Source organism: Ectopseudomonas khazarica (assembly GCF_004521985.1).
GTDB classification, from domain to species: domain Bacteria; phylum Pseudomonadota; class Gammaproteobacteria; order Pseudomonadales; family Pseudomonadaceae; genus Aquipseudomonas; species Aquipseudomonas khazarica.
In genome coordinates, this window is record NZ_SBHZ01000018.1 from 1 (window position 1) to 56,858 (window position 56,858).

General features: G+C 63.4%; 51 protein-coding genes, 1 other RNA gene and 3 pseudogenes. 22 read left to right on the plus strand and 33 right to left on the minus strand.

What is annotated here, in order from left to right; translation table 11 throughout:
• Positions 1-163, minus strand: a pseudogene (locus tag EPK82_RS20305) (aspartate aminotransferase family protein); the annotation flags it as partial.
• 114 nt (positions 164-277) lie between these two features.
• Positions 278-1,636, minus strand: a complete 1,359-nt coding sequence (locus EPK82_RS20310; RefSeq protein WP_037056753.1) for a glutamine synthetase family protein — start codon at positions 1,634-1,636, stop codon at positions 278-280.
• Between the two features lie 794 nt (positions 1,637-2,430).
• Here EPK82_RS20310 and EPK82_RS20315 point away from each other — a divergent pair.
• The 5 genes from EPK82_RS20315 to aguA all read left to right on the plus strand — a co-directional run bounded on the left by EPK82_RS20315 (position 2,431) and on the right by aguA (position 8,038).
• A complete protein-coding gene (locus EPK82_RS20315) occupies positions 2,431-3,810 on the plus strand; it encodes a glutamine synthetase family protein (RefSeq protein ID WP_037056751.1) in 1,380 nt (459 codons plus the stop codon).
• A gap of 174 nt (positions 3,811-3,984) precedes the next feature.
• Positions 3,985-5,043, plus strand: a complete 1,059-nt coding sequence (locus tag EPK82_RS20320) for a polyamine ABC transporter substrate-binding protein (protein WP_037056749.1) — start codon at positions 3,985-3,987, stop codon at positions 5,041-5,043.
• Between the two features lie 63 nt (positions 5,044-5,106).
• Positions 5,107-5,748 (plus strand): TetR/AcrR family transcriptional regulator, encoded by a 642-nt coding sequence (locus EPK82_RS20325; RefSeq protein WP_037056747.1) that lies wholly within the window; start codon positions 5,107-5,109, stop codon positions 5,746-5,748.
• 221 nt (positions 5,749-5,969) lie between these two features.
• Positions 5,970-6,851, plus strand: a complete 882-nt coding sequence (gene aguB, locus EPK82_RS20330; protein WP_134677834.1) for an N-carbamoylputrescine amidase — start codon at positions 5,970-5,972, stop codon at positions 6,849-6,851.
• Positions 6,852-6,931: 80 nt separating this feature from the next.
• Positions 6,932-8,038: an agmatine deiminase gene (gene aguA / locus EPK82_RS20335; RefSeq protein ID WP_134677835.1), complete on the plus strand. Its 1,107-nt coding sequence runs from the start codon at positions 6,932-6,934 to the stop codon at positions 8,036-8,038.
• A gap of 137 nt (positions 8,039-8,175) precedes the next feature.
• Here the strand turns inward: aguA and EPK82_RS20340 are convergent, their stop codons facing one another.
• From EPK82_RS20340 to EPK82_RS20400, 13 genes are all read right to left on the minus strand, one after another.
• Entirely contained in the window at positions 8,176-8,364 is a 189-nt protein-coding gene (locus EPK82_RS20340; RefSeq protein WP_134677836.1) for a YgaP family membrane protein, read from the minus strand.
• Between the two features lie 15 nt (positions 8,365-8,379).
• Positions 8,380-8,799: a DUF6691 family protein gene (locus EPK82_RS20345; protein WP_134677837.1), complete on the minus strand. Its 420-nt coding sequence runs from the start codon at positions 8,797-8,799 to the stop codon at positions 8,380-8,382.
• Positions 8,800-8,801: 2 nt separating this feature from the next.
• The gene (locus EPK82_RS20350; RefSeq protein ID WP_047588893.1) at positions 8,802-9,236 is read right to left on the minus strand and encodes a YeeE/YedE family protein; all 435 of its coding nucleotides are present in this window, start codon (positions 9,234-9,236) and stop codon (positions 8,802-8,804) included.
• Entirely contained in the window at positions 9,233-9,547 is a 315-nt protein-coding gene (locus EPK82_RS20355) for an ArsR/SmtB family transcription factor (protein ID WP_134677838.1), read from the minus strand. Before EPK82_RS20355 ends, EPK82_RS20350 begins: the two co-directional genes overlap by 4 nt.
• 140 nt (positions 9,548-9,687) lie before the next feature.
• A complete protein-coding gene (gene gcvH, locus EPK82_RS20360; protein ID WP_047588890.1) occupies positions 9,688-10,077 on the minus strand; it encodes a glycine cleavage system protein GcvH in 390 nt (129 codons plus the stop codon).
• 94 nt (positions 10,078-10,171) lie between these two features.
• Entirely contained in the window at positions 10,172-11,254 is a 1,083-nt protein-coding gene (gene gcvT, locus EPK82_RS20365; RefSeq protein WP_134677839.1) for a glycine cleavage system aminomethyltransferase GcvT, read from the minus strand.
• A 229-nt stretch (positions 11,255-11,483) separates the two neighbouring features.
• The gene (locus EPK82_RS20370) at positions 11,484-13,100 is read right to left on the minus strand and encodes an ABC transporter permease (protein ID WP_134677840.1); all 1,617 of its coding nucleotides are present in this window, start codon (positions 13,098-13,100) and stop codon (positions 11,484-11,486) included.
• Between the two features lie 173 nt (positions 13,101-13,273).
• Complete coding sequence (locus EPK82_RS20375; protein WP_037056727.1) at positions 13,274-14,275, minus strand: extracellular solute-binding protein; 1,002 nt, start codon at positions 14,273-14,275, stop codon at positions 13,274-13,276.
• Between the two features lie 95 nt (positions 14,276-14,370).
• On the minus strand, positions 14,371-14,682 hold the full coding sequence (locus EPK82_RS20380) for a YceK/YidQ family lipoprotein (RefSeq protein WP_134677841.1): 312 nt from the start codon (positions 14,680-14,682) through the stop codon (positions 14,371-14,373).
• A gap of 34 nt (positions 14,683-14,716) precedes the next feature.
• On the minus strand, positions 14,717-15,934 hold the full coding sequence (locus tag EPK82_RS20385) for a 2-octaprenyl-3-methyl-6-methoxy-1,4-benzoquinol hydroxylase (protein ID WP_037056723.1): 1,218 nt from the start codon (positions 15,932-15,934) through the stop codon (positions 14,717-14,719).
• A gap of 93 nt (positions 15,935-16,027) precedes the next feature.
• Positions 16,028-17,212: a 2-octaprenyl-6-methoxyphenyl hydroxylase gene (ubiH, locus tag EPK82_RS20390; RefSeq protein WP_134677842.1), complete on the minus strand. Its 1,185-nt coding sequence runs from the start codon at positions 17,210-17,212 to the stop codon at positions 16,028-16,030.
• A gap of 4 nt (positions 17,213-17,216) precedes the next feature.
• On the minus strand, positions 17,217-18,551 hold the full coding sequence (gene pepP / locus EPK82_RS20395) for a Xaa-Pro aminopeptidase (protein ID WP_037056719.1): 1,335 nt from the start codon (positions 18,549-18,551) through the stop codon (positions 17,217-17,219).
• Positions 18,552-18,569: 18 nt separating this feature from the next.
• Entirely contained in the window at positions 18,570-19,124 is a 555-nt protein-coding gene (locus EPK82_RS20400) for a YecA/YgfB family protein (protein ID WP_037056717.1), read from the minus strand.
• 194 nt (positions 19,125-19,318) lie between these two features.
• On the opposite strand from EPK82_RS20400, the gene EPK82_RS20405 reads away from it, so the two are divergent.
• The 9 genes from EPK82_RS20405 (at position 19,319) to EPK82_RS20445 (ending at position 28,423) form a co-directional block, all read left to right on the plus strand.
• Entirely contained in the window at positions 19,319-19,528 is a 210-nt protein-coding gene (locus tag EPK82_RS20405) for a TIGR02449 family protein (protein ID WP_003458652.1), read from the plus strand.
• Complete coding sequence (locus EPK82_RS20410; RefSeq protein WP_037056715.1) at positions 19,525-19,830, plus strand: cell division protein ZapA; 306 nt, start codon at positions 19,525-19,527, stop codon at positions 19,828-19,830. Before EPK82_RS20405 ends, EPK82_RS20410 begins: the two co-directional genes overlap by 4 nt.
• Positions 19,831-19,896: 66 nt before the next feature.
• Positions 19,897-20,075, plus strand: a non-coding RNA gene (ssrS, locus tag EPK82_RS20415) — 6S RNA.
• 49 nt (positions 20,076-20,124) lie between these two features.
• Positions 20,125-20,721, plus strand: coding sequence for a 5-formyltetrahydrofolate cyclo-ligase (locus EPK82_RS20420; RefSeq protein WP_037056713.1), 597 nt, complete (start codon positions 20,125-20,127; stop codon positions 20,719-20,721).
• Between the two features lie 379 nt (positions 20,722-21,100).
• Complete coding sequence (locus EPK82_RS20425; RefSeq protein ID WP_037056712.1) at positions 21,101-21,550, plus strand: EVE domain-containing protein; 450 nt, start codon at positions 21,101-21,103, stop codon at positions 21,548-21,550.
• 50 nt (positions 21,551-21,600) lie between these two features.
• Positions 21,601-23,439, plus strand: a complete 1,839-nt coding sequence (locus EPK82_RS20430; protein ID WP_134677843.1) for a sensor domain-containing diguanylate cyclase — start codon at positions 21,601-21,603, stop codon at positions 23,437-23,439.
• Positions 23,440-23,529: 90 nt separating this feature from the next.
• Entirely contained in the window at positions 23,530-24,597 is a 1,068-nt protein-coding gene (locus tag EPK82_RS20435) for an HlyD family secretion protein (RefSeq protein ID WP_134677844.1), read from the plus strand.
• Positions 24,594-27,299, plus strand: a complete 2,706-nt coding sequence (gene rbbA, locus EPK82_RS20440; RefSeq protein ID WP_134677845.1) for a ribosome-associated ATPase/putative transporter RbbA — start codon at positions 24,594-24,596, stop codon at positions 27,297-27,299. Before EPK82_RS20435 ends, rbbA begins: the two co-directional genes overlap by 4 nt.
• Positions 27,299-28,423 carry an ABC transporter permease gene (locus tag EPK82_RS20445; protein WP_037056708.1) on the plus strand — a complete coding sequence of 375 codons (1,125 nt, stop codon included), beginning with the start codon at positions 27,299-27,301 and terminating at the stop codon, positions 28,421-28,423. The genes rbbA and EPK82_RS20445 overlap by 1 nt, the downstream gene beginning before the upstream one ends.
• A gap of 99 nt (positions 28,424-28,522) precedes the next feature.
• Here EPK82_RS20445 and EPK82_RS20450 read toward each other — a convergent pair whose 3' ends face one another.
• Positions 28,523-28,927: a flagellar basal body-associated protein FliL gene (locus tag EPK82_RS20450; RefSeq protein WP_037056706.1), complete on the minus strand. Its 405-nt coding sequence runs from the start codon at positions 28,925-28,927 to the stop codon at positions 28,523-28,525.
• Positions 28,928-29,082: 155 nt separating this feature from the next.
• On the opposite strand from EPK82_RS20450, the gene EPK82_RS20455 reads away from it, so the two are divergent.
• Positions 29,083-30,063: an NADPH:quinone oxidoreductase family protein gene (locus EPK82_RS20455; protein ID WP_037056704.1), complete on the plus strand. Its 981-nt coding sequence runs from the start codon at positions 29,083-29,085 to the stop codon at positions 30,061-30,063.
• Between the two features lie 114 nt (positions 30,064-30,177).
• Here EPK82_RS20455 and EPK82_RS20460 read toward each other — a convergent pair.
• From EPK82_RS20460 to EPK82_RS20540, 15 genes and pseudogenes are all read right to left on the minus strand, one after another.
• Positions 30,178-30,303, minus strand: a pseudogene (locus tag EPK82_RS20460) (transposase); the annotation flags it as partial.
• A 133-nt stretch (positions 30,304-30,436) separates the two neighbouring features.
• Entirely contained in the window at positions 30,437-30,766 is a 330-nt protein-coding gene (locus EPK82_RS20465) for an antitoxin YezG family protein (protein WP_134677846.1), read from the minus strand.
• 249 nt (positions 30,767-31,015) lie between these two features.
• Positions 31,016-31,762 (minus strand): hypothetical protein, encoded by a 747-nt coding sequence (locus EPK82_RS20475; protein WP_134677847.1) that lies wholly within the window; start codon positions 31,760-31,762, stop codon positions 31,016-31,018.
• Between the two features lie 149 nt (positions 31,763-31,911).
• A pseudogene (locus EPK82_RS20480) lies at positions 31,912-32,412 on the minus strand (transposase); the annotation flags it as partial.
• Between the two features lie 75 nt (positions 32,413-32,487).
• Positions 32,488-33,006: a hypothetical protein gene (locus EPK82_RS20485; protein ID WP_134677848.1), complete on the minus strand. Its 519-nt coding sequence runs from the start codon at positions 33,004-33,006 to the stop codon at positions 32,488-32,490.
• Between the two features lie 141 nt (positions 33,007-33,147).
• Positions 33,148-33,501 carry an Imm2 family immunity protein gene (gene imm2, locus EPK82_RS20490; RefSeq protein ID WP_134677849.1) on the minus strand — a complete coding sequence of 118 codons (354 nt, stop codon included), beginning with the start codon at positions 33,499-33,501 and terminating at the stop codon, positions 33,148-33,150.
• Between the two features lie 244 nt (positions 33,502-33,745).
• A complete protein-coding gene (locus EPK82_RS20495) occupies positions 33,746-34,099 on the minus strand; it encodes a hypothetical protein (protein ID WP_134677850.1) in 354 nt (117 codons plus the stop codon).
• Between the two features lie 291 nt (positions 34,100-34,390).
• Positions 34,391-34,789, minus strand: a complete 399-nt coding sequence (locus EPK82_RS20500) for a hypothetical protein (protein WP_134677851.1) — start codon at positions 34,787-34,789, stop codon at positions 34,391-34,393.
• 485 nt (positions 34,790-35,274) lie between these two features.
• Positions 35,275-42,171 (minus strand): two-partner secretion domain-containing protein, encoded by a 6,897-nt coding sequence (locus EPK82_RS20510; RefSeq protein ID WP_167494388.1) that lies wholly within the window; start codon positions 42,169-42,171, stop codon positions 35,275-35,277.
• A 32-nt stretch (positions 42,172-42,203) separates the two neighbouring features.
• The gene (locus EPK82_RS20515; RefSeq protein WP_150607572.1) at positions 42,204-43,889 is read right to left on the minus strand and encodes a ShlB/FhaC/HecB family hemolysin secretion/activation protein; all 1,686 of its coding nucleotides are present in this window, start codon (positions 43,887-43,889) and stop codon (positions 42,204-42,206) included.
• Positions 43,890-44,072: 183 nt separating this feature from the next.
• Positions 44,073-45,038: a CDP-6-deoxy-delta-3,4-glucoseen reductase gene (locus tag EPK82_RS20520; RefSeq protein ID WP_134677854.1), complete on the minus strand. Its 966-nt coding sequence runs from the start codon at positions 45,036-45,038 to the stop codon at positions 44,073-44,075.
• Entirely contained in the window at positions 45,038-46,504 is a 1,467-nt protein-coding gene (gene ubiD / locus EPK82_RS20525; protein WP_003458631.1) for a 4-hydroxy-3-polyprenylbenzoate decarboxylase, read from the minus strand. Before ubiD ends, EPK82_RS20520 begins: the two co-directional genes overlap by 1 nt.
• A 132-nt stretch (positions 46,505-46,636) precedes the next feature.
• Positions 46,637-47,896 (minus strand): transcription termination factor Rho, encoded by a 1,260-nt coding sequence (gene rho, locus EPK82_RS20530; RefSeq protein WP_037052884.1) that lies wholly within the window; start codon positions 47,894-47,896, stop codon positions 46,637-46,639.
• A gap of 265 nt (positions 47,897-48,161) precedes the next feature.
• Positions 48,162-48,488, minus strand: coding sequence for a thioredoxin TrxA (gene trxA / locus EPK82_RS20535; RefSeq protein ID WP_037052882.1), 327 nt, complete (start codon positions 48,486-48,488; stop codon positions 48,162-48,164).
• Between the two features lie 109 nt (positions 48,489-48,597).
• Positions 48,598-49,302: a FadR/GntR family transcriptional regulator gene (locus EPK82_RS20540; protein WP_134677855.1), complete on the minus strand. Its 705-nt coding sequence runs from the start codon at positions 49,300-49,302 to the stop codon at positions 48,598-48,600.
• 287 nt (positions 49,303-49,589) lie between these two features.
• Between EPK82_RS20540 and EPK82_RS20545 the strand changes: the two genes are divergently transcribed.
• The 7 genes from EPK82_RS20545 (at position 49,590) to ppx (ending at position 55,390) form a co-directional block, all read left to right on the plus strand.
• Positions 49,590-50,375, plus strand: coding sequence for a transporter substrate-binding domain-containing protein (locus EPK82_RS20545; RefSeq protein ID WP_037052876.1), 786 nt, complete (start codon positions 49,590-49,592; stop codon positions 50,373-50,375).
• 19 nt (positions 50,376-50,394) lie between these two features.
• Positions 50,395-51,060 (plus strand): amino acid ABC transporter permease, encoded by a 666-nt coding sequence (locus tag EPK82_RS20550; protein ID WP_037052874.1) that lies wholly within the window; start codon positions 50,395-50,397, stop codon positions 51,058-51,060.
• Entirely contained in the window at positions 51,057-51,707 is a 651-nt protein-coding gene (locus tag EPK82_RS20555) for an amino acid ABC transporter permease (RefSeq protein ID WP_197738871.1), read from the plus strand. Before EPK82_RS20550 ends, EPK82_RS20555 begins: the two co-directional genes overlap by 4 nt.
• Positions 51,694-52,425 carry an amino acid ABC transporter ATP-binding protein gene (locus EPK82_RS20560; RefSeq protein ID WP_037052868.1) on the plus strand — a complete coding sequence of 244 codons (732 nt, stop codon included), beginning with the start codon at positions 51,694-51,696 and terminating at the stop codon, positions 52,423-52,425. Before EPK82_RS20555 ends, EPK82_RS20560 begins: the two co-directional genes overlap by 14 nt.
• A gap of 5 nt (positions 52,426-52,430) precedes the next feature.
• The gene (locus tag EPK82_RS20565) at positions 52,431-52,925 is read left to right on the plus strand and encodes an ureidoglycolate lyase (RefSeq protein ID WP_394346207.1); all 495 of its coding nucleotides are present in this window, start codon (positions 52,431-52,433) and stop codon (positions 52,923-52,925) included.
• Positions 52,926-53,239: 314 nt separating this feature from the next.
• Positions 53,240-53,776: a hypothetical protein gene (locus EPK82_RS20570; protein ID WP_373921565.1), complete on the plus strand. Its 537-nt coding sequence runs from the start codon at positions 53,240-53,242 to the stop codon at positions 53,774-53,776.
• Positions 53,777-53,887: 111 nt separating this feature from the next.
• Complete coding sequence (ppx, locus tag EPK82_RS20575) at positions 53,888-55,390, plus strand: exopolyphosphatase (RefSeq protein WP_037052866.1); 1,503 nt, start codon at positions 53,888-53,890, stop codon at positions 55,388-55,390.
• A gap of 69 nt (positions 55,391-55,459) precedes the next feature.
• Here the strand turns inward: ppx and EPK82_RS20580 are convergent, their stop codons facing one another.
• Both EPK82_RS20580 and EPK82_RS20585 read right to left on the minus strand, forming a co-directional pair.
• Complete coding sequence (locus EPK82_RS20580; RefSeq protein ID WP_134677859.1) at positions 55,460-56,353, minus strand: alpha/beta hydrolase; 894 nt, start codon at positions 56,351-56,353, stop codon at positions 55,460-55,462.
• Complete coding sequence (locus EPK82_RS20585; protein ID WP_134677860.1) at positions 56,343-56,642, minus strand: DUF2218 domain-containing protein; 300 nt, start codon at positions 56,640-56,642, stop codon at positions 56,343-56,345. Before EPK82_RS20585 ends, EPK82_RS20580 begins: the two co-directional genes overlap by 11 nt.
• Positions 56,643-56,858 lie beyond the last annotated feature (216 nt).

Here is a 56,858-nt window from a genome sequence, read left to right on the forward strand (position 1 = left end):
TCTTGTGCCCCTCGCTGTCCCACAGGTGCACGCCACGGGCCTCGGTGATGATGCGCGGGCCGTTCTCGGCCAGCTGCTTGTAGTCACTGAACGGCGCCAGATGGTGGGCCTGGCTCAGGGCCTGCCACTGAGCGGTCTTGGGGTTCTTGGCTTGCTGGTTCATCACAACACCTTCTTTGTGCGGGCCGCTCGGGCGGCCCGCGGAAATCCGTTGAATCGTGGCAGGCGCCGTCGCGAACGAAGCGCCTGCCACCGAGCCATCAGCGGCTCTGCATCGTCACACCGACAGCAACAGGAACTCGCGCTCCCAGGAACTGATCACGCGCTTGAAGTTCTCGTGCTCGGCACGCTTGACCGCGACGTAGCCACGGATGAACTTCTCGCCGAGGAACTTCTCGGCGTCCTTGCACGACTCCATACGCTCCAGCGCGCTCTCGATGGTCACCGGCAGGCGCAGGTTGCGACGCTCGTAACCACGGCCCTTGACCGGTGCCCCGGGCTTCACGCCACCGACCATGCCCATGTAGCCGCACAGCAGGGTCGCCGCCAGCACCAGGTAGGGGTTGGCATCGGCGCCGGCCAGGCGGTTTTCCACGCGACGGTTCTGCGGACTGGCTTCCGGTACGCGCAGGCCCACGGTGCGGTTCTCCTCGCCCCACTCCACGTTCACCGGCGCCGAGGTATCGGGCAGGAAGCGGCGGAACGAGTTGACGTTCGGCGCGAACAGCGGCAGCAGCTCCGGGATGTACTTCTGCAGGCCACCGATGTGGTGCAGGAACAGCTCGCTCATCGTCCCGTCTTCATTGGAGAAGATGTTCTTGCCGGTCTTGATGTCCACCACGCTCTGGTGGATGTGCATGGCACTGCCCGGCTCGTCGGTGATCGGCTTGGCCATGAAGGTCGCCGCCACGTCGTGCTTGAGCGCGGCCTCGCGCATGGTGCGCTTGAACACCAGAATCTGGTCGGCCAGGTGCAGGGCGTCGCCGTGACGGAAGTTGATCTCCATCTGCGCCGGCCCTTCCTCGTGGATCAGGGTGTCCAGATCCAGGCCTTGCAGCTCGCACCAGTCGTACATGTCTTCGAACAGCGGATCGAACTCGTTCGCCGCGTCGATGGAGAAGCTCTGACGGCCGGTTTCCGGGCGGCCGGAACGGCCGACAGGGGCCTCCAGCGGGAAGTCCGGGTCACTGCTGCGCTTGGTCAGGTAGAACTCCATCTCCGGTGCGACGATGGGTTTCCAGCCTTTGCCTTCGTACATCTGCAACACCTTCTTGAGGATGTTGCGCGGCGACAGCTCGATGGGGTTGCCCTGCTTGTCGAAGGTGTCGTGGATCACCATGGCGGTGGGCTCGATGGCCCAGGGCACGACGAACACGGCGTTCGGGTCGGGACGGCAGAACATGTCGATGTCCGCCTCGTCCAGCAGGTCGTAGTAGATGTCGTCCTCGACGTAGTCGCCGGTCACGGTCTGCAGCAGCACGCTCTCGGGGAGGCGCATGCCCTTCTCGTCGAGGAACTTGTTGGTCGGCGAGATCTTGCCGCGGGCAATGCCGGTCAGGTCACTGATCAGGCATTCGACTTCGGTGATTTTGCGTTCTTTCAGCCAGCTCGTGAGCTGGTCTAGCTTGGTACTCATAGAGACCTCAGGGTTGTAGAACCAACTAGGGTTATAGTCGGTTCAGCGTTGCCCCGCCCTCCCCCTGCAAGCCTCACCAAAGGCCTGGAGGAGCGCGAGATATTCGTGTGGATGCTACTAGGGGTGCAGCACCTCCGGCACCTGACTTTTAGCTCCATCGAAAGAAAATGGCGCGCTTCTGCGTTGCTGCAGCGAGGCGTCTATCTCGCGGCTAAGCGCGAGACGCCTCGAACCCGGGACGCCCTCGTGCGTTGCAGGACGCGGGCCAAGGCGCAGGCACTGCAGCGATACGGCGCTGCGTGCGCTATCGTGCTGGGTAATGAGCGAGCGGAAAGCCTGACGAGACAGGCCGAGCGGCGCGAAAGCCGCCGAAGAGAACGTACGCTGCCGCGCTGCCGCAGCAAGCGCGCCACCCTGCGTGGGGCGAAGACGTCCCCTGGCGTGAAGGGGAGTGCTGGTAGCGTGACCGATGCTGGTCCTGACACAAGCGCTGACGCCGATAGTCGGCAGGCGAAACATGAGACACCCGTATTATTGCTGTTATGGGTTTGAACCGAGCTTAGCCTTGTTCATTTTTTTACACAATAGCTCTGTAAAAAATTGAACACACCCCACTGAGCACCTTGGTAGATCAGCGTTTGGACCACCCATAACGGCCCTGAAACGCCCCAAAAATGGCCATCACGCCCCACAAGAGGGCATGAATGGCCCTGCTTGACAGTAATGTGCGTTTCGGATTGACTCACACCCATGCAGTTGCATGATTGATATTTTTAACAAAAAGGTGTTGCATCATGTCGGTACCCCCGCGTGCCGTTCAGCTTAACGAAGCGAACGCGTTCCTTAAGGAACATCCTGAGGTCCAGTTCGTCGACCTTCTTATTGCAGATATGAACGGTGTGGTGCGTGGCAAGCGCATCGACCGTAACGCCCTTCACAAGGTGTACGAGAAAGGCATCAACCTGCCCGCCTCGCTCTTCGCGCTCGACATCAATGGTTCCACCGTCGAAAGCACCGGCCTCGGCCTGGATATCGGCGACGCCGACCGTATCTGCTTCCCCATCCCCAATACCCTGTGCAACGAACCCTGGCAGAAGCGCCCCACCGCGCAGCTGCTGATGACCATGCACGAGCTGGACGGCACGCCTTTCTTCGCCGATCCACGCGAGGTATTGCGCCAGGTGGTACAGAAGTTCGACGAACTGGGCCTGCGTATCTGCGCAGCCTTCGAACTGGAGTTCTACCTGATCGACCAGGAGAACGTGAACGGCCGCCCGCAGCCACCGCGCTCACCGATCTCCGGCAAGCGCCCGCACTCCACCCAGGTCTACCTGATCGACGACCTCGACGAATACGTCGACTGCCTGCAGGACATGCTCGAAGCCGCCAAGGAACAGGACATCCCGGCCGACGCCATCGTCAAGGAGAGCGCGCCCGCGCAGTTCGAGGTCAACCTGCACCACGTCGAAGACGCCATCAAGGCGTGCGACTACGCGCTGCTGCTCAAGCGCCTGATCAAGAACATCGCCTATGACCATGAGATGGACTCCACCTTCATGGCCAAGCCCTATCCGGGCCAGGCGGGCAACGGCCTGCATGTGCACATCTCGCTGCTGGACAAGAAGACCGGCAAGAACATTTTCGCGGCCGACGATCCCCTGCAGAACACCTCGCTGCGCCATGCCGTCGGCGGCATCCTCGACACCATGGCCGCGTCGATGGCCTTCCTCTGCCCCAACGTCAACTCCTACCGCCGCTTCGGCGCGCAGTTCTACGTGCCCAACGCACCGAGCTGGGCGCTGGACAACCGCACCGTGGCCGTACGCGTACCGACCGGCAGCGCGGACGCCGTGCGCATCGAGCACCGTGTCGCGGGCGCCGACGCCAACCCCTACCTGATGCTGGCCTCGATCCTCGCCGGTATCCACCACGGCCTGACCAACCAGATCGAGCCGGGCGAACCGATCGAGGGCAACTCTTACGAACAGCTCGACCCCAGCCTGCCGAACAACCTGCGCGATGCCCTGCGTGAACTGGACGACAGCGAGGTACTGAACAAGTACATCGATCCCAAGTACATCGACATCTTCGTCGCGTGCAAGGAAGCCGAGCTGCAAGAGTTCGAAACCACCATTTCCGACCTCGAGTACAACTGGTATCTGCACACTGTGTAACACCCCGGAAAGCCGGCCGTAGAGCCGGCTTCTTTTTGCCTGCACACTGCCTGCTCCAGCGCGCTGCGCCGGAGCCAGCAGCGGTTCGCCGCACGGCGACTCCGCTGACATGAATCAACCTCCGACGGCCACGGCCGCCGGATACTGTTGCCTTCATCCATCAGGGAGCTTCTCATGCAACGCGCTTTTGCCGCCGTCCTGCTAGGCCTGATCTCCGGCCTGAGCCAGGCCGCCGACAGCATCCGTGTCTACAACTGGAACGATTACATCGCGCCGCAGGTGCTGGAAAACTTCACCCGCGACACCGGTATCGAGGTGGAGTACCACACCTTCGCCAGCGCCGAGGAACTGAACGCCGCGCTGGAAAGCGGCCAGGCCATCGACATCGCCGTACCCTCGCACAACGAACTGCCGACGCTGATCGCCAACGGCCGCATTCGCCCGCTGGACTTCAACCTGCTCCCCAACCGCTCGCACCTGGACAAGCAGCTGCTCAGCAAGCTGGCCGCGGTCGACCCGCAGAACCAGCACGCCGTGCCCTACCTGTGGGGCGCCGTGGGCCTGGCGATCAACACGCCGCAGGCCGAGGCCGCCTACGGCGGGCCGCTGCCGGAGAGCTGGAGCCTGCTGTTCGACCCCGAGAAGAGCGCGCGCCTGGCCAGCTGTGGCATCAGCGTGCTGGACGCGGCGGACGAGACCCTGTCGCTGCTGCTCAACTACCAGGGCCGCAGCCTGGCCCGTAGCGCACCGAGCCGCATCGAGCGCGCCGGCGACCTGCTCCAGTCACTGCGCCCGAACCTGCGCTACGTCGATAGCGAGCGCTACATAGACGACCTCAGCAACGGCAGGCTGTGCCTGGCCGTGGCCTGGGTCGGCGATGCGCTCGCTGCGGCGCAGGCCGGCCAGCCGGTGCGCTTCCTGGTACCGCAGGAGGGCTCGGTGCTGTTCGTCGACAACCTGGTCATCCCCAGCAGCGCCAGCCGTCCGGAGCTGGCCCATCGCTTCATCGACTACCTGATGCAGCCGCAGGTCATCGCCCAGGTCACCGCCGAGACGCTCTACCCCAACGGCAACGCCGACTCGGCGCAGTTCATCGACGCCGCCCTGCTCGCCCAGCCCGGCCTCTACCCGGACCAGGACACCAAGCGGCGCCTGTATCCGCTGGAGGTCCTCTCGGACAAGCATGCCCAGGTGCGCGACCAGATCTGGCAGCGCTTCCGCGATGGTCCCTGAAGACGCTTGCCTCGCTGGCGCCGGCTGACGTCCAATAGCACCTCGCCCACCGAGGAGCCCGTCATGTCGCGCCCCGCCAGCACCCGCAAGCCACGCGCCAGCAGCCAGGCCCGCATCGCCGGCATCCTCGCCTCGGCCCGCGAGCTGCTGGCCGCACACGGCATGGCCAACCTGTCGATCTACACGGTGGCCGAGCACGCCGGGATCCCGCCGTCCTCGGTCTACCACTTCTTCGCCAGCGTGCCGGCGCTGCTCGAGGGCCTGACCGCCGACGTGCACGCCGCCTTCCGCGCCTGCCTGCAGGAGCCGGTCGAGCACGCCAGCCTGCGCAGCTGGCATGACCTGTCGCACGTCATCGAGCGACGCATGCTGGCCATCTATGCCCGCGATGCGGCGGCCCGCCAGCTGATCCTGGCCCAGCACGGCCTGGCGGAGGTGACCCAGGCGGATCATCAGCACGACATCGAGCTGGGGCGCCTGATGCAGGCCCTGTTCGAGCGCCACTTCCCCCTGCCGCAATTGCCGACGGATATCGATGTATTCGCCCTGGCCATGGAGCTTGGCGACCGTGTCTACGCCCGCTCGGTACAGCTGCACGGCGAAATCACGCCGCGCCTGGCCGAGGAAGGCATGCGCGTGTTCGATGCCTACCTGGGCCTCTATCTGCCGGCCGCCCTGCCGAAACGCACGACCCCGCTCGCCTGACCCGAAGCGTTGCCGCCGCAGCCTGCCCAGGCGGCGGCTTGTTTCTGCACGCCCAATAAAAATCGATATGAATCGAGAAATATTGACCAACGGGCACTCAACTCTCTTCTAATACCGATATTTATCGGATATAAATCGATCATCACGCCATGGTCGATCTCCTCCAGCCATGGCACTCCGCAGAAGACTGACCGGCCATGCCGGCTCACAAGAGGTGCTTCATGTCCCGTATCGTCACCGTTGCCGCGACCCAGATGGCCTGCTCCTGGGATACCCGCGCGAACATCGCCAACGCCGAGAAGCTGGTGCGCCAGGCAGCGGCCCAGGGTGCGCAGATCATCCTGATCCAGGAGCTTTTCGAGACCCCCTACTTCTGCCAGAAGCCCAACGCCGACTACACCCAGCTGGCCACCACGGTCGAGGAGAACCCGGCCATCGCACACTTTCGCAAGGTTGCCGCCGAGCTGAAGGTGGTCCTGCCGATCAGCTTCTTCGAGCGCGCCGGGCGGGCCCGCTTCAACAGCATCGCGATCATCGATGCCGATGGCAGCAACCTCGGGACTTATCGGAAAAGCCATATCCCGGACGGCCCCGGCTATCACGAGAAGTACTATTTCAACCCAGGCGACAGCGGCTTCAAGGTCTGGGACACCGCCTACGCCCGGATCGGGGTCGGCATCTGCTGGGACCAGTGGTTCCCCGAATGCGCACGCAGCATGGCGCTGATGGGCGCGGAAATTCTCTTCTACCCCACCGCCATCGGCAGCGAGCCGCATGACCCGAACATCAGCTCGCGCGACCACTGGCAGCGCGTTCAGCAGGGCCATGCCGGCGCCAACCTGATGCCGCTGGTCGCCAGCAACCGCATCGGCCGCGAGGAGCAGGACGGCTACGACATCACCTTCTACGGCAGCTCGTTCATCGCCAACCCGTACGGCGAGAAGGTCGAAGAACTGGACCGCAGCGAAGAAGGCGTCCTGGTGCACAGCTTCGATCTGGACGAACTGGAGAAGATACGCACGGCCTGGGGTGTGTTCCGCGACCGCCGGCCGAACCTATACTGGCCACTTTCCACGCTCGACGGCGCAAGCCTCTGCGAATAAGCCCAACGATGTCGTGCCCCGTTCGCAACCTGGGGCGCGGCGACAGACACCCCGGATCGCCTCCGGGCTACAGGTGAAATATGACGACCCTGAGCAGCACTCCTCGCGCCGATGGCTTCCGCATGCCGGCGGAATGGGAACCCCACAGTCAGACCTGGATGGTCTGGCCCGAGCGCCCGGACAACTGGCGCAACGGCGGCAAGCCGGCGCAGGCCGCCTTCAGCGCCGTGGCCAAGGCCATCGCCCAGTTCGAGCCGGTGACCGTCTGCGTCAGCGCGGCGCAGTACGAAAATGCCCGTGCGCGCCTGGACGACGGGCGTATCCGCCTGGTGGAGATCACCACCGACGACGCCTGGGTGCGCGACACCGGGCCGACCTTCGTGACCAATACCAGCGGCGAAGTACGCGGCGTGGACTGGACCTTCAACGCCTGGGGTGGCTTCGATGGCGGCCTGTACTGGCCATGGCAGCGGGACGACCAGGTGGCGCGCAAGATCCTCGAGATCGAGGGCAGCAAGCGCTACCGCACCGAGGGCTTCGTGCTCGAAGGCGGCTCCATCCATGTCGATGGCGAAGGCACCCTGATCACCACCGAAGAATGCCTGCTGAACAGGAACCGCAACCCTCACCTGTCACGCGAGGAGATCGAGCGCGTGCTCCACGAGCACCTGGCCATCGATACGGTGATCTGGTTGCCGGACGGGCTGTACAACGACGAGACCGATGGCCACGTCGACAACTTCTGCTGCTATGTGCGCCCGGGCGAGGTGCTGCTGGCCTGGACCGACGACGCCAACGACCCCAACTACCCGCGCTGCCAGGCCGCCATGCGCGTGCTGGAAAGCGCCCGCGATGCCAAGGGCCGCCAGCTGACCGTGCACAAGATGCCCATTCCCGGCCCGATCCACGCCACTGCCGAAGAGTGCGCAGGCGTCGACATGGCCGACGGTAGCCAGGAGCGCGATCCGTCGATCCGCCTGGCCGGCTCCTACGTCAACTTCCTCATCGTCAACGGCGGCATCGTCGCGCCGAGCTTCGCTGACGCCAAGGACGAGGAAGCCCGCGCCATCCTCCAGCGTGTATTCCCCGAGCATCGCGTGGTCATGGTGCCAGGCCGCGAAATCCTGCTCGGTGGCGGCAACATTCACTGCATCACGCAGCAGCAGCCGGCGCCGCAAGGCCGCTGAGTCGTGCGGGGTGGGTGCAACCCGCCCCTCTGCCGACCGCTTTCTCTCGTGCCCTACCTGTCAACGCCCGGCACATGCCGCGCGTTTTCGTGTTCCCGCACGCGCAAGGAAGCGTGGCTGCGCCCGTGCCATGCACTTCATTCGATCTTGCGGGTGTTGATACCCAGCAGCGGATAGACCGGGCAGAACCGCAGGACGCCGGTCGCCAGCGGCACCACGCCGATCCAGCCCCACAGGCCGACGATGCCGGTCAGGCTGAGTGCGATGAGCATCAGGCCCACGGCGATGCGCAGGCTACGGTCGAGCGTTCCAACATTGGCTTTCATCGGAGGTTCTCCAGGTCAGCGCCCGCGCCGGCACTCCAGCGCGGAAAAGATCAGCATGCCGGCGAGCATCGCGACGACGAACAACGGCGCCTGCCAGTGCCCGCTCAGCAGGATGGCCAGGGCCGGCCCCGGACAGATGCCGGCGATGCCCCAGCCGATACCGAACAGCAGGCTGCCGCCGATCAGGCGGGCGTCCAGATCGCGCCGGGTCGGCAGTTGCATCGCGCCGCCGAGCAACGCCCGCGTGCGCCGTCGCGCCAGGTTCAGCGGCAGCGCGGCGACGCCGATGGCGCCCGCCATCACCAGCGCCAGCGAGGGGTCCCAGTGACCGCCAAGATCGAGAAAGGCCAGCACCTTGGCCGGATCGGCCATGCCAGCCAGCAGCAGCCCGATGCCGAACAGCAGACCACAGACGAACGCAATGACACGACGCATGCTCAGCCCCCCAGCAGATGACGCAGAACGAACACGGTGGCGAACCCGCTGGCCATGAAGCACAGCGTCGCCACCAGCGAACGTGGTGACAGCCGGGATAGGCCGCAGACGCCATGGCCGCTGGTACAACCCGAGCCATAGCGCGTGCCGATGCCGACCAGCAGCCCGGCAACGATCAGGCCCAGGCCGCCAACCTCGAAGTGGACCGCCGGCAGCGCGCGGAACAGCCCCCAGAGCAAGGGCGCCAGCAGCAGGCCGACGACAAAGGCGGCCTTCTCGCCACGGCCTTCCGCATTGCGCTGCAGCAGGCTGCCGAGCAGACCGCTGATGCCGGCGACGCGACCGTTGGCCAGGGCGAAGATCGCCGCCGCCAGGCCGATCAACGCGCCACCGGCCAGGGCGCTCCATGGCGTGAAACTGACCCAGTCGATGCTCATGACGGCTCCTCGCAGAACAGGCGGTACAGTGTTTCGATCACCGCCAGCGCCGCCGGGCTGCTGATGCGGTAGAAGATCTGCTTGCCGTCGCGCCGGGTCTCCACCAGCCCCTCGCGACGCAGCACGGCGAGCTGCTGCGACAGGGTCGGCTGCTGGATGCCGAGCAGCGCCTCCAGCTCGCTGACATGGCGCTCGCCCTGCGACAGCTGGCACAGCAGCAGCAGGCGGTCGGGGTTGGCCAGCGCCTTGAGCAGCTGCCCGGCGGCATCGGCATTGGCCCGCAGTTGCTGGATATTGATGGGTTCGTTCACGGCCTATACTCAAGCAAAATACAATATGTATTTTTATATATTGTATTTTGCAAAAGTGTAAGCCCGGACGACCAACGGTCAGCGCTTGCTGCAGGCAACAAAAAACCCGCCGAAGCGGGTTTTCTGTCTAGGGACGCGAATCAGGCGTCGGCGTCGGCGGCAGCCTGATAGGCCGAGGCATCGAGCAGCTTGTCCAGCTCGCTGGCATCGCTCGGCTTGAGCTTGAAGAACCAGCTGCCGTACGGGTCGCTGTTGACGCTTTCCGGGCTGTCGGCCAGGGCATCGTTGATGGCGATCACTTCGCCGCCAACCGGGGCGTAGATGTCGGAGGCGGCCTTGACCGACTCCACCACACCCGCTTCCTGGCCGGCGTTCAGTTGCTTGCCCACTTCCGGCAGCTCGATGAACACCACGTCGCCGAGGGCTTCCTGGGCGTGGTCGGAAATGCCCACGGTCACGCTGCCGTCAGCCTCCAGGCGCGCCCACTCGTGGCTGGCGGCATAACGCAGATCGGCGGGGATATTGCTCATGTTCGATTCCTCGTAGACGGTGACGGCAAGTGGGCCGTCAGGACAATTTAGCAGGCCGTGGCGAGAGGGACAGCCAACGCCGCGACCTGATGATTCAGATAAGGGTTTTGCCGTTGCGCACGAAGCCGGGGCGGACCACTCGCACCGGGTACCACTTGCCACGGATTTCCACCTCGGCACGATCCCCCGTGGCCGCCGGCACCCGCGCCAGGGCGATGGACTTGTTCAGCGTAGGCGAGAAGCTGCCGCTGGTGATCTCGCCCTCGCCCAGCCCTTCGACGCGTACCACCTGGTGGGCACGCAGCACGCCACGCTCTTCCAGCACCAGGCCGACCAGCTTGCTCTGGCAACCGGCAGCACACTCCGCTTCGAGTGCCGCGCGACCAATGAAGTCACGCTCGGCAGGCTCCCAGGCAACGCTCCAGGCCATGTTTGCGGCACGCGGTGAGACGTCTTCGTCCATGTCCTGGCCGTAGAGGTTCATGCCCGCCTCGAGACGCAGGGTGTCGCGGGCACCGAGGCCGATGGGCGAGATACCGGCACCGACCAGCTCGTTGAGAAAGGACACCACCTCGGTCACCGGCAGGACGATCTCCAGCCCATCCTCGCCGGTATAACCGGTGCGGGCGATGAACCAGTCGCCCTCAGGAAGGCCCTGGAAGGGCTTGAGCTCATGGATCAGTGCGGCCCGCGCCTGGGTCACCAGCTCGGCAACGCGCGCACGCGCCTTGGGGCCCTGGATCGCGAGCATGGCCAGGTCGCGTCGCTCGCGCAGCTCGACGGCGAAATCAGCTGCCTGGGCATGCATCCAGGCCAGATCCTTGTCGCGGGTTCCGGCGTTGACCACCAGCCGGTAGCCGTCAGCGGTGAGATAGACGATCAGGTCGTCTATCACTCCGCCGCGCTCGTTGAGCATGGCGCTGTACAGCGCCTTGCCGGTGCTCTGCAGGCGGGCGACATCGTTGGCCAGCAGGCGCTGCAGATAGGCCTGGGCCTGAGCACCGGAGACATCCACGACACACATGTGCGAGACGTCGAACACGCCGCAGTCGCGACGCACCTGATGATGTTCCTCCACCTGCGACCCGTAGTGCAGCGGCATGTCCCAGCCGCCGAAATCCACCATCTTGGCACCCAGTGCCAGGTGCAGGTCATAGAGAGGGGTACGCTGTCCCATGGGTGTCTCCTTCCGGGCTTGGCGAAGCGATCCAGACGCCGAGACGCTGCTGGCGTTGCCAGTGCTGCATTGCACCGGCCGCCGCGCGTGCGCTTTTCGACACGTCTGCCGGGTTACCCGGTTCGCGAATGGCGCGCATTGTAGCCGCAAGGTGCGCGGGGGTCATCTGACCAAAGGTCGCGCAGGCGACCCGCCGCCGTACAACGCCCCGCCAGAGCCCTCGGCAGGCTCAGCCGAAGCTGCGCGCCGAGCGGCGAATCAGCAGGATGACCGGCAACAGGCCGACCAGCACCAGGGTCAGCGCCGGCAACGCGGCACGCGCCCACTCCCCTTCGCTGGTCATCTCGAACACCCGCACGGCGAGCGTGTCCCAGCCGAAGGGACGCATCAGCAGGGTCGCCGGCATCTCCTTGAGCACATCGACGAACACCAGCAGCGCGGCGGACAGGGTGCCCGGCAGCAACAGCGGCAGATAGACCTTGAAGAACAGGCCCAGGCCGCCGACGCCGAGGCTGCGCGACGCCTCCGGCAACGACGGGCGGATACGCGCCAGGCTGGTCTCCAGCGGGCCGAACGCCACCGCCAGGAAGCGGATCAGGTAGGCCACCAGCAGGGCCGCCAGACTGCCCAGCAGCAAGGGTTTGCCGGCACCACCCAAAGCCGTCGACAAGGGGATCACCATCTCGCGGTCGAGGAAGCTGAACGCCAGCATGATCGCCACCGCCAGCACCGAGCCCGGCAGGGCATAACCCAGGTTGCCCAGGGCGACGCCGACGCGCACCGCGCGGTTGGGTGCCTGGCGCCGGGCGAAGGCCAGCAGCATGGCCACGCTGACCGTGATCAGCGCCGCCAGGCCGCCCAGGTAGAGGGTGTGCAGGATCAGCCCGGCATAGCGCTCGTCCAGGTCGAAACGCCCGCGCTGCCAGAACCAGGCCAGCAGCTGCAGCAGCGGAATGACGAAGGCACAGGCGAACACCAGGCCGCACCAGGCGCTGGCCGCGAAGGCTTTCCAGCCGTGCAGCTGGTACAGGGCCTTGCCCCTTGGCCGCTCGTTGGCCGGGCGCGCCGCACCGCGCGCACGACGTTCGCCATAGAGCACCAGGGCGACCGCGAGCAGCAGCAGGCTGGCCAGCTGGGTCGCGCTGGTCAGGCTGTAGAAGCTGTACCAGGTCTTGTAGATCGCCGTGGTGAAGGTGTCGAAGTTGAACACCGACACAGCGCCGAAGTCGGCCAGGGTCTCCATGATCGCCAGGGCCAGGCCGGCCCCGATGGCCGGTCGCGCCATGGGCAGGGCCACGCGCCAGAAGGCCTGCCAGGGGCTCTGCCCGAGCACGCGCGCCGCTTCCATCAGGCCCTTGCCCTGGGCCAGGAAGGCCCCGCGGGCGAGCAGGTAGACGTAGGGATAGAACACCAGCACCAGGACGATGATCACGCCACCGGTGGAGCGCACGCGCGGCAGACGCAAACCGCTGCCGAACCACTCGCGCAACAGCGTCTGCACCGGGCCGGCGAAGTCCAGCAGGCCGACGAAGACGAACGCCAGGACGTAGGCAGGGATGGCGAAGGGCAGCATCAGCGCCCAGTCCAGCCAGCGCCGCCCGGGGAACTCGCAGAGGCTGGTGAGCCAGGCGAGGCTGACCCCCAGCAGCGTCACGCCCACAGCCACGCCGATCACCAGGGTCAGCGTGTTGCCGATCAGCCGAGCCATCTGCGTCTGCCACAGGTGCGCCCAGATCTGCGGGTCCACCTCGTGCCAGCTCAACAGCAGCACCGACAAGGGCATCAGCACCAGAGCGGCTACGGCAAGGACGATGGGGTACCAGCGACGCTGGACAGGATGCGGCACGCGGATTCCTCGGCGACGGAAAGGACGACGCCCCGGCAAGGCGGGGCGTCGCAGTATAACGGCAGCGGTCAGATCGTCGAACGTCTGCCTCGACGATCAAGGCGCAGGGTGGCTCAGGCTCTGGCACTCCACCACGGTGGATGAAGAGGCGTCATCCCCCTGCGCAATCCCCCTTACTGCCAGCCGGCGCGGTCCATCAGCATGGTCGCTTCGGCCTGGCGCTTGCCGGCCACTTCGGTGGCGACGCTGTCGGCCTTGAACGTGCCCCAGGACGCCACCTCGGCAGACGGCTCGACCGCCGGGTTGGCCGGATACTCCTGGTTGACGCCGGCGAAGATGCCCTGCGCTTCCGGGGTGGTCATCCACTCCAGCAGCTTCCTGGCCTGCTCGGCATGCGGGGCATGCTGGGTGACGCCAGCACCGGCCAGGTTGACGTGCACGCCACGGTCATCCTGGTTCGGCCAGAAGGGTTTGACCTTGAGGTCCGGCTGCTGCTTGTGCAGGCGGCCGTAGTAGTAGGTGTTGGTGATGCCCACGTCGCACTGGCCGGCGTCGATGGCCTGCAGCAGCGCGGTGTCATCCGGGAACACGTCCGTGGCCAGGTTGTTGACCCAGCCCTTGATGATCTCTTCGGTCTTCTCGGCGCCATGGGCCTCGATCAGCGTGGCGGTCAGCGACTGGTTGTAGACCTTCTTGCTGGTACGCAGGCACAGGCGGCCTTCCCAGTTCTTCTCCGCCAGCGCTTCGTAGGTGGACAGCTCCTCCGGCTTGACCCGCTCGGTGGAGTAGAAGATGGTCCGCGCGCGCAGCGACAGGCCGGTCCAGCTGTCGGTGCTGGAGCGATACTGGGCCGGGATGTTGGCGTCGATCACGGCGGACTTGGTCGGCTGCAGCACGCCTTCCTGCTCGGCCTGCCAGAGGTTGCCGGCATCGACGGTGATCAGCATGTCGGCCGGGGTATTGGCCCCTTCGGCCTTGAGGCGGGCGATCAGCGGCGCTTCCTTGTCGGTGATGAACTTCACCTGCACACCCGTCTTGGCGGTGTAGGCGTCGAATACCGGCTTGATCAGTTCGTCGATGCGCGACGAATAGACCACGACTTCATCGGCGGCCTGGACGGCAGTAGCCAGGGTGCTGAGGGTGAATGCGGCGAGAAGCGCGTTGCGAGCCTTCATGGGACCAGCCTCTTATGGGTAAGCAAAAGTGGCTGAATAGTAGTGAATGTTATTTGCCTTCTCAACGAAACCTTCCCTTGCACAAGGGTCAGTTGTTACAAAGCATTTTCAGGCTCGCGGGCGGCCCGCAGATCGGCAGGCAGGAGCAAGGTATCGATCAGCGCATCGAGCGGCAGCGAGACGACCGCCAGCACGGGACAGACGACGCTGAACCAGCAAACCACCGTCCCGGGATTGCCGCTGCCGCTGGGGCCAGGGCGCATCCCCAGCAGGTAGAGATCGCCGTTGACGCTCTTGTAGGTCTCCACCGGCAGGGCGCCGTTTTCACCCTCGCGGCCCGTCAGGGTGCCGCAGCCGCCTGCGACAGCGAGCAACGCTATCCACACGCCACGCAGCAGGTGCTTCATGCACGCTCCTCGTTCATCCATGCAAGGGGCGGGCTCAGGCCCTGGCCAGCTCCGGCAGGTCACCGGAAAGCCCCAGCGCCTGGCGCACGAACAGTGCCTTGGCCTCGGCCTGGCCGTCGACCAGGTCGAGGCCCATGTTGCGCAGCAGACGCAGCGGCAGGGGGTCGGCCTGGAACAGGCGCTGGAAACCTTCCATCGCGGCCATCATCGCCAGGTTGTGCGGCATGCGGCGGCGTTCGAAACGGCTCAGCACGCGCTCCTCGCTCAGGTTCTCGCCACGTGCGGCGGCATGCTGCAGCACCTCGGCGAGCACGGCGGCATCAAGAAAGCCCAGGTTGACGCCCTGCCCCGCCAGCGGATGGATGGTGTGCGCGGCGTCGCCGATCAGCGCCAGCCCCGGCTCCACGTAGCGCTTCGCATGACGCTGACGCAGCGGGATGCACAGACGGCGGTCGGCATGCAGCAGCGTGCCGAGACGCGACTCGAACGCCTTGCCCAGCTCACGGCAGAAAGCCTCGTCGTCCAGCGCCATCAGGCGCTCGGCCTCGGCCGGCACGGTGGACCAGACGATCGAGCACCAGTGCTCGCCAGCCGGCCCGGCCAACGGCAGGAAGGCCAGCGGACCATCGTCGGTGAAACGCTGCCAGGCCGTGGCCTGGTGCGGGCGCTCGCAACGCACGCTGGTGACGATCGCGTGATGCAGGTAATCCCATTCGCGCGTGGCACAGCCGGCCAGGCGGCGCACGGCGGAATTGGCGCCATCGGCCGCGACGAGCAACGGCGCACGCAGCTGGCGGCCATCGGTGAGGGTCAGCAGCCAGTCGTCACCACTGCGGCGCAGCTGTTCCAGGCGCGCGCCGGGCAACAGGCCGATCTGGCTGTCGTGCAGGCGCTCGAGCAGGGCGTCCTGCACCACACGGTTCTCGACGATATGCCCCAGCGTCTCGGCATGCACGCTGGCCGCAGCGAAATGGATGCTGCCGGTGCCGGAGCCATCCCACACGCGCATCTCGCCGTAGGGGCAGGCCCGTCGGGCGGCGATGCCGTCCCAGGCGCCCAAGCGCTGCAGGATGCGTTGGCTGGCCATGGACAGGGCACTGACCCGTGGCTCGAACGGCGCCTGTGCGACGAAGGGCGGCACGCTGAGCGGGCTGCCATCGACGATCAGGATGTCCAGCCCACTGTGCTCCAGCGCCAGGGCCAGCGTACTGCCCACCATGCCGGCGCCGACGATGATCAAATCCGCGCGCATATCATTCCTTAAACTCAGGGGTGCGTGCTGCGCACCGCTCGGAATCCATGGTGCGCACGGCCTGGGCGGCCCCACGACACCCTACGAATCGACTCACAGACTGCGGGTTCCCAGACCCATGGCCTGCCGCGCGAACCAGCGCTTGGCCGGCGGCAGCAGGTCGAGGCCGAGCAGCCCCAGGTTGCGCCCGGCGCTGAGCAGCGGCTGGGCATTGCTGAACAGGCGCGTCACCTGGTCGGAGAAGCCGACGGTCAGTTGCTGGTCGAGCTGCTGCCGCTGCTGGTAGTGCTGCAGCGTGGCGAAGTCGCCCAGCGGCCCCTCGCTGCCGATCAGCACCTCGGCCAGCGCCAGGGTATCGCGCAGCGACAGGTTGTAGCCCTGGCCCGCGATGGGGTGCAGGCTGTGCGCCGCATTGCCGAGCACCACCAGGTGCGGCCGCACCTGCTCCTGCGCCTCGACCAGGCTCAATGGATAGAGATGCCGGGCACCGACCTGTTGCAGGGCGCCCAGGCGATAGCCGAAGGCCTGCTGCAACTCGCCGAGGAAGCTCGCCGCGCTGATCGCCAGCAGGCGTTCGGCATCGGCGCTCGCACGCGTCCAGACCAGAGCGCAGCGGTTGTCGCTCAGCGGCAGCAGGGCCATCGGGCCGTCATCGGTGAAGCGTTCGAAGGCCTGCCCGCGATGCGCCTCCAGCGGGCTGACGTTGGCGATCAGCGCACTCTGCCCATAGGGTTTGACGTTGACGCCGATGCCGAGCTGCTCACGCAGGGCGGAGCGGCCGCCATCGGCGAGAATGGCCAGGTCGCACTCGAGGCTGGCGCCGTCACTCAGCGTCAGACGATAGCCATCGTCCAGGCGCTGCATCGCGCTGACCTCCGCCGGGCAGCGCCATTCGACGACATCGGCATCCAGCGCCTGCCACAGGCAATGGCCGATCCAGGCGTTTTCCACCACATAGCCCAACGCCGGCACGCCCTCCTCGATCGCCTGCAGGCGCGTGGCGCCGAAACGGCCACGGTCGGAAACGTGAATCTGCTGAATCGGCTCGGCCCGCTGGGCGATACCCTGCCACAGGCCGAGGCGCTCGTAGATCAGCCGGCTGCCGTAGGACAGCGCGGTGGAGCGTGCGTCATAGCTGGGCTGGTAGTCGCTGCCCGGAGCGAAGGGCTCGATCAGCGCAATGCGCCAGCCCCGCTGCCGCGCACTGTCCTGCAGGGCCAGCGCCAGGCTGGCACCGACCAGGCCACCGCCGATGATCGCCACATGCACACGTGACATGGGCTCAGGCCGCCTCGCTGCGCGCGGCCGCCATCAGTGCCTCGATCTCGGCGACGCTCTTGGGCACCCCGCCGGTGAGAATCTCGCAGCCCTTGCGGGTCACCACCACGTCGTCCTCGATGCGCACGCCGATGCCGCGCCATTTCCTGGCGACCGCCTCGTTGTCGGTGGCGATGTAGATGCCCGGCTCGACGGTCATCGCCATGCCCGGCTCGAGCACGCGCCATTCCCCGCCGACCTTGTAGTCGCCGACATCATGCACGTCCATGCCCAGCCAGTGGCCGGCCCGGTGCATGTAGAAGGGTTTGTAGGCTTCGCTGGCGATCAGCTCGTCGACATCGCCGCTGAGCAGGCCCAGCTCGACCAGGCCGGCAGTGATCACGCGAACGGTGGCTTCGTGCGCCTCGTTCCAGTGCTTGCCCGGAGCGATGTGCTTGAAGGCTTCCTCGTTGGCCGCCAGCACCAGCTCGTAGATGGCCTTCTGCTCGGGCGAGAAGGTGCCGCTGACCGGGAAGGTGCGGGTGATGTCGCTGGCGTAGCAGTCGATCTCGCAGCCGGCGTCGATCAGCACCAGGTCGCCATCCCTGAGCGCCGCGTCGTTTTCGCGGTAGTGCAGGATGCAGGCATTCTTGCCCGCCGCGACGATGCTGCCATAGGCCGGCATCTTCGCCCCGCCCTTGCGGAACTCGTAATCCAGCTCGGCTTCCAGGTGGTACTCGTGGAGGCCGGCGCGGCTGGCCTGCATCGCGCGAATGTGCGCACGCGCACTGATCTCGGCAGCCTCTTTCATCACCTTCACCTCGGCAGCCGACTTGTACAGGCGCATGTCGTGCAGCAGGTGGTCGAGGGCGACGAACTCGTTCGGCGGCGTAGCCCCCTGACGGGCCTTGGCGCGGATGTGGTTGATCCACTCCATCAGGCGCTGGTCGAACTCCTGATTGCAGCCGATGGCGTAATAGACGCGCTCGCGCCCCTCGATCAGCCCCGGAAGAATGTCGTCGATATCGCCGATGGGAAACGCATCGTCGGCCCCATAGCTGGCGATGGCGCCATCCTGGCCGGCACGCAGGCCGTCCCACAGCTCGCGCTCGGGATCGCGCTCACGGCAGAACAGCACGTACTCGCCGTGCTCGCGACCGGGAATCAGCGCCATCACCGCTTCCGGCTCGGGGAAACCGGTGAGGTACTGGAAGTCGCTGTCCTGGCGGTAGGTGTGCTCGACATCGCGGTTGCGGATATACACCGGCGCAGCCGGCAGGATGGCGATGCTGTTGGGTTCCATCTGCGCCATCAGCGCCTTGCGCCGACGGGCGTATTCGGACTTGGGGATGCTGGTCAAGACGGGCTCCGGGAAAGATCAGTGCAGGGAGGGTTTGGCGGCAGGCGCCGCGGGCTTCACGCACTCGGTGAACAACAGCAGGGGCGCGACGCGCAGGTATTCCATCACTTCCATGTAATCGCTCTCGCCATCCTCGGATTCCTCCAGGCCACCCTGGACCTGGGCGATGGCGGACAGATCCTGCAGCACTTCCATGGCCTCGGCGCTCAGCGCGCCGTCGCGGGCGGTCAGGCCGAAGCCACCGAGGAAGCCCTGGCACCACTGGCCCAGGGCAACCGCACGTTGCGCCAGGGGGGTTTCGTCATCCGGCAGCAGCAGCACCAGGCTGATGTCCTCGCTGCACAGCTCGCCCTTGACCATCTCCTGCAGACCGATCAGCGCCTGGCGCACGTTGTCCTGCGGCTCACCGCCGAGCAGGTCGGTGGCGTCGAGCAGCCAGGCATCCGGCTCGAAGCCGGCACCGGCGCAACTGCGGCCGAGCAGCAGGCCATGCAGTTCCGCGGGCGAGACGGAGTGCCCTGCGCTGCTCAGCAGAGCGGCGAAGGCGGCGTAGGGAGAACTTGGAATCGACATAGATAGCTAGGCGCCAGACGGCGCAATCTCTAGAATGGAGGCCTCGTATCCTAGCACCGGCAGACGCGGCAAGACCATCGAAGTCCGCCGGGGTGTCGATGACGTCGTACGCATCACGCCACTGCCATCTGGGTTTGACCCCTACCCGGGTCCAGCCTATATAGTCCAGCCATTCCCTCCCATAGCGAGAGCCCATGGAAGACGCCGATCTGCACGCATTGACCGCCAAGCTGGAGCTGCTGATCCAGCGTGTCGAGCAGCTCAAGGCTCACAACCGACTCCTGCTGGCGAATGAACAGGCCTGGCGCGAGGAACGCGCCCATCTGATCGAAAAGAACGAAATGGCCCGGCACAAGGTCGAATCGATGATTTCGCGCCTCAAAGCCCTGGAGCAGGACTCATGACCCAGTCGAACACCGTGACCGTCCACATTCTGGACAAAGAATATTGCATCGCCTGCCCCCAGGACGAACGCGCCAACCTGGAAAGCGCCGCGCGCTACCTGGATGGCAAGATGCGCGAGATCCGCACCAGCGGCAAGGTGATCGGCGCCGACCGCGTGGCGGTGATGGCGGCCCTGAACATCACCCATGACCTGCTGCACAAGCAGCAGCGCCTGGATCAGGACGCCAGCTCCACGCGCCAGCAGGTGCGCGACCTGCTCGATCGCGTCGACCGCGCCCTGACCGACGACTCGGCTTCCTGAGCCGAACATGCCTGCCAGTTCGTCGCAGGCCGCCCCTCCACCCGTCTATTCGGGTATACTGGCCGCCACTTCCTGGGGTGTGCGCCAGTCGGGGATGTCCCTGAGCCGATACGCACAACCACGGGGGTTGCATGTTGGGGCAGGTGTGCATGTCCGCCTGACGGAAAGCCTTAACGCCTCCTGCAACCTCCACCTTGAACTTTCGGGTTCAAGGGCTAAACCGACAGCGGCACGCTGGGAAGTCACCTCCCCCTCCGGTAGCCGCCGCTACCCACCCTGCTTCATCCTCTGCCCATGACTCCTTCCGCCCCACTCAGCCGCCCGCAACTGCGCCGTGTGCTGCGCCAGCGTCGTCGTGCGCTCAGCCGCAGCCAGCAACGCAGCGCCGCGCGCAACCTGTACCGCCAACTGGCGCAGAGCCCGCAGTTTCGCCGCGCCCGGCACATCGCCCTGTACCTGCCCAACGACGGCGAAATCGACCCTCGCCCGCTGCTGGCAGCCGCACAGAAACGCGGCAAGCGCACCTACCTGCCGGTGCTCAGCGCCTGGCCGCGCACCAAGATGGTGTTCCAGCGCGTCACCCGGCACGAGAAACTGGCGGGCAATCGCTTCCGCATCCTCGAACCCAGCCCGCGCCCCAAACGTCAGCGCAAGCTCTGGGCACTGGACCTGGTGCTGCTGCCGCTGGTGGGGTTCGACGACCGCGGCGGTCGCCTGGGCATGGGCGGTGGTTTCTATGACCGCAGCCTGGCCTACCTGCGCATGCGCAAAAATTGGCACAAGCCGACGCTATTGGGACTGGCGCATGAATGTCAGCGGGTGGACGAACTGGCGATGGCCAGCTGGGATGTGCCCTTGCAGGCGACGGTGACGGACAGGCGCTGGTACTGACGAGCGGGTGGCACCGCGATCCTTGCGGCGCTGACGCTGCGAGCCCGCGAATCAGGGCTGCTGCGTGACCTTGATGGAAACGTCGCTCTGGCGCTCCCAAAGGCTCTGGGTGTAACCCGTGGTAACCACGCCCAGACTGAAAAGTACTACGAGAACCCACAAAAGATCTGGCTTGCGTTTCATCTATTGCCTCCCCCTTCAAGGCAACTGCGCGCGTTGGTCGCGCGTTATTGTTGTGTGCAATACGACGTCGCCAAGCGTTAAGCCGGGCATTTTCCGCCAGGGCCGAGCGCGGTGCAATTTCTGGCGCCAACCGGCTGTCGGAGAGTTCCACTCAAACGAGCGTCCGCTAACGGACAGACCTGCAGGAGCAAAGTTCATGCCTTATTGGTTGATGAAGTCCGAACCCGACGAATTGTCGATCCACGACCTGCAACGCCTGGGCAAGACGCGCTGGGATGGCGTGCGCAATTACCAGGCGCGCAACTTCCTGCGCGCGATGCGTCCGGGCGATCAGTTCTTCTTCTATCACTCCAGTTGTCCGCAGCCGGGCATCGCCGGCATTGGCCGCATCGACGGCGAGGTCTACCCGGACCCGACCGCGCTGGACCCGCAGAGCCACTACCACGACCCCAAGGCCAGCCCGGAGAAGAACCCCTGGAGCGCGCTGGATGTGGCGTTCGTCGAAGCCTTCGCCGAGGTGCTGCCACTGCAGCACCTGAAGAACAACCCGCTGCTGGCCGAACTGGCCCTGGTGCAGCGCGGCAGCCGGCTCTCGGTGATGCCCGTCGGCGAAAAAGAATGGACGGCGATCCTGGCCATGCGTTGAGCCAGCACCGGCACTGTGCTATCACCCAATGAGAGCTTTGGGAGTTATCCATGCCGGCATCCTCCGCCTGGCCAGCGCGACTCGCGCTGGCCTTCCTGTTACTGGTGCTGAGCGGCGCCAGCGTGCTGCTGTGGCGGCAGATCGAAGGCGTCCAGCAGCAACGCCTGGACGAACGCGTCGGCTACCAGGCGCGCAGCCTCGTGCGTCAGCTGGAAGGCACCCTGCACCTGGAAGTGGCCAGCCTCGAGCGCATCGCCCGCTTGTGGAACAGCCTGGGGCGCCTGCCCCGCGCCAGCTGGGACGATGAAGTCGAGCGCGCACTGCGCGGTTTTCCCGCCTACCAGTCGATCCAGTGGGTGGGCGACGACCTGCGCATGCGCTGGCTGTTCCCGGTGGCCGGCAACGAGGCCGCGCTGAACTTTCGCCTGCTTCCCAGTCACCCCAACTACCCGCTGGCCATGGAGGCACGCGACACCGGCGAGCAGCGCTTCTCCAACAGCTTCGACCTGGTTCAGGGCGGGCGCGGCTTCGTGCTCTACACACCGCTCTATCGGCAGCAGGATGGCCAGCGCGTCTTCGACGGTTTCCTCCAGGGCGTATTTCGCGTCGAACCGCTGATGGTGCAGCTGCTGACGCAGATCGATCGCGACGCCTTCAACCTCGAACTGCTGGAGAACGGCCAGGTCCTGTTCCGCCACGGCGACACGACGGGCGACGACCCACACAGCCTGCAACTGGGCCTCAGCCTGCTCAACAACCAGGCTTTCAGCCTGCGCCTGAGCCCCACGGCGCGCCTGCTCGAACAGCTCGAGTCGCCGCTGTCCGGCGTGGTGCTCGGCGCCAGCCTGGCGATCAGCCTGCTGCTGGTCGCCGCGCTGGCCCTGGCCCTGGAGAACAGCCGCCGCGCCCATGCCCTGCAACTCGCCAACCGACGCTACAAGGTGGAAGCCGAGCGCCGCGAGGAGACCGAGCAACGCCTGCGCGAAAACCGCGAGCGCCTGCAACTGGTGCTCGACCTGACCGACTCCAGCCATGACGGCCTGTTCATCTTCGACAGCAGCAGTCGCGAGCTGCTGCACATGAATCAGGCGACCTACGCCACGCTGGGCTATCGCCCCGAACAGTTCGCCGAACTGCTGCGCGAGGACCCGGAAAAGCTCCTGCCGGGCTTCCACCGCTGGCTGCAGCAGGTCCGCGAGGCACAACGCGACAACCTCTCGCGGATCTTCCAGCGCGAGCTGATCCGTCGCGACGGCAGCCGCCAGCCCGCCGAGATCAACACGCAGCTGGTGGAGCTGCATGGGCGCGAGTACCTGATTGCCGTGTCCCGCGACAACAGCGAGCGCCTGCAACTGGAGGACCGCCTGCAACGCCTGTCGCAACAGGACGGCCTGACCGGCCTCTACAACCGGCGCTACTTCGACCAGCGCCTGCAGGCCGAGCTGCGTCGGCTACGACGGGCCGGTGCGCCGCTGACCCTGCTGCTGCTGGATATCGACCACTTCAAGGCCTACAACGACGCCCTCGGCCACCTGGCCGGCGACGATGCGCTGCGCAAGGTCAGCGCCGTGCTGCAGGACAGCCTGCAGCGCGAGGGCGACGCGGCCTGCCGCTATGGCGGCGAGGAGTTCGCCATCATCCTGGCCGGCACCGGGCTCGATGGCGGCGAGCACGTCGCCGCACGCATTCACGCCGGCATCGCCGCGCTGGAGCTTCCTCACCCCGCCAGCCCGCTGGAACGCCTGAGTCTGAGCATCGGCCTCGCCGTGCTCGATCCGGTTCGTGACGAACAGCCCGGCGAACTGATCGCCCGCTGCGACCAGGCGCTGTACAGTGCCAAGCACGAGGGCCGCAATCGCACCTGCCTGTGGGGCGCCGCCCTCGCTTGACCTGCATCAAACCACGCAACAGGCTGAGCGCAGACAATGAAAGTCTGCTAATCATGGTCCCGAGCAAGGGCCCGCAGAAAGGACGCTGAGATGAACAACGCGCGACGTCGCCTCCCCTATCTGATCGTTTTCGGCCTGGCCGCAGTGGCCGCCATCGCCTGGTGGCAACTGCGCCCGAGCGGCCTGCCGGAGGGCTTCGCCAGCGGCAACGGGCGCATCGAGGCCACCGAGGTGGACGTAGCGACCAAACTGGCCGGACGCATCGCCAGTATCGATGTAGACGAAGGCGACTTCGTTGAGCCCGGGCAGGTCCTGGCGCGCATGGACACCCAGGTCCTCGAGGCCCAGCTGGCCCAGGCCCGTGCGCAGTTGCGCCAGGCGGAGAATGGCCAGGTGACGGCTGCCAGCCAGATCAGCCTGCGGGAAAGCGAGAAGCGCACCGCCGAGGCGGTGGTGCGCCAGCGCCAGGCCGAGCTGGATGCCGCACGCAAGCGTCACGCGCGCAGCGCCACGCTGGTCAAGCGCAATGCCCTGGCCCAGCAACAGCTGGACGATGACCTGGCGCGCCTGCAGAGCGCCGAAGCCGCCCTGGCCGCCGCCCGTGCCCAGGTCAGCTCGGCCGAGGCCGGCATCGCCGCCGCCCAGTCGCAGGCCATCGAGGCGCAATCGGCCACCGAAGCCGCCCAGGCCAGCGTCGAACGCCTGCAGGTGGACATCGACGACAGCCAGCTCAAGGCGCCGCGCGCCGGCCGCGTCCAGTACCGTGTGACCCAGCCGGGAGAAGTGCTCGGCGCGGGCGGCAAGCTGCTCAACCTGGTGGACCTCACCGACGTCTACATGACCTTCTTCCTGCCCGAACGCCAGGCCGGCCGCGTCGCCCTCGGCAGTGAGGTGCGCCTGGTGATCGATGCCGCACCGCAGTACGTGATCCCGGCCAAGGTCAGCTATGTCGCCAGCGTCGCCCAGTTCACGCCGAAGACCGTGGAAACCGCCAGCGAACGCGAGAAGCTGATGTTCCGGGTCAAGGCACGCATCGACCCCGAGCTGCTGAGCAAGCACCTGCAGCAGGTGAAGACCGGCGTCCCCGGCATGGCCTACCTGCGCCTCGACCCCGAGGCCGAATGGCCTGAGCACCTGGCGATCAAGGTTCCGCAATGAACGCGCCGGTCGCGCGCCTGGCTGGCGTCGGCCTGCGCTACGGCGAAACCCACGCCCTGCAGCAGATCGACCTGAGCCTGCCGGCACAGCGCATGGTCGGCCTGATCGGCCCGGACGGCGTCGGCAAGTCCAGCCTGCTGGCGCTGATCGCCGGTGCCCGCAAGCTCCAGGACGGCCAGGTCGAGGTCCTCGGCGGCGACATGGCCGAGGCTCGGCATCGGCGCAACGTCTGCCCGCACATCGCCTACATGCCGCAGGGCCTGGGCAAGAACCTCTATCCCACCCTGTCGGTGTTCGAGAACCTCGATTTCTTCGGCCGCCTGTTCGGCCAGGACGCCGCCGAACGCGAACAGCGCATCGACGACCTGCTGCGCAGCACCGGCATGGCCGCGTTCCGCGAACGCCCAGCCGGCAAGCTGTCCGGCGGTATGAAACAGAAACTCGGGCTGTGCTGCGCGCTGATCCATGATCCCGACCTGCTGATCCTCGACGAGCCGACCACCGGCGTCGATCCCCTGTCACGCAACCAGTTCTGGGAGCTGATCGAGCGCATCCGCACACAGCGCCCGCAGATGAGCGTGCTGGTGGCCACCGCCTACATGGAGGAAGCCGAGCGCTTCGACCACCTGGTGGCGATGGACGACGGCCGCGTGCTGGCCGAAGGCAGCCCCGCCGAACTGCGCGAACGCACCGCTTGCGCCAGCCTGGAGCAGGCCTTCATCGCCCTGCTCCCGGAAGAGCGGCGGCGCGGCCACCAACAGGTACTTATCCCCCCGCTGCAGGGCAGCAGCGAGATCGCCATCGAGGCCAAGGGCCTGACCATGCGCTTCGGCGACTTCGTTGCCGTCGACCAGGTGTCGTTCCGCATTCGCCGTGGCGAGATCTTCGGCTTCCTCGGCTCCAACGGCTGCGGCAAGAGCACCACCATGAAGATGCTCACCGGCCTGCTGCCGGCCAGCGAGGGCGAGGCACTGCTGTTCGGCCAGGCGGTCGACCCGCGTGACATGGCCACGCGCAAGCGGGTCGGCTACATGTCCCAGGCGTTCTCCCTGTATGGCGAGCTGACAGTGCGGCAGAACCTGGTGCTGCACGCCCAGCTGTTCCACGTACCCAGCGCCGAGATCGGCCCACGGGTGGCGCAGATGGCCGAGCGTTTCGACCTCGGCGAGGTCATGGACATGCTCCCCGAGCGTCTGCCGCTGGGCATCCGCCAGCGCCTCTCGCTGGCCGTCGCGGTGATCCACAAGCCGGAGATCCTGATCCTCGATGAACCGACCTCGGGCGTCGACCCGGTCGCCCGCGACGGCTTCTGGCAACTGATGCTCGACCTGTCGCGCCAGGACGGCGTGACCATCTTCATCTCCACCCACTTCATGAACGAGGCGCAGCGCTGCGACCGCATCTCGCTGATGCACGCCGGCAAGGTGCTCGACAGCGACACGCCGCAGGGGCTGATGGACAAGCGCGGGCTGGACAGCCTCGAAGCCACCTTCATCGCCTACCTGCAGGAAGCCGTCGGCGAGCAGCCGCTCAGCGAGGCACCACCGTTGCAACAGAAACCCGCACCGCAGCGCCAGCGCTTCAGCCTGCGCCGCCTGTTCAGCTATGCCCGGCGCGAGGCGCTGGAGCTGCGTCGCGACCCGATCCGGGGCGGCATGGCGCTGCTGGGCACCGTGCTGCTGCTGTTCATCATCGGCTACGGCATCAGCCTCGACGTGGAAGACCTGTCCTTCGCCGTGCTCGACCGCGACCAGACCACCACCAGCCAGGAGTATCACCTCAACCTCTCCGGCTCGCGCTACTTCCTGGAGAAGGCGCCCCTGCGCGACTACGACGAACTGGAGCGACGCCTGCGCGACGGCGACATCAGCCTGGCAGTGGAGATACCGCAGAACTTCGGCCGCGACCTCAAGCGCGGCGCCAGCCCACAGATCGGCATGTGGATCGACGGCGCCATGCCGACCCGCGCCGAAACCATCAAGGGCTACGTCACCGGCCTGCACCAGCATTACCTGGCCGAGCTGGCCCGGCGCTCGCCTCAGCCACAAGCCAGCAGCGCAGCCGAACTGGAAGTGCGCTACCGCTACAACCCGGACGTGGAAAGCCTCAAGGCCATGGTGCCGGCGGTGATCCCGCTGCTGCTGATGCTGATCCCGGCGATGCTCACGGCACTCGGCGTGGTGCGCGAGAAGGAGCTGGGCTCGATCATCAACCTCTACGTCACCCCGGTCACCCGCCTGGAATTCCTGCTCGGCAAGCAGTTGCCCTACATCGCCCTGGGGCTGTTCAACTTCATCCTGCTGGTGCTGCTGGCGGTCACCGTGTTCGACGTGCCGCTCAAGGGCAACCCGCTGACCCTGCTGGCCGGCGCCCTGCTCTACCTGGCCTGCGCCACCGGCCTCGGCCTGCTCATGTCGACCTTCACCAAGAGCCAGATCGCCGCCGTATTCGGCACCGCCATCGCCACCCTGCTGCCCGCCATCCAGTTCTCCGGGCTGATCTACCCGGTGGCTTCGCTGGAAGGCTTCGGCGCGCTGGTCGGCCAGCTCTACCCGACATCGCAGTTCCTGGTGATCAGCCGTGGCCTGTTCTCCAAGGCGCTGGAGCTACGCGACCTGGCCGGCTATTTCCTCGCCCTGGCACTGACCGTGCCGCTGTTGACCCTGCTCAGCGCCAGCCTGCTGCGCAAACAGGAGGTCTGATGGAACGCCTGGCCAATATCCTGCACCTCGGCATCAAGGAACTGCGCAGCCTGCAGCACGACCTGGCGCTGGTGATCCTGATCCTCTGGGCCTTCAGCATGGGCGTCTATTCGGCCGCCACCAGCCTGCCGGAAAGCCTGCACAACGCCGCCATCGCCGTGGTCGACGAGGACCAGTCGCAACTCTCCGAAAGGCTGATCCAGGCCTTCCAGCAGCCCTACTTCCGCACGCCGGAGCGCATCGACCTGAGCCAGATGGATCGCGGCATGGACTCCGGCCGCTACACCTTCACCCTGAATATTCCGCCGAACTTCCAGCGTGACGTACTGGCCGGCCGCAGCCCGGCGATCCAGCTCAACGTCGATGCCACCCAGGTGAGCATGGCCTTCACCGGCGCCGGCTACATCCAGAACATCGGCACCAGCGAAGTCGCCGAGTTCGTCCGCCGCTACCGGGGCGACCTGCAGCAGCCCGCCGATCTGGTATTGCGCGTGCAGTTCAACCCGAACCTGACCCGCGCCTGGTTCGGCTCGGTGATGGAGGTGATCAACCAGATCACCATGCTCTCGATCATTCTCACCGGCGCCGCCCTGATCCGCGAACGCGAGCACGGCACCGTCGAACACCTGCTGGTGATGCCGGTGACGCCGCTGGAAATCATGCTGGCCAAGGTCTGGTCGATGGGCCTGGTGGTGCTGACGGCAGCGGCGCTGTCGCTGCTGCTGGTGGTGCAGGGCTGGTTGCAGGTACCGATCGAAGGCTCCATCGCCCTGTTCCTGCTGGGCGCGGCGCTGCACCTGTTCGCCACCACCTCGATGGGCATCTTCTTCGGCACCGTGGCACGCTCGATGCCACAGCTGGGTCTGCTGATCATCCTGGTGCTGCTGCCGCTGCAGATTCTCTCCGGCGGCACCACACCGCGCGAGAGCATGCCCGAACTGGTACAGCAGATCATGCTGGCCGCACCGACCACCCACTTCGTCGCCCTGGCCCAGGCCATCCTCTATCGCGGCGCGGGGCTGGCCATCGTCTGGCCGAACCTGCTGGCCATCGTCGGCATCGGCACGCTGTTCTTCCTCGCCGCGCTGAGCCGCTTTCGCAAGACCCTGGCGCAGATGGCCTAGAAGCAGCAGCAAGCTTCAAGCGGCAAGCCACAAGTAGAAGCAGGCACCCTCTTGCAGCTTGTGGCTTGTGGCTTGTGGCTTGTGGCTTGTGGCTTGTGGCTACTGAATGATCAGGTTGTTGAACAGCAGGTCCTCGACCACGGGCTTGCCTTCTTCCGCGTTGATCGCGTCCTGCACCTGCTTGAGCGCCTGCTGGCGCAGGTTCTCGCGGCCATCGGGAGCATTGATGGTCTCGCTGGTCTGGGCCGAGAACAGCAGCACCAGCTGATGACGGATCAGCGGCTCGTGGTGCTTGACCTGCTCCTCGGCCTCGGTGCCGGTCACGCGCAAGGCGACGTCCGCCTTGAAGAACTTCAGACGGTTGCCCTGGTCGGCCAGGTTGCCGATCAGGGCAGGCGTCAGGCTGTGGTAGATCGTCGTCGGCACCTCTTCCTTCTTCTCCGAAGACGCCAGGACAGGCAGGCAGATCGACAGGCTCAGCAACAGGGCGGTCAACAGTTTCACGTTCGGCACTCCATCGGGGATGTGCCTAGCATAGCCATCCACACGCCAGCACCCAAGCCCGGCGCTTATGCCGGGCTATCAGGCGCGGGCATGCTCGTTGACCCATGGCAGGCGCTTCCTACACTGCATGGCACCCTGCAAGAGGAACGCATCTGATGAAAGCCCTGCTGTGCAAAGCCTTCGGCCCTGCCGACACCCTGGTACTGGAAGACCTGCCAAGCCCCGAACCGAAAAAGAACGAGGTGCTGATCGAGGTCCAGGCCGCCGGGGTCAACTTCCCGGACACGCTGATCATCGAAGGCAAGTACCAGTTCAAGCCGCCTTTCCCCTTCGCGCCAGGCGGCGAGGTAGCGGGTGTGGTCAAGGCGGTAGGCGAGAAGGTCAGCCACCTGCGCAGCGGTGACCGGGTAATGGCCCTGACCGGTTGGGGCGGCTTCGCCGAAGAGGTCGCCGTGCCAGCCTACAACGTGCTGCCGGTACCGAAGAGCATGGACCTGACCACCGCAGCGGCCTTCGGCATGACCTACGGCACCTCGATGCACGCCCTCAAGCAGCGCGCCAACCTGCAAGCCGGGGAAACCCTGCTGGTGCTTGGCGCCTCCGGCGGCGTCGGCCTGGCAGCAGTGGAAATCGGCAAGGCCATGGGTGCAAAAGTGATCGCCGCTGCGAGCAGCGCCGAGAAACTGGAAGTGGCGCGCAAGGCCGGTGCCGACGAACTGATCAACTACAGCGAGCAGAGCCTGAAGGACGAGGTGAAGAAACTCACCGGCGGCCAGGGCGTGGATGTGATCTACGACCCGGTGGGCGGCACGCTGTTCGAGGAAGCCTTCCGCAGCATCGCCTGGAACGGCCGCTTCCTGGTGGTCGGCTTCGCCGCTGGCGGCGGCATCCCGGCCCTGCCGGCCAACCTGCCGCTGCTCAAGGGTGCCGCCCTGGTCGGCGTGTTCTGGGGCTCATTCGCCCAGCGCCAACCGCAGGACAACGCCGACAACTTCCAGCAACTGTTCGCCTGGCACGCCGAGGGCAAACTCAAACCACTGGTGTCGCAGACCTTCCCGCTGGCGCGCGGCGGCGAAGCGATCGATGCACTCGGCCAGCGTAAGGCGGTGGGTAAAGTGGTGGTGGAGGTGCGGTAGGAGGCGTCGAGCGCACCGGACACGGTTGCACGCAGGTGTCCAAGGTCGCTCTAGCGGCGGCCTTGGTGGACAGACATCAGGCAATGGTCAGAGGACTTGGGTCTGAAGGCATCGGTCAGGTAGCACAGAAATGCTGAGCTGATCGTGCTGCCCAGCGGCAAACACCACCTGCCGGTTATGCCCTCGCTGCACCACATGATGTGGGTAGTTCGGCAATACAATCCGTCCCATCATTGGCATAACGATCTCCTTCCATTGAGACCTTCAGCTTAGTCGGTCAGGTGAAAAATAAATCTGTCCCCTTTTCCCTACCGCGGAGTGAAACAAATAGCCCCGGCATTGCCGGGGCTATTTTCATTGAGAAGAAGCGACACTACTTATTGTAGTTGAACTCAATACCAAATTTCATTTCATCAACGTCTAATGTGATTACACACCCAGACCAAGCCTTCTCTCCAGCGGTCAAATTGTTGGTTGAAAAATAATCTCGCAATTGGACCAGCAAGTCTGTCAGACCTCCTACAGCGCGCCCATCCGGATCAAACCAACTCAACCCACCAGACTGATTAACATAATCGAACTCATACCTCCCCCCGTCACCCTCTGAGAAAAGCTCCACACGAACTATTATTTCCCTAGCATCCGCTGGGCCAGCATCAACTAAAAGCTGTCCAATTTTCTGATATAACTCTTGATCGCCCATCAGACACCACCCGGTGAGTTTTTGAAATCAACAATAACAGGGCGACCACCATCAATAGAGTATCTGACAATAAATCTATCAGGCCGCACAGCTGAGCCAGAATAGACAGGCTCAATTTTCAGAACGAAAAAGGGGACAGATTTATTTATGACGCAGCACCGTCAGCCTAAAAATAAATTTGCCCCCTTTCTCTGCTGCCTCCTTTTCCTGAGTATGACAACACCGGCGCAAGACCGGTGTTGATGATATTCAAATCGAAGGTTCGTGATTGGTTAGGAAAAAACCTTCTCGAAACAAACTCTTAAGCTCAGCGCGGCGCTTTGAAAATAACGAGAAATCATCCACCATATCTTGAATGCTATTTGTAACTCTCACCAAGTAGCCATTACCTAATCTCTCAATAGGAAAGCCTGATGCTGCGATTTGATCAGCATCAACCTCTTGGGCAAACTCGTCTCCATAAAACATCGCCCAGCCAACATTTGGCACATCGGGCTTCAAGGCCGCATTAAATGACCCTATTTGAAAACTGTTATTTCTTTCATGGGGGCCAAGCTCAGGCTCACTGAAGAGATGAAGCATTCCAAGCTGAGGAGGAAATATTTCGCACCACGTCCTGAAGAGCGAATACCAGTCGATCTTCTCACTGCAAGCAGCGTTTAGGGAAATTGATCCCGGAACGGTTTGCCCGCGAATATTTCGAGATGTATGAACAACACTTCCTGAGGATTTAATCGCCTTCTTTCTTCTCCATGCAAAGTCTTGGCGGAAGTCCGACAAAGCGCCGTTGACACGAATGACAGCCTTAGATGCCCAAACACCTTCACACGCAGATTTTCCTACAAAAGACTCCGTGAACTTATCTTCATTATGCGAGACCTTCTCCGGAATCAGTAAACTACCGTTCAGGCTCAACGAATCAATGAGCCTTTCGCCAATGTCCCAATCAATCGTTTCAGCCTTTGTTCTAATTGCAACCTGTATATATGATTTCATAAGCCATCAAAACTTCGCCAAATCGCCCGTAGCGGGGTTATACCTGTAAATATCACTACCAGTACTTCTCACCTGACGGATGAGCCTCCCTGCGAGGAAGAAGGGGACAGATTTATTTATGACGCAGCACCGTCAGCCTAAAAATAAATCTGTCCCCTTTTCCCTAAGCAGGGGTCTATATCTAACCAATCGCTGTCCGCCTGATCCGTTACCCGCATCCGATGGCTCGACCAGGGATAATCAACCGCTTCGGCAACCATGTGGGCTCGAACCGGGTTCAGTTCGATATAGCGACAGCAGGCAAGCAAGTAGGCGTCTGACTCGACGACGCTGGACTTGTAGCGACTCTCCCAGAGAGTGCCGGTGCGCCCCTCCAGACGATTTCGATAGCGCGTAGCTCGCGCCGCCAGCGCCTTCATCAACTGCCCCAGCCCGGCAACAGCTTCACCGGGCGCCAGCAGCAGGTGGACATGATTGGTCATCAGGCAATAGGCGTAAACCTTGACCCCGAAGACATCTTTCAGCTCACGCAGATCAGAAATGTAACGCTGATAGTCTTGTTCAGCAGCAAACACCACCTGCCGGTTATGCCCTCGCTGCACCACATGATGTGGGTAGTTCGGCAATACTATTCGCCCCATCCTTGGCATAACGATCTCCTTCCATTAAGACCTGCAGCTTAGTCGATCTGGTGAAAAATAAATCTGTCCCCTTTTTCTCTTTTATCACGAAGCTTTAAGCTGCTTAGCTATCTTTCTAGCCGCGTGCCGTATTCCCTGACTCTCCCCAGTTTTACTCAATGCTTCTACTTCTACTGTCAAACGGCTAGACCGTGGAACGAATAAGACCCACTTCAATGCCAAACCAGACCAGTACTCGCTCTGACTTTTAAGGCCCTCTATAACAACTTTTTCAAAAGGAAATGTGTCTATGAATTCTTCAGAAAGCCCATAACACTTAAGCCCATCAATTATCTTGCCGCGAACCACTTCTGGAAGGTCTTCTAGTATTGGCAGAAAAAATACACACGCTGTTTCGTCGCTGACTGTCTGAACAGCAGACTCAGTCGATCGAGCCCAAAGCCCCTCGGCAGTAAGCCCTAAAAGGAAACGTCCGCCAGAAAGCTCTGCAACAGGAAGCCAATTCAAATCACTGCCTTCAGAGTTGTACTCAATTTTTTTTACCCATGGTGCATCTAGATTAACTAGCTCCATCAACAGCTTTTCTTTCAGGGCATCTATCATCTTGCTATCCCGGGAGTATGGGTAACATCAACACCATGGCTGCGCATAACGGAAAAAGGGGACAGATTTATTTATGACACAGCACCGTCAGCCTAAAAATAAATCTGTCCCCTTTTCCCAATCTGTCCCCTTTTCATCTAATTAATAAAGACCCAACACCCTGAGATCTTTTTTTAGCTCTGCGGCCTCGTCAGAGGGCAAATCATTCAAAACAGAAGATAGCTCGATCTCCTTTAGCAATCCGCGGATCATGTCAAGGTGATATTTCTTGACTTTCTCTGAAGACCTATCTGCCGAAAGAATAAGCGCTAAAATCTCCAACATTAATTTTTCAACAGGCAAGTCAAAGGAATTCTCAAGCTCACTGTAGGCATAGCCTACTTCGCTTTCTCCCTCAGCCCATGGGCTTTGGTGGCTGAGTTTGGCTCTGCAATAGTTGTAATAGCTGCCCAGAAACCAAGCCCGGATTTCACCATAAGTCACTCGATCTTCCATTACGGCGTCTTCCTCGGCGGGCGGAGCATAACGCCCTGATTATCAAGAATATTAACTGTGATATTGGGATATTTCGCCTTAAATTGCTCCGCCACGTTTAGACAGCTTGCGGAAAAAGGGGACAGAAAAAGGGGACAGATTTATTTATGACGCAGCACCGTCAGCCTAAAAATAAATCTGTCCCCTTTTCCCGTCAAGGCGACCCAAAATAACGCCCTAGTTCAGACCTTCCCTTGATTCACCATTACTCTCCAACGATGTCGTCCGTCTCCTCATAATCTTCCGGCTTACTGTAGTCATACTCAATATTAAATTTCCCATCAGGATAAAGCGTAAAAATCAGCCCCCAAATGCGCTGCCCATTTTTTTGGAGAACATCATCCCTAATCAGGATCGCCGCCTTGCCACTATCAATACAGCTATTTGGCCAAGCCAATGCCTTTTTATCAACGTTGCCGAAGCTTTCAAGCCAATAGACTGTTGATGCCATCCGGTGATAAATCTGACAACTACAGAAGGCTTTATCCCATGAGCGCCCCCCAATAAAATCAATAATCCCTCTAGCCAATTCATTATAGGCATCTTCAACTGTATTCATGCCTCACCTCATTGAATAAATGTGAACTGCTTTAACTCACCATCCATCATGGCATACACCTTGAATTCACTCGGCCTAACCCCATTACCTGGCGGGTATTTCACCTCGAAAAAAGGGGACAGATTTATTTATGACGCAGCACCGTCAACCTAAAAATAAATCTGTCCCCTTGTTCCGGAAGCCTTTGCCGAGGGTAGGCTCGGCATCGAGGCCATTCTGGAAGGGTTCAGGGGCAGGATCGTGGATGGGTGGCTATTGCCCGGCGCTGACCTCGAATTGAAATAAACATGCTCAATTAGACAGGGACTTCTTTGAGTATCGTTCTTCTAATATTTCAGCAGACCTTAGAACACCTCCCCCCTCATCAGGAAAGAAAGCAGAGTAAACATCAGCTGCAACTTTCATCAGAAGAACGTAGTCAGGTACTGGGATACTTGAGGTTTCCACTTCGCCCAAAAAGAAACTGACCTCATTGAAGTCTTCCGGGTCGTCCCAGTCCTGATCAAGAGAGTAGAAAAAACCCTCACTTACAGAGAAGCCAACTCCCCGCGAAGCGTCATAGATAAACGCAGGGAAACTAGTTCGCCCTCTCACTATAGATGCCTCAATCAGCTCATAAAGGTCCTCATAATCCAGGCCAGTTGAAGCAAATGATTCCTTGAGGCTTTCAAGCCAAGCCAAGCTAGCCATCAGTTCGTCCTCGGCGGCATAGTAATGAAGGAGTTTGTTATTTCTCCAGTTTTGCTATTACGTGTCACCTGGAAGTAATAGCCGTCAACCCTAATACTAGCCTCTCTCAACGCCGGACTGGTTTTCGGAAAAAGGGGACAGATTTATTTATGACGCAGCACCGTCAGCCTAAAAATAAATCTGTCCCCTTTTCCCTTTTCCCAGACTAGGCATCTATCCAGCAATAGCCTACTCAATTATATAAGTAGTGAACTTGTTTGGCTCTTCCTCTAAATGCAATCGTCTACACTTCGGGCATCGGTAGACCGTAATAGCCTTTTCATCAAGAGCTTCATATAACTGATCAGAAGACAGCTTATCCTCGCTATCTAGCCTATCCCCCAAGCTCTCTATTGCTGACTCAGGAATTAGAGTCAACTCATAGCCTGACCATCCTTGCGAAAGGTTCATAACGTAGCCACAGGCACACGAGTACTTCGGCATAATTAGCCTCCTCCAGCAGGTCGATCAAATCGCACCAATGATCCATCAGGTTTCTGGAAGAATATAGTTTTTATACTCTGCGCGTTAGTCTTCCCCCACATACGAGCAGCAATGGACGACATGTCAGTGCTTGGCAAGTCCGCCTGCACCAAGACTCCGCCAGCTTGATTCGACTTCTTCTCTATCGCTCGAACTATCTTTGTCGGATCAAGATTCTTCGGTGTGTACACATCAATGGAACCGAGTCCATCAACATGCAAGTCCGCAGTTCGCTGCCCTTGAACACCTTTAGCTGACGCAGTGGTTTGGTGCGTAACATCGTACCCAAGACCAGATAATCCTTGTCCTGCACGTACTTCATTTGCGTCAGGTATTGCGCCGGGTTCAGTCTTAATCTTCCCTGCTGTTCCAGTCGCTTTTGGACCATCCCCCACAACACCAGAGTCCGTTTTGGGCACATGCAGCTTCCCGTCAACGGCACTCGCAATACGATCAACAACTTTACCGCCAACACGCTGCAACACAAGATCAGCAGCAGCGGATACTACGAAATCACCAACATTTTCGGCCAGGCTCACATCCCCCGGATGCGTTCCCGGCCTAAACGAGTCTATAACCTTCTGGCCTTCCGTCGAGGTATAACCACTGCTCAGGCGATCCACGCCGTCGCTATACTGCGATACGCTACCCGCGAAACCAACGGCTCCAAGCGCACACCCTAGCCCGAGTGAAACAGCACAAGTTCCCGCTCCTCCGACACCCGAGACGATAGCTCCGCCAGCGCCTCCAATGACACTACCGGCAGCGCTGGTGTAATAAAGCCCCTCCCCACGGCTGGAAACCGCGTCGTTAAACCGCTCACTAAGTGAGTAGCTGAACAAGCCACTTTCCTGAAGGCTGACTTGAAGCTCTGGGTACTGTGCCCCCTCCGCCTGCAGGGCCGTTAGAAATTCATAATTGGGGTCACTTGGCGGTATACCAGCAGCACAGGAAACCAGCGCACATGCGGCCGCGTCCCATGCTCTGGCTCTTTCTGGATCACGTTGAGTCAATTCATCCAAGAGCTTGGCTTCAGCACTGTGCAACTGCCTGTTATAAGCCGTCGCATTCTTCGCCAACTCAGCAGCCTTGGCCATGTCACCGCCGGTTGCCGTCGCAGCAGCCACACCGATCAACTGCGACACGGTCTGTTCAAGGCGCTTGTCACCCTTGATTACACCAGACAGTTGCTCGATGAGCAGCTCATTGGCACCAGCCGCCAACGCTCCAGTCTTGAAGTCGCCGCCAGTGGCTTCACTTAACAGCCCACCAATCACCGCATGCAACGCAACTTTCTCGGGGCTGCCTTCGGCCCAATTGGCTTTTTCTGCAAAGTCCCCCACGTTCTTGAACACGGAGGCCTGCAGCAAGTGCTGCACCTGCGCGGTCAGAGCGGTTTGCAAGTTGTCACCCAGGCTACCGCCTTGAATGGCGGTTTGAGCCAGCGCTTGGACTGCCCCTTGAGTCCCCAAGTAAGAGCCGAATTTAGCGATATCACTCGGCTTGCCCAGGTCAAAACCCTTAGTGACCTTATTGAGGTTATCGCCAGTGACACCAAAGGCGCTGTCCAGTACCCCAGAAGTAAAGCCTGCCGTGATGGCCGAGGTGGCATAACCTTTGAGGTTGTCGCTACTGAACGTTTCGCTCAGTACTGCCCCAAGATTGCCTCGATTATTGACAGTGCTAACTGCGGCTGTCCCGGCAGCAGACGAAATAGCTGCTGTAGCAGCGACGTTGGCCCACCCAGCCGCACTAGTCGCCGTCGCAGCAGCCCACACAGATGTGGAGGCCGCTGCCGTCCCCGCAGCAGTCGCTCCTGCTGCAGTACCCGCTGCGGTTGCTCCAGCTGCCGCCCCTGCACTGGCACCACCAGCCCCAGCAGCACTCGCCACTAGCCCACTAGCAGCCCCCGCCGTCAAGTACGCCACCACGATGGCGATGATCATCGCCGCAGCCCCACCCAACCCCGAATGGCTGTACTTGAAGGAGTCATGCACCTCCTTCACCTGGCGCCAATCCACATCACCTCGGGCTTCAGCCTCTTTCAGCCAAGCCAACTCGGGGTCGGCCTTGACCATGGCATCGATGGTCTGGCTGACCGACTGCCGGTTGACCTCCTTGATATCGATCTTCAGACCATCGACCGCCTGAATGACCAAGTCGCCCTGGGCGATCAGCTCACTCTGTTTCAGGGTCTCGTCGGTCTTGCCCTTGCCCTTGGCAGAGGTCCAGGCCCAGCTGTTGCTGCTCTTCTCATGGCTCTCCTGATCCAGATCCTTGACCGCTTCGAAGGTGATCGCACCGCCGCTGTCGAGGATCAGGTCGCCACCACTTTCCAGGCGTGCTTTCTGATAGAGCTGGTCGCCTTCGCTAACCAGGGTCAAATCACCGCCCGTGGTGATGGAACTACCAACGTTGCGCACGGTGGTGACTTCGTCTCGCTGGGTTTTCTTGCTGCCCCAGGAGCCCTTCTTCTTCATGTCGTAGAGGTAGTAGTCGCTGTTCTGCGCAGCCAGCAACGCCAGTTGCTCACCGGCATACAGGAAGGCCTCACCCTCGACCCTGAGCTGGCTGGCGCTGAGGATCAGGTTGCCTTCGGCCAGGACATCCAGATCCCCACCCGCCTCGATCACCGCCGTCTGCTGGCGTACGCTGCTATTCTCCTTGTCGACCTTCTTGCCACTGCGCTTGTAGTGGTACTCGCTGCTGCTCTCGTGGGCCGCTGCAGCGATGGTCACATCCCGGCCAGCATCCAGGGATATGTCGCTTTCTGCCTTGAGGCTGCTGGCCACCACAGCAATATCCTGCCCGGCAGTCACGGCCAGATCCCCGCCCACCTGCACATCGCCGCCATGCTGGGTGGTGCTGGTGGTGCTCCAGAAGTGGCGTCTGTCCTTGCGCATGCTGCCTTGCTCTTCGGCAGCAGCGGCGATGATCACGTCACCACCGGCATTCAACTTCGCATCGCCGCCTGCCTTGAGGTTGCCACCGATGTTCTGGATATCGCCCCCAGCGAGCAGTTGCAGATCGTTGCCCGCCTCGATGCCCGCTGCCTTGTCCACGACGCTGGTCAGCTGGCTGTAGCCCTTGCCCTCCACGCTCTGCTGGCTGATGGTGCGCTCGTTGCGGATGTCACCAGTCAGGGCAATCAGGGAAACGTCCTGGCCATTGATGATCCCACCCTGAGCGTTGCGAATGCTGTCGGTGGCCAGTAATTGCAGGCGCTGGTTGGCCTGCATCAGGCCACTGTTGGTTACGTTCGCAACGTTTACGTCAAGGCTCTTGGTGGCGCGCAAGGTGCCGCTGTTGTTGAGGCTGCCGCCGCTGATCAGAGCCACGTCCTGGCCCTGGATCAGTGCGCCGCTTGGTGCCAGGCGATCCCCGACCTGGGCCAGGTACAGCACTGGCACCAGTACTTTCTCGCCGTTCACCTCACGCTCTTCGAGCCAGACGATGTCATGGGTCAGCGCCGCGACCTGGGCAGAAGAGAGCCCGATACCAACCGACAGGTTCAGCGCATCCTTGCTGGCGATGGCGTTGTCCATCAGGTAGCGGAACTGTGCGTCGTTATTGGTGAAACCGTCGAGGTAGCGCTTGCCGGTACGCGCGGCGATCGCTTGCTCAAGCAGACGCTGTTCGTACAGACCGTCGCCAAGGCGCTTCTGTGCCACATCGTTCTCGAACCCCAGCAAGCCGAGCATGTAGTCGGAGCTGACAAACTGCTTGAGGTCGGCAAATGCCGGATTGGTTTCGATCAGGTAGCGGTGACCTGGATCGGTATTGGTCCGGAACAGACCATTCTGCCCCTGCGGCAGGCCGAAGCTCGGCAGGGCAATAGGGTCGACGGCCTGCTGCGCGGTGTTGGCAGGCAATTGCGGGTTGAGCTGCACGACCAGCGGTTGGGTGGCACTGCTGATGGTGGTTTCCAGCGTTTGCTCGGCACCCGCCTGGGGGGCGTTGTGAGCAAGAATGGAGTCATTGGTAATCGGCTGGGTGGCCTGGACGCGCACATCGCCGCCGGCCTGGATGATGCCAGGCGCGGCAACACCAATGGGCGTTTCGGTCTGGATATCGCTGACCAGACTCCAGCGTGCCAGGGCTGTCGGCAATACCTTGGGCAAGGGCTGCGCATTGTAGGGATGGATGTAGTTGTCGCGGAAACGCTCATCCGTCCCGTCTGTCACCCGACCGGTGTTGTAGCGGCGTACACGCTCGACCGAGGCCAGCGTGGCACCGGTGTTTTCCAGGCTATCGGCATCGATATCGATGTCACCGGCAGCACTCAGGGTGCTGTAACGGTTGGCGACTTCGGAACCCTTGAGCAGCAGATTCGCACCACTGTGAATACGCGCAGCTGCCGAGTCCTCCTCGACTCTGGCCTCGAAGCGCTCGGTCGCCAGATAGTCGACATTGTGGTGATCGCCACCGCAGTCATAGCAGACGACACTGATACCGCCGTAGGTCTGCGCGAGCTGCCAATCGAAGACTTCCTTGCGGTTGTGCAGCACCGTTGAACGCAGGGTCATATCCCGCGTGGACTCGATACTCGCCGAACGGTTCTCCAGCAGATCCAGGTTGCCACCCTGCTCATCGCGAGCGACATCCAGCGCACCCAGGCTGTAGATATCGCCGAACAGGTTGACCAGGCTGGCAGTGCGCAAGGTCATGTCCGCACCACTGAAGACCAGCCCCTGCTCGTTGCGCAGCGAGTCCGCCTCGATACGCAACAGGCCTGCACCGCCCAGCGTGCCGCGGTTGTCGAGGCTGCCCAGCGCAAGAGACATGTCTTGCGCTGCGGTCAGGCGCCCCCGGCTGAGCAGTTGGCCGCTCAGTTCGAAGCGCGCCGCACCGCCGCTCTTCGCTTCGGCGTCGCTGCCGAACTCGGCGCTTGCGGCCTTGAAAGTCAGATCGCCCAGGCTGCGCAACGCGCCATTACCCTGGTAACGGCCAGTGAGCGTCAAGTCGAGCGTGCCGTCGGTAGCGATCACACCATCGTTGACCCAGTTGTCCCCGTTGGCGGTGATGCTCTGCCGCGAGATCAACTGGCCCGTAGCCGTCTGGGTGAACTGGCCGATGTTCAGGGTCAGGCGCTCGGCCTGCAGTTCGCTGGTGTTGTTCCAGTCGTCTGCGCTCAGGCTCAGTTCGCCGTTGGTGCTGAAGCGGCCGCCGGCGTTCCCCAGATCGGCCAGATTCAGCTCGAATCCCTGGCTGCCGAGATGACGCATCGTGCCACCCTGGTTGCTCAGCGAGCCGCTGGCAAGGGCGAAGGCGGCGTTGCCGATTTCCACCAGGCCCTGGTCATTGTCGAACAGGTTGCCAACCTGGAAAGCGCTCTTGTCACTGCTCGCCAGGGCACGCAGTCGGCCATCTCGGTTCTGCACGCTATCGACGGCAAGCGCCAGCGCCTGGCTGGACTCGATCAAGCCCTGAGCATTGCTCAGCACCCCGCTCAGCTTCAGATCGATGACGTTGGCGGCGACGGCACCGCTCTGGTTGTCCAGCGACGCGGCATCGACGTGCAGCTCGCCGGCGGCCAGCACTTCACCGTCCTGGTTACTCAGGGCGCCGCCACCGAGTTCCAGGTTCCTTTGCGCAATGACTTGCCCCTGGCTGTTGCTGAGTTGCGCAGCCTGGATGTTGGCATTACCGGCGCTGAGCAGCTTGCCGCTGCTGTTGTCCAGCACCTCGACATCCGCCTCGAAGCTGCCGCGAGCGATCAGCTCGCCCCGGTTGGTGACGCTCCGGCTGTTGAGCACCAATGTGCTGTCGCTCACGAGCGTACCGTCCGCCTTGACGCCGGCCTCGACGACGCCCTGGTTATCCAGTTCACCGCCACCGATCTCGACACGATTGCCGGCGGCCAGGCTGTCCTTCACCTGGGTCTTGCCCGTGGCGCTGACCACAGCATTGCGCCCGGCGTAGGTATCGGCACCCAGCTCGATCTCCTCGGCAGCGAGCTTGAGGTCATTGCTGGCCGCGACCCGCGCCAGGCTCAGCTTGCCGTTGGCATCGATCTGGATGTCCCCGGCACTGGCCGCCATGTCGCCGGCCAGCTTCACGCCCACACCCTGCTCGGTGCCGACCAGACGAATGGCACCTGCGTACATGCCGCCAAGAGCCGAGCTGTCGATGGCCAGCATCGGCTTGTCCGAGCCATCGTCAGCCTTGGCGGCCGCAGCCAGCGTGGTGGCATCCACGTCGTTGCGGCCGGTGATGATGTTGAGCTTCTTCGCGTGCAGTTCGGCGTTGATCTGCGCGCTGCGGGTAATCAGGTCGAACTGGTCGACGTTGCCGGCATTGAGGCCCGCACCTTCGATGGAAATCTGCCCGCCATCGACGTCGAAACGCTGCAGGCGACCGTCCTCGACGACCGGGCTACCGGTGCTGAGCGTGACGCGAGGCGTGTTGATGAAGCCGCAGCCATCGCAGGTGATGCCGTGCGGGTTGGCGACGATGACCGCAGCCGAGCGCCCGGCCACTTCCGTGTAGCCCCTGAGCTGGCTGGCGTTGCCGCCGGTGACTTCGTTGAGAATCAGCCCGGCGGCACCGTTCTTCAGGTTCGGGTTGCCAACCACGTAGCCGCCCAACTGGGTCTGCACCACGTTCTGCGCACTGTTGTTGAGGATCAGCCCCTGTTGACCGACGTTGTAGTCGGTGAACTTGTTGTGCGACAGGCCACTGCCATTGGGTGTGGCGATATTGACCATCGGCACACCGTTCTGCGCCTGGGTCACGGCGGTGTTGCCAGCGGCGGCCTGGTCGACTGCCAGCTGCGCCGCCGTGGCGACGATCGGGTTGAGAAACAGTACGCCGGCAACAATCAGGGCGATGTTCTGATACAGGGGACTACGTACGTCCATGTCGATACTCCAACCAGCCATCCGGCCGGCAATCAGAAGAACAGGTCGAAACGGAAATAAACCGGGCGTTCGTCGCGCTCGATGGCGTCCGGACGCTCCAGGGAATGGGCAACGCTCACCGACGCGGCGAGGTGCTGGCCACGCAACGCGAATTCGACGGCGTTGCCGCTCATGCGTCCGCGTTGTTCCGGGTTATGGCGGCCGCCATGAATCACGCCGACGTCATAGGCCAGGGCCAGGCTGTATTCGTGGACGAAGGGGCGCAGTGCGTCCCAGGTCACCGCACGGCGCCAGCGCAGTTGATTGCGCCAGTAGCCGCCCGTATCGCCGGACAGCGATTCGTCCTTGAACCCGCGCACCGAGCTGAGACCACCGATGCTGATGCGTTGCGGGCTGAACAATACGTCCTCGCTCTTCTGGCCATAGGCGAGGCTGTCGAAGCTGAAGGACTCGCCCCACAGCTGGAACGGCTGCAGGTAGCTCAGGGTCAGGCTGTACTTGTTGTAGCGCGCCACCGGCTGGCTGCCTTGCGGATCGCCCGCGCGCTGGGCATCGAAGGCACCTATGCCTCGCTGCCAGCCGATATCCGCGTTGACGAAGGCCGAGCCGATACGCCGGCCATGGTTGAAACCCAGCTCCGCTTCGGACAGGCGGGTGCTGGAGGTGTCGATGCGACTACCCAGAATGAAATTGTTGGTGCGCAGATGGCTGACACCGAGGTTGAATGCCGTCTTGCTGACGCTGTCGCGATGCAGCACGCGCTCGCCACGCAGGGCGTGGGTCTTGCTGTCGCCGTCCTGCTCGAAGAGAAAGCCATTGCCCTCGCTCTGCGTGCGGTAGTAGCTCTGGCTGTAGCTGTAACTGAAGTTCCACCAGCCGTAGGGCACCTGATAGATCAGGCTCTGGCTGTGGGAGTGACGATAGCTGTCACTCACCGCATCGCGGCTGGCACGCAGGCTGAGCTGATCGGCCAGCCCCAGCGGACTGTCCCAGTCGAAGTTCAGGCCCCATTGCTGCTCGCCCGTGCTCGACTGCCCGTCGTTATGCCGAGTGAGGCCGGCACGCCAGGGCTTGCTGCGCTGCCCCTGCAACCTGACGCGACTGGCCCCTACGGCCTCGCCTGGCACCAGTTCCAGCTGAGCCTGGCGCGAAGGCAGGCGATTGAGCTGATCGACCAGTTGCTCCAGCTCGCGCAGATCCAGCACTTCGCCCGCCTGGCCCGGAAAGCCCATGGCCAGTTCACGCTCCGTGGCGAGTGCCGAACTGTCCAGCCCTTCCAGGTGACCTTCGACCACGATGACGCGCAATTCGCCCGAGGACAGATCCTGTTGCGGCAGGTAGGCACGCGAGGTCACGTAACCGCGGTCAATGTAGAACTGGGTGATGGCCTTGAGCAGCTCATTGAGCTGCCCGACGCCCAGGCACTGGCCGGTGAACCCCTGGAGGATGGTGCGCTGGTCGACCTCGCCGATCAGCTTGGCGCCCTCCAGGCGAATACGCCCGATGTCGAAACAACGTTCGTCTTCGACCGGCGCAGGTTGCAGCTCGGGGGTTTTACCGGGCAGTTGCTGGAGCTCGTCCAGGCGCCGCTGCTGTTCCTGCAACAGGCGCTCCTGGCGGTCACGGATCAGCTCCCGGTCACCTGGCGTCTGTGCCAGGGCAATAGCGGGGAGGGCAACACACAGCCATACGGCCAAAGGGCTACAACGGAAAGGCATGCCTTCAGTCCTTTGAATAGCAAAAAAACGGCGTCGGGAAATCGGCGCGAATTAGAGCATATGGCATCCTGCCATCAAAGGTTCACTTGATGAGTGGCATAGGACTAGATCCTAAAAGCGCGCCCCTATCCGACGAACGGCATATTGCCACTACAAAGGAGGCGTGCCGCCTACGACCCTCGCTCAGCGCGGTGCGTAGGCGAACACATCGGCGCGCATCTGGTGCGCGTCCATCCCGGCGTCGACCAGCGCATCGAGCGTGGCGTAGACCATGGCCGGGGAACCGCTGGCGTAGACGTGCAGCTCCTTGAGGTCGGAGAAGTCTTCGCGCACCGCTTCGTGCAACAGACCACAACGACCCTGCCAGCCACATTGGTCGCTGACCACCTGATGCAGATGCAGATTGGCCAGTTGCTGCCACTCGGCCCAATGCGGCAGCTGATAGAAGTCGTCGGGACGACGTGCGCCCCAGTACAGGTGCACCGGGTGGGCGAAGCCGCTGGCGCGGCAGTGTTCGATCAGGCTGTGCATCTGACCCATGCCGGTGCCGGCGGCGATCAGCACCAGCGGTCCTGCCGGCAGTTCGGCCAGGTGGGTATCGCCATAGGGCATCTGCACGCGGGCAAAGCCGTGTTCGCGCAGGTGCTCGAGCAGCAGGCGGGTGCTGTCTTCACGCGCCAGGATGTGCAATTCCAGTTCGCGACCGGAATGCGGTGCCGACGCCAGGGAGAAAGCGGCCATCTCGCCGTCCGGGCGCTGCAGCAGCAGGTATTGCCCGGCGTGATAGCGCGGCACCTTGCCGGCGGGCGTGCGCAGGCGCACGCGATAGACGTCGCCGCCCACGTCGAGGCACTCGATCATCTGGCAATTCAGCTCACGCACCGGCAGCTCGCCCGGCGCCAGCACGCCATCCCAGTGCAGCACGCAATCTTCCAGCGGCTCGGCCAGACAAGTGAACAGCTCGCCATGGTCCAGTTCGACACCGGACTGCAGCACCCGCCCCTCGACCAGCAGCGCCGCACAGATATGGCAGTTACCGTTGCGGCAGCTTTGCGGGCACTCGTAGCCCAGGCGCCGGGCGCCGTCGAGGATGCGCTCGCCCGGCTGCAGGGCCAGGGTGACGCCGGAAGGTTGCAGGGTGACATTCATCAATCGATTCCCAGCTCGCTCCACAACGCATCGACCCGCGCCACTACCGCAGGGTCCTTCTCGATGGCACGACCCCATTCGCGCGTGGTCTCGCCCGGCCACTTGTGGGTGGCGTCCAGGCCCATCTTCGAGCCCAGGCCGGAGATCGGCGAGGCGAAGTCGAGGTAGTCGATCGGCGTGTTGTCGATCATCACCGTGTCGCGCTTGGGGTCCATGCGCGTGGTAATCGCCCAGATCACGTCGTTCCAGTCCCGTGCGTTGATGTCGTCGTCGGTGACGATAACGAACTTGGTGTACATGAACTGTCGCAGGAACGACCACACACCGAGCATTACGCGCTTGGCGTGGCCGGGGTACTGCTTCTTCATGGTCACCACCGCCATGCGGTAGGAACATCCTTCCGGCGGCAGGTAGAAGTCGGTGATCTCCGGGAACTGCTTCTGCAGGATCGGTACGAACACCTCGTTCAGCGCCACGCCGAGAATCGCCGGCTCATCGGGCGGGCGGCCGGTGTAGGTGCTGTGGTAGATCGGCTCGCGGCGGCGGGTGATGCGCTCGACGGTGAACACCGGGAAGGTATCGACCTCGTTGTAGTAGCCGGTGTGATCGCCGTAGGGCCCCTCCGGTGCGGTTTCGCCCGGATGGATCACGCCCTCCAGCACGATCTCGGCACTGGCCGGCACCTGCAGCTCGCTGCCGACGGCCTTGATCAGCTCGGTGCGATGACCACGCAGCAGCCCGGCGAAGGCGTACTCGGAAAGGGTATCGGGCACCGGGGTGACCGCGCCGAGGATGGTCGCCGGGTCAGCACCCAGCGCCACGCAGACCGGGTACGGTTTGTCCGGGTGCTTCTGGCACCATTCGCGGTAGTCCAGCGCACCGCCACGGTGGCTGAGCCAGCGCATGATCACCTTGTTGCGGCCGATCACCTGCTGGCGGTAGATGCCGAGGTTCTGCCGTTCCTTGTTCGGGCCCTTGGTGATGGTCAGGCCCCAGGTGATCAGCGGCGCCACGTCGCCTGGCCAGCAGTGCTGGATCGGCAGCTTGCCCAGATCGACGTCGTCACCCTCCTCGATCACCTCATGGCAGGGTGCGTCCTTGACCACCTTGGGCGCCATGGAGATGACCTTCTTGAAGATCGGCAGCTTGCTCCAGGCATCCTTGAGGCCTTTCGGCGGCTCGGGCTCCTTGAGGAAGGCCAGCAACTTGCCGATCTCGCGCAGCTCGGACACATCCTCGGCGCCCATGCCCAGCGCCACGCGCTTGGGCGTGCCGAACAGGTTGCCGAGCACCGGCACGTCGAAGCCCGTGGGCTTTTCGAACAGCAGCGCCGGACCACCCTTGCGCAGGGTGCGGTCGCAGATTTCGGTCATTTCCAGAACGGGGGATACCGGGGTCTGGATGCGCTTGAGTTCGCCGCGCTTTTCCAGTTCACGGATGAAGTCGCGCAGGTCGCGATACTGCATGCAGGAGCCTCGTGTCGGGCTGGCTTGGGTCAGCCGTAAAGTTTAGCGCCGAAGTCGGGCTTTCAGAAGGCTTGAAAGCCTCCAGATACGACAAGGCCGGGTTTCCCCGGCCTCGTGGCACAGCGCAAGGTCTTACTTGCGCTTCATCGACAGGAAGAACTCGTCGTTGGTCTTCGTCGCTTTCAGCTTGTCGATGAGGAACTCGATGGCGGCGATCTCGTCCATCGGGTGCAGCAGCTTGCGCAGAATCCACATGCGCGACAGCTCTTCCTCGCCGGTCAGCAACTCTTCACGACGGGTGCCCGACTTGTTGATATTGATCGCCGGGAAGGTGCGCTTCTCGGCCACGCGACGGTCGAGGATCAGCTCCATGTTGCCGGTGCCCTTGAATTCCTCGTAGATCACTTCGTCCATCTTCGAGCCGGTCTCGATCAGCGCGGTGGCGAGGATGGTCAGCGAGCCGCCTTCCTCGATGTTGCGCGCGGCACCGAAGAAGCGCTTCGGCTTCTCCAGGGCATGGGCGTCGACACCACCGGTCAGCACCTTGCCGGAGCTCGGGATCACGGTGTTGTAGGCACGTGCCAGACGGGTGATGGAGTCGAGCAGGATGACCACATCCTTCTTGTGCTCGACCAGGCGCTTGGCCTTCTCGATGACCATCTCGGCAACCTGCACGTGGCGGGTCGGCGGCTCGTCGAAGGTGGAGGCGACCACTTCGCCGCGCACGGTGCGCTGCATCTCGGTCACTTCTTCCGGACGCTCGTCGATCAGCAGGACGATCAGGTGCACTTCCGGGTTGTTGCGCGTGATGTTCGACGCGATGTTCTGCAGCATGATGGTCTTGCCCGCCTTCGGCGGGGCGACGATCAGGCCACGCTGGCCCTTGCCGATCGGCGCGCAGAGGTCGATCACACGGCCGGTGATGTCCTCGGTGGAGCCGTTGCCGGCCTCCATGGTCAGGCGCTTGTTGGGGAACAGCGGCGTCAGGTTCTCGAAGAGAATCTTGCTCTTGGCGTTCTCCGGGCGGTCGAAGTTGATGCTGTCGACCTTGAGCAGGGCGAAGTAACGCTCGCCTTCTTTCGGCGGGCGGATCTTGCCGACGATGGTGTCACCGGTACGCAGGTTGAAGCGGCGGATCTGGCTGGGCGAGACATAGATGTCGTCCGGGCCGGCCAGGTAGGAGGAGTCCGCGCTGCGCAGGAAGCCGAAACCGTCCTGGAGGATCTCCAGCACGCCGTCACCGGAAATTTCCTCGCCGCTTTTGGCATGCTTCTTCAGCAGGGCGAAGATGATGTCCTGTTTGCGCGAACGGGCCATGTTTTCCAGGCCCATCTGTTCGGCCATGTCCAGCAGTTCGGCAATCGGCTTTTGCTTGAGTTCGGTCAGATTCATAGGAATGACGTGATCATCGAGAGGGGAAGAAAGCTGTTAGCTTGAGAGGCCGCGCCGCAGAGAAGGCGACAGGATCGCGAACGAGTTCGTATAGGAATGAATCGGCGACGGCGTGCAGAGGGCTGCATAGAAAATGCAGCGAGGCCGAATTTAACACCACGAAAATACAGCGTCTACCCCAAAAAACGCAAAACCCCGCAAAAAGCGGGGTCTTCATCAGGCAGCGTGGGGTGGATGACGCTGATCTCATCCACCACCCTGCGACTCAGATGTTGCTGTCGAGGAACGCAGCCAGTTGCGACTTGGACAGGGCGCCGACCTTGGTCGCCTCGACGTTGCCGTTCTTGAACAGCATCAGGGTCGGGATACCGCGTACGCCGTACTTCGGCGGGGTTTCCTGGTTCTCGTCGATGTTGAGTTTGCACACCTTGAGTTTGCCCTGGTATTCCTTGGCGATCTCGTCCAGCACCGGTGCAATCATCTTGCACGGGCCGCACCACTCAGCCCAGTAGTCGACCAGAACCGGACCCTCAGCCTGGATGACGTCCTGGTCGAAGCTGGCGTCGCTGACGTTGGTGATGAATTCGCTCATGAGAGTCTCCGTATATTCGGAAGCAAAAAGTGGCGACATCATAGCCCGGCTTGAGTGTCACCGAAAGGCGCTGGCGATTGAGCCTTTCAATACCCCTGTGGGGTACGCCTCAATCACCCAGGGTGGTGAAGGCGATGCCGGTGCGCAGCGCTGCGGCGCGGATGTGCTGCTGCATGGCCTTCTGCGCCGGCCCCGCAGCATGCCGGGCCAGGGCCTTGAGGATCTTGCGGTGTTCCTGCCAGGTTTCCATGGCCCGCTCGGGACGGATGAACGGCAGTTTCTGGCTTTCCAGGAAGATGTCCGCGCTGGAGGTCACCAGGGCGAACATCGCCTGGTTGCCACTGGCGGCGAGAATGCGTCGGTGAAACTCGAAATCCAGCCGCGTCGCCTGCTCGAAGTCCCCAGCGCGCAACGCCTGGCGCATCTGCTCGACGTTGTCTTCGAGGATGTCCAGCTCTTCGGCGGTCATCACGCCGGCCGCCAGCCCGCAGGCGAAACCCTCCAGCGCGAAGCGCAGCTGGAAGGTGTCGGCCGCCGACACCTGAGCGGCAAAGGGCCAGACGAAACCACCCGCAGTCTCGACCTTCGGCGCCTCCTGGACGAACACGCCCTTGCCGGCCTGCACGCTGACCAGCCCCAGGGCGCTGAGCGACGACAGGGCCTCGCGCAACGAGGCGCGGCTGACGCCGAGGCGCTCGGCCAGGTCGCGCTGCGACGGCAACGCATCGCCGGGGCGATAGCCCTCCTCCTCGATCAGGCGACGAATCGCCTGCAGAGCGTACTCGGGTACCGCGCGAGGAGCAGAAGCATTCATGGCTGTTCGGGCCGGTCAGTCCAGTGGAGCCGCCTTTGTAAGGCCAGAGACCCACTTCAGGCAAGTGACGCCCCCTTGTGGAACAGGCCTGCGAAGGAACGCACCGAGATGGCACAGGATTGCATCTGACCAATCGGTCAATTACCGCAACTGTTCAGACCAGTAAGACCTTATCAATACTCGCCTGAGGCGATGCAAGCCGCTATTTCATTGAACCTGGCACAACCGATGCACTGCACGATCCCGTGCAAAACCCATCCGTTTTCATCCTTTCACTGGAGCACGACATGCGCAGAATCCATCGCAACCTGCTGGCCACCCTGTTCGCCGCCCTGACCCTCGGCGCCACCAGCGCCCACGCCGACGCACTCCAGGACATCGGCGCCGCCGGCACACTGAAAGTCGCAGTGCCGCAGGACTTCCCGCCATTCGGCTCTGTCGGCCCGGACCTGCAGCCGCGCGGCCTGGACATCGACACCGCACAGCTGCTGGCCGACAAGCTGGCGGTGAAACTCGAGCTGACCCCGGTCAACAGCACCAACCGCATTCCCTTCCTCACCACCGGCAAGGTCGACCTGGTGATTTCCAGCCTGGGCAAGAACGCCGAGCGCGAGGCCGTGATCGACTTCTCCTCGCCCTACGCGCCCTTCTACCTCGGCGTGTTCGGCCCGGAAGACGCCAGCATCGCCAGCCTCGATGACCTCGACGGCAAGACCATCAGCGTCACCCGTGGCTCGATCGAGGACATCGAGCTGAGCAACGTCGCCCCGAAAGGCGCCACCATCAAGCGCTTCGAGGACAACAACTCGACCATCGCCGCCTACCTGTCGGGCCAGGTCGACCTGATCGCCAGCGGCAACGTGGTGATGGTGGCCATCTCCGAGAAGAACCCCAAGCGCGTGCCGAGCATGAAGCTCAAGCTCAAGGACTCGCCGGTGTACGTCGGGGTGAACAAGAACCAGGCCGCGCTGCTGGACAAGGTCAACGCCATCATCGCCGCCGCCAAGGCCGACGGCAGCCTCGACGCGATCAGCCAGAAGTGGCTGAAGCAACCGCTGCCGGCTGACCTCTGAGCCGCGCGGGAGCCGAGCCATGGCGTACCAGTTCGACTTCGCCGCCGTCCTGCAGCACAGCGACCTGCTGCTGCAGGGTGCGGCCTTCACCCTCGGCCTGACCGCGGTCGGCACCCTGCTGGGTGTCGGCCTCGGTATCGTCGGGGCCATACTGCGCGCCTGGCGCATCCGCCCGTTCGAGCGCATCTTCGGCGTCTATGTGGAGCTGATCCGCAACACGCCATTCATCGTCCAGCTGTTCTTCATCTTCTTCGGCCTGCCTTCGCTCGGCGTGCGCCTGAGCGAGTGGGAGGCCGCCGTGCTGGCGATGGTGATCAACCTCGGCGCCTATTCCACGGAGATCATCCGTGCCGGCATCCAGGCCATTCCGGCCGGGCAGCTGGAAGCCGCCGCCGCGCTGGCCATGAGTCGCTTCGAGACCTTCCGCCACGTGGTGCTGCGCCCGGCCCTGGGCAAGGTGTGGCCGGCGCTGTCGAGCCAGATCATCATCGTCATGCTGGGTTCGGCGGTGTGTTCGCAGATTTCCACCGAGGAGCTGTCGTTCGCCGCCAACTTCATCCAGTCGCGCAACTTCCGCGCCTTCGAGACCTACCTGCTGACCACCGCGCTGTACCTGCTCATGGCCATCCTGATCCGCCAGCTGCTGGCCTGGGTCGGCCGTCGTTTCATCATGGGAGCCCGCTGATGGACTTCACCCTCTGGGACATCCTGCGCAACCTGCTCACCGGCCTGCAATGGACGCTGCTGCTGTCGCTGGTGGCCTTCGTCTGCGGCGGCATCGCCGGCCTGCTGGTCCTGCTGGCACGCCTGTCGCCCCTGTCTGCGCCACGCATCCTGGCCCGCGGCTACATCGAGCTGTTTCAGGGCACGCCGCTGCTGATGCAGCTGTTCCTGGTGTTCTTCGGCATCGCCTTGCTCGGCATCGACGTATCGCCCTGGCTGGCAGCCGCCACGGCCCTGACCCTGTTCACCAGCGCCTTCCTCGCCGAGATCTGGCGCGGCTGCGTCGAATCGATCGCCCGAGGTCAGTGGGAGGCCGCCGAGAGCCTGGCCATGAGTCGCCTGGAAACCCTGCGCCACGTGGTCCTGCCGCAGGCGCTGCGCATTGCCGTGGCGCCCACCGTCGGCTTCTCGGTGCAGGTGGTCAAGGGCACCGCGGTGACCTCGATCATCGGTTTCACCGAGCTGACCAAGACCGGCAGCATGCTGGCCAACGCCACGTTCGAGCCCTTCATGGTCTACGGCTTCGTCGCCCTCGGTTACTTCCTGCTCTGCTACCCGCTGTCCCTCGCTGCATACCGCCTGGAAAGGAGGCTCAATGTCACTGCTTAACGTCACCGCGCTGCACAAGTACTACGGCGACAACCATGTACTCAAGGGCATCGACCTCAGGGTGGAGGAAGGCGAAGTGGTCGCCATCATCGGCCGCAGCGGTTCGGGCAAGAGCACCTTCCTGCGCACCCTGAACGGCCTGGAGTCGATCAACGACGGCGTGATCGAAGTGGACGGCGAGTACATCGACGCCGCCCGCGCCGATCTGCGCAGCCTGCGGCAGAAAGTCGGCATGGTGTTCCAGCAGTTCAACCTGTTCCCGCACCTGACCGTCGGCGAGAACGTCATGCTCGCACCGCAGGTGGTGAAGAAGACCTCGCGCGCCGACGCAGAGGCCGTCGCCCGGCAGATGCTCGAACGGGTCGGCCTGGCCGAGAAGTTCGACGCCTACCCCGAGCGTCTCTCCGGCGGCCAGCAGCAGCGCGTGGCCATCGCCCGCGCACTGGCCATGTCACCCAAGGTACTGCTGTGCGACGAGATCACCTCGGCGCTCGACCCCGAGCTGGTCAACGAGGTGCTGGCGGTGGTCAAGCAACTGGCCAGCGAAGGCATGACCCTGATCATGGTCACCCACGAGATGCGCTTCGCCCGCGAAGTGGGCGACAAGCTGGTGTTCATGCACCAGGGCAAGGTGCACGAGATCGGCGACCCCAAGGCGCTGTTCGCCGCGCCGCACACCGAGGAACTGCGCAACTTCATCGGCTCGGTGAACCTGTGAACGCCATGCCGCCCCTGCCGCTGCACATCGAGCCGCTGACCCGCGAGGCCTTCGCCCCGTTCGGCGAGGTGATCGAGACCGCCGATGCCCGCTCCTTTCCGATCAACGCCGGGACCACCACCCGCTATCACGACCTGGCCCGGGTGGAACTGGCCGGCGAGGCGCCGCGCACCCTGGTCAACCTGTTCGAGGGTCAGGCCTGGCATGTGCCCATCGAGATTCGCATGCTCGAACGACACCCCCTGGGCAGCCAGGCGTTCTACCCGGTGGACGGCGGACGCATGCTGATCGTCGTCGCCCCGCCTGGCGAACTGGACGAATCGCGCATCCGTGCCTTCGTCAGCGCAGCGGATCAAGGCATCAACTACGCCCGTGGCACCTGGCACCACCCGCTGCTGAGCCTGCAACGCCCTGCTCGCTTCCTCGTGGTGGATCGCGGCGGCAATGGTCACAACTGCGAAGAGCGGATGCTCGAACGACCGCTGCAAGCCCTGCTCTGAGCCATTGGGCGCATCGCACGGCGCCACCTGCGCGGGCACAGGCGCTGCGCCCTGGATACTCCGGGGCGTAAGGCACCTGTGATTTCGTGACCGGGGTTCCAGGTCACGTCACTCCGTCGCAATCCACCGCTGGAGGTGCTTGCCGTCGCGGCGGATTTGCCACAGGCTAGCCGCTCGGACGCAGCCGTCCGGCGAGCCGCGACTGGCTTGCCTCGTGCCTGCGCACAGGGTCTGCTGAGCAGCAGGAAGCAACATGACGGCTCAGGGCGGCTTGCCGCACGACTCAGCCGCGCCATCCCAACAAGGAGCATCAGATGGTTTCTCTCCGTTCAGTCCCGGCCGTGATCGGCATGCTGCTGTTGAGCACCGGCGCTTGCGCCGAGACAGGCAGCGAAGGCAGCACTATCAAGGAGTCGGCCAAGGCGGCGGTGTCCTCGGCGATATCGGCCGGGAAGAACCTGCTGGGCGGCATCACCGAAGGCGTGATCGATGGCCGCGAGTCGGCCCAGGGCGCCGATGGCGCACAGGTCATCTCCAACCACGAGCAGATGGCGGACATCGTCCAGGTCGACGTGCTGAAAACGCAGCCGGACGGCGACAACCTGCGCGTCACGCTCGGCCTGAAGAATACTTCCGCCACGCAACTGCGCCTGATCAACCTGACGCAGACCGGCGCGCTCCTGGCGATCGACGCCGATGGCTACGCCAACCCGCTGCTGCCAGGGCTGCAGAATCCGGACGAAATCACCGTTCCGGCGAACGCAGGCGTACGCCAGGTCTTCATCTTCGCCGGGCCGATGGACAGCGGCGTGTCGGTGCGGCTCTGGGGCCAGGACTACCCCGTTCACTGATCCGCCAGCCGGCATGAGCAGCGGATCGGCCATTCTGCGACATCCGTATGCGTTGGCTCATCCGCTCAGTCGTGGCAGGATGGCGCGGAAATCGAACGAGATGCCGCCATCATGCCCCAAGCCCCTGCCGAGAGTTTCCCCCTGATCGCCGCCATCGACCTGGGCTCGAACAGTTTCCATATGGTGCTGGCCAAGGCCGACAATCACGAGATCCGCATCCTCGAGCGACTCGGCGACAAGGTACAGCTGGCGGCAGGCCTGGACGACGAGCGCCAGCTCAGTGAAGAAGCCATGCAGCGCGGCCTCGACTGCCTGCGCCGCTTCGCCCAGTTCACCACCAGCCTGCCGGAAGGCGCGGTGCGCGTGGTCGGTACCAACGCCCTGCGTGAAGCGCGCAACCGGGCGGTGTTCATCCGCCGTGCCGAGGAGATTCTCGGCCACCAGGTCGAGGTCATTTCCGGGCGCGAGGAAGCGCGCCTGATCTACCTGGGTGTGTCCCACAGCATCGCCGACACGCCGGGCAAGCGCCTGGTCGCCGATATCGGCGGCGGCAGCACCGAATTCATCATCGGCCAGCGCTTCGAGCCGCTGTTGCGTGAAAGCCTGCAGATGGGCTGCGTCAGCTTCACCCAGCGCTACTTCAAGGACGGCAAGATCACTCCGGCGCGCTACGCCCAGGCCTACACCGCTGCGCGCCTGGAGCTGATGGGCATCGAGCAGGGCCTGCGCCGCCTCGGCTGGGAAGACGCCGTGGGCGCTTCCGGCACCATCAAGGCCATCGGCCTGGCGACCAAGGCGGCCGGCCTGGGCAGTGGCGAAGTCACGCTCGAAGGCCTGGCCTGGCTCAAGCGCAAGCTGTTCAAGCTCGGCGAGGTGGAGAAGATCGACCTCGACGGCATCAAGCCGGATCGCCGCGGCATCTTCCCGGCCGGCCTGGCGATTCTCGAAGCCATCTTCGACGCCTGCGACATCCAGCGCATGACCCACTCCGAGGGCGCCCTGCGCGAGGGCGTGCTGTACGACCTGCTCGGCCGCCATCAGCATGAGGATGTACGCGAACGCACCCTGTCGGCCTTCATGGAGCGCTACCACGTCGACGTCGACCAGGCCGCACGGGTCGAGAGCAAGGCGCTCTCGGCGCTGGACAAGGTGGCCAGCGACTGGGGCCTGACCGACGACTGGCACCGCGAGCTGCTGAGCTGGGGCGCCAAGGTGCACGAGGTGGGCCTGGACATCGCCCACTACCAGTACCACAAGCACGGCGCCTACCTGATCGAACACTCCGACCTGGCCGGCTTCTCGCGCCAGGACCAGCAGATGCTGGCACTGCTGGTACGCGGCCACCGCCGCAACATCCCCAAGGACAAGTTCGCCGACTTCGGCGAGGAAGGTGTGCAGCTGATGCGCCTGTGCGTGCTGCTGCGCTTCGCCATTCTCTTCCACCACATCCGGGGCTCCCAGAGCATGCCCGAGGTGCAGTTCAAGATCGGCGACAACAGCCTGGAAATTCACTTCCCCGACGGCTGGCTGGCGGCCAACCCGCTGACCCAGGCCGACTTCGAGGCCGAGGCCGAGTGGCTCAAGCGCATCGACCTGGCGCTGAGCGTGCGCTGACCCTCCCCGACCTGAATCGCAGCAGGGTGACAGCCCTCCGCCAGCGTTGCCTGGCGGGTTGCACCCGCCCTACGGCTGCAGCGCGAAGTCCAGCACCTGCACGCTGCTGACGAAGGCATTGCCGGCATGGTCGCGCCCCGGGGCCACCAGCAGCGCGTTGGGCAGGCCCAGCGCATTCAGGCGCTGATGGAATTCACGCGTGTTGTCCACCATGCGCCGTTCGGCCAGGTGGCGTTGCCGCGCATCCTTGAGCTCTGCACCGGCCGCAGGTTGTTCGCCACCCCCGACGCTGAGCAGCAGGCGCACCTGCGGTCGGTGCTCCTGCCCTGCGTGGGCCTGCAACAGGTCGAAGGCATAGCGCCGGTTCCACCACAGTGACGGACTGGAGGCGAAATAGCGCTGGAACGCCTGCGGACGGCTGAGCATCGTGTAGAGGGTGAACAGGCCGCCGTAGGAGTGGCCGAACAGCGTCTGCCGCTGCGGGTCGACCTTGTAGCGCGTGGCGACCAGTGGCTTGACCTCATCCTCGAGAAAGTCGAGGAAGCGCTCGGCGCCGCCCTGCCGGGTGGCCAGCCGATCACCGGTGTCGCGCATGTCCGGCGCGGGCGGCGTGTAGTCCTCGGCGCGCGCCGGGACATCGAAAGGCGCATCGCCCGGGTAGCCGATGCCCACCACCAGCACGGCCTCGCGACCGTCGCGGGAGGCATGCGGCTGATACATCAGCGCCTGCTGCGACAGCAGCGGGAAGAACAGGTTGGCATCGAGCACATAGACCACCGGGTAGCCCTGTGGCGGCGCCTCGCCCTGCGGCCGGGACAGGTACAGGCGATAGGTGCGCCCGGTATGCCGGGACTGCAGCTCGCGCATTTCCGCCTGCGCCAGCGTCGCCGGCTGCCAGGGCTCGGCCTGCAGCGCAGGAGAGGACAGCAGCGCCAGCAGGCAGAGGACGACGCTAGCCCTCATCGGCCATGCCCTCGCTCCAGGTGATGCTCAGGTTTTCCCGGCGGGCGAAGCGCACCAGGTGGTCGTCGAGTACGAAGCGGATGCGTGCGGCAGCCTCATCGTCATCGGCCTGGCAGTCGAAGCGCAGGCTGTCCGCATCGGCCTGCATCAGGCAGCGCCCGAACGGGAAACGTGCATCGGCGCTGCGCTCATCGAACTCCACGGCAATCTTGTGGCGAAAGTGCTTGCACAGCTTGGTCATGTACAGCGAGGCAGAGGCGGTAACCGCGGCGCCTTGGAATCGGATCATGCAGGAAGGCTCATCAGGTGGCGGCGGGTGGACCCGCTGTTATCGGGATTGGATAGTGGGTGGCGCTCTTGCCATCCACCACCGCGTACATCAAACGGTGGACGGGTGAAGCGTCGTCCACCCTACGTGAGACCACGTGTTGCAACCGTAGGGGGGATGACGCTCTTCTCATCCACCACCGCGCATACCGAACGGTGGACGGGTGAAGTGTCGTCC

What these genes read in the sequence shown, in the direction of transcription:
- EPK82_RS20350 (WP_047588893.1), bottom strand. Translation starts at nt 9,236, where the DNA reads ATGAGCATCGACTGGGTCAGTTTCACGCCATGGAGCGCCCTGGCCGGT.
- gcvT (WP_134677839.1), bottom strand. Translation starts at nt 11,254, where the DNA reads ATGGGACAGCGTACCCCTCTCTATGACCTGCACCTGGCACTGGGTGCC.
- EPK82_RS20545 (WP_037052876.1), top strand. Translation starts at nt 49,590, where the DNA reads ATGCGCAGAATCCATCGCAACCTGCTGGCCACCCTGTTCGCCGCCCTG.
- EPK82_RS20380 (WP_134677841.1), bottom strand. Translation starts at nt 14,682, where the DNA reads ATGAAGCACCTGCTGCGTGGCGTGTGGATAGCGTTGCTCGCTGTCGCA.
- EPK82_RS20495 (WP_134677850.1), bottom strand. Translation starts at nt 34,099, where the DNA reads ATGAATACAGTTGAAGATGCCTATAATGAATTGGCTAGAGGGATTATT.
- EPK82_RS20340 (WP_134677836.1), bottom strand. Translation starts at nt 8,364, where the DNA reads ATGAAAGCCAATGTTGGAACGCTCGACCGTAGCCTGCGCATCGCCGTG.
- EPK82_RS20510 (WP_167494388.1), bottom strand. Translation starts at nt 42,171, where the DNA reads ATGGACGTACGTAGTCCCCTGTATCAGAACATCGCCCTGATTGTTGCC.
- EPK82_RS20425 (WP_037056712.1), top strand. Translation starts at nt 21,101, where the DNA reads ATGCCTTATTGGTTGATGAAGTCCGAACCCGACGAATTGTCGATCCAC.
- EPK82_RS20500 (WP_134677851.1), bottom strand. Translation starts at nt 34,789, where the DNA reads ATGGCTAGCTTGGCTTGGCTTGAAAGCCTCAAGGAATCATTTGCTTCA.
- EPK82_RS20420 (WP_037056713.1), top strand. Translation starts at nt 20,125, where the DNA reads ATGACTCCTTCCGCCCCACTCAGCCGCCCGCAACTGCGCCGTGTGCTG.
- aguB (WP_134677834.1), top strand. Translation starts at nt 5,970, where the DNA reads ATGTCCCGTATCGTCACCGTTGCCGCGACCCAGATGGCCTGCTCCTGG.
- EPK82_RS20485 (WP_134677848.1), bottom strand. Translation starts at nt 33,006, where the DNA reads ATGATAGATGCCCTGAAAGAAAAGCTGTTGATGGAGCTAGTTAATCTA.
- EPK82_RS20570 (WP_373921565.1), top strand. Translation starts at nt 53,240, where the DNA reads ATGGTTTCTCTCCGTTCAGTCCCGGCCGTGATCGGCATGCTGCTGTTG.
- EPK82_RS20550 (WP_037052874.1), top strand. Translation starts at nt 50,395, where the DNA reads ATGGCGTACCAGTTCGACTTCGCCGCCGTCCTGCAGCACAGCGACCTG.
- ubiD (WP_003458631.1), bottom strand. Translation starts at nt 46,504, where the DNA reads ATGCAGTATCGCGACCTGCGCGACTTCATCCGTGAACTGGAAAAGCGC.
- EPK82_RS20345 (WP_134677837.1), bottom strand. Translation starts at nt 8,799, where the DNA reads ATGCGTCGTGTCATTGCGTTCGTCTGTGGTCTGCTGTTCGGCATCGGG.
- EPK82_RS20445 (WP_037056708.1), top strand. Translation starts at nt 27,299, where the DNA reads ATGGAACGCCTGGCCAATATCCTGCACCTCGGCATCAAGGAACTGCGC.
- EPK82_RS20560 (WP_037052868.1), top strand. Translation starts at nt 51,694, where the DNA reads ATGTCACTGCTTAACGTCACCGCGCTGCACAAGTACTACGGCGACAAC.
- aguA (WP_134677835.1), top strand. Translation starts at nt 6,932, where the DNA reads ATGACGACCCTGAGCAGCACTCCTCGCGCCGATGGCTTCCGCATGCCG.
- imm2 (WP_134677849.1), bottom strand. Translation starts at nt 33,501, where the DNA reads ATGGAAGATCGAGTGACTTATGGTGAAATCCGGGCTTGGTTTCTGGGC.
- EPK82_RS20565 (WP_394346207.1), top strand. Translation starts at nt 52,431, where the DNA reads ATGCCGCCCCTGCCGCTGCACATCGAGCCGCTGACCCGCGAGGCCTTC.
- EPK82_RS20475 (WP_134677847.1), bottom strand. Translation starts at nt 31,762, where the DNA reads ATGAAATCATATATACAGGTTGCAATTAGAACAAAGGCTGAAACGATT.
- EPK82_RS20405 (WP_003458652.1), top strand. Translation starts at nt 19,319, where the DNA reads ATGGAAGACGCCGATCTGCACGCATTGACCGCCAAGCTGGAGCTGCTG.
- ubiH (WP_134677842.1), bottom strand. Translation starts at nt 17,212, where the DNA reads ATGTCACGTGTGCATGTGGCGATCATCGGCGGTGGCCTGGTCGGTGCC.
- rbbA (WP_134677845.1), top strand. Translation starts at nt 24,594, where the DNA reads ATGAACGCGCCGGTCGCGCGCCTGGCTGGCGTCGGCCTGCGCTACGGC.
- trxA (WP_037052882.1), bottom strand. Translation starts at nt 48,488, where the DNA reads ATGAGCGAATTCATCACCAACGTCAGCGACGCCAGCTTCGACCAGGAC.
- EPK82_RS20325 (WP_037056747.1), top strand. Translation starts at nt 5,107, where the DNA reads ATGTCGCGCCCCGCCAGCACCCGCAAGCCACGCGCCAGCAGCCAGGCC.
- EPK82_RS20520 (WP_134677854.1), bottom strand. Translation starts at nt 45,038, where the DNA reads ATGAATGTCACCCTGCAACCTTCCGGCGTCACCCTGGCCCTGCAGCCG.
- EPK82_RS20320 (WP_037056749.1), top strand. Translation starts at nt 3,985, where the DNA reads ATGCAACGCGCTTTTGCCGCCGTCCTGCTAGGCCTGATCTCCGGCCTG.
- EPK82_RS20430 (WP_134677843.1), top strand. Translation starts at nt 21,601, where the DNA reads ATGCCGGCATCCTCCGCCTGGCCAGCGCGACTCGCGCTGGCCTTCCTG.
- EPK82_RS20515 (WP_150607572.1), bottom strand. Translation starts at nt 43,889, where the DNA reads ATGCCTTTCCGTTGTAGCCCTTTGGCCGTATGGCTGTGTGTTGCCCTC.
- EPK82_RS20455 (WP_037056704.1), top strand. Translation starts at nt 29,083, where the DNA reads ATGAAAGCCCTGCTGTGCAAAGCCTTCGGCCCTGCCGACACCCTGGTA.
- EPK82_RS20315 (WP_037056751.1), top strand. Translation starts at nt 2,431, where the DNA reads ATGTCGGTACCCCCGCGTGCCGTTCAGCTTAACGAAGCGAACGCGTTC.
- EPK82_RS20400 (WP_037056717.1), bottom strand. Translation starts at nt 19,124, where the DNA reads ATGTCGATTCCAAGTTCTCCCTACGCCGCCTTCGCCGCTCTGCTGAGC.
- EPK82_RS20585 (WP_134677860.1), bottom strand. Translation starts at nt 56,642, where the DNA reads ATGATCCGATTCCAAGGCGCCGCGGTTACCGCCTCTGCCTCGCTGTAC.
- EPK82_RS20410 (WP_037056715.1), top strand. Translation starts at nt 19,525, where the DNA reads ATGACCCAGTCGAACACCGTGACCGTCCACATTCTGGACAAAGAATAT.
- EPK82_RS20385 (WP_037056723.1), bottom strand. Translation starts at nt 15,934, where the DNA reads ATGCGCGCGGATTTGATCATCGTCGGCGCCGGCATGGTGGGCAGTACG.
- EPK82_RS20310 (WP_037056753.1), bottom strand. Translation starts at nt 1,636, where the DNA reads ATGAGTACCAAGCTAGACCAGCTCACGAGCTGGCTGAAAGAACGCAAA.
- EPK82_RS20465 (WP_134677846.1), bottom strand. Translation starts at nt 30,766, where the DNA reads ATGGGCGATCAAGAGTTATATCAGAAAATTGGACAGCTTTTAGTTGAT.
- EPK82_RS20375 (WP_037056727.1), bottom strand. Translation starts at nt 14,275, where the DNA reads ATGAAGGCTCGCAACGCGCTTCTCGCCGCATTCACCCTCAGCACCCTG.
- gcvH (WP_047588890.1), bottom strand. Translation starts at nt 10,077, where the DNA reads ATGAGCAATATCCCCGCCGATCTGCGTTATGCCGCCAGCCACGAGTGG.
- rho (WP_037052884.1), bottom strand. Translation starts at nt 47,896, where the DNA reads ATGAATCTGACCGAACTCAAGCAAAAGCCGATTGCCGAACTGCTGGAC.
- ppx (WP_037052866.1), top strand. Translation starts at nt 53,888, where the DNA reads ATGCCCCAAGCCCCTGCCGAGAGTTTCCCCCTGATCGCCGCCATCGAC.
- EPK82_RS20435 (WP_134677844.1), top strand. Translation starts at nt 23,530, where the DNA reads ATGAACAACGCGCGACGTCGCCTCCCCTATCTGATCGTTTTCGGCCTG.
- EPK82_RS20540 (WP_134677855.1), bottom strand. Translation starts at nt 49,302, where the DNA reads ATGAATGCTTCTGCTCCTCGCGCGGTACCCGAGTACGCTCTGCAGGCG.
- EPK82_RS20580 (WP_134677859.1), bottom strand. Translation starts at nt 56,353, where the DNA reads ATGAGGGCTAGCGTCGTCCTCTGCCTGCTGGCGCTGCTGTCCTCTCCT.